Source organism: Dietzia sp. 2505 (assembly GCF_040546785.1).
Lineage (GTDB): Bacteria > Actinomycetota > Actinomycetes > Mycobacteriales > Mycobacteriaceae > Dietzia.
This window is the reverse complement of sequence record NZ_JBEPON010000007.1, coordinates 114,607-170,088: the sequence shown is the minus strand read 5'-3', so window position 1 is coordinate 170,088 and position 55,482 is coordinate 114,607. Positions and strand designations below refer to the sequence as shown.

Annotated in this window: 58 protein-coding genes and 1 pseudogene (2 of these 59 cut by a window edge); 28 read left to right on the top strand and 31 right to left on the bottom strand. The window is 70.5% G+C overall.

Features of this window, described 5'->3' with window-relative positions:
* Window positions 1-339 carry the 5' end (the start) of an acetoacetate decarboxylase family protein gene (locus ABIE38_RS14160; protein ID WP_354057327.1) on the bottom strand. Its footprint begins 438 nt before the window's first position, so the window shows 339 of its 777 coding nt (coding positions 1-339); the start codon lies at window positions 337-339; its stop codon lies off the left edge, out of view.
* A 146-nt stretch (window positions 340-485) separates the two neighbouring features.
* Between ABIE38_RS14160 and ABIE38_RS14155 the strand changes: the two genes are divergently transcribed.
* A complete protein-coding gene (locus ABIE38_RS14155; protein ID WP_354057325.1) occupies window positions 486-671 on the top strand; it encodes a hypothetical protein in 186 nt (61 codons plus the stop codon).
* Window positions 672-734: 63 nt separating this feature from the next.
* On the opposite strand, the gene aspA is transcribed toward ABIE38_RS14155, so the two are convergent.
* Window positions 735-2,195: an aspartate ammonia-lyase gene (gene aspA / locus ABIE38_RS14150; protein WP_354057323.1), complete on the bottom strand. Its 1,461-nt coding sequence runs from the start codon at window positions 2,193-2,195 to the stop codon at window positions 735-737.
* A 117-nt stretch (window positions 2,196-2,312) separates the two neighbouring features.
* Between aspA and ABIE38_RS14145 the strand changes: the two genes are divergently transcribed.
* Both ABIE38_RS14145 and ABIE38_RS14140 read left to right on the top strand, forming a co-directional pair.
* Window positions 2,313-3,098, top strand: coding sequence for a phosphatase PAP2 family protein (locus ABIE38_RS14145; protein ID WP_354057321.1), 786 nt, complete (start codon window positions 2,313-2,315; stop codon window positions 3,096-3,098).
* A complete protein-coding gene (locus ABIE38_RS14140; RefSeq protein ID WP_354057319.1) occupies window positions 3,098-3,616 on the top strand; it encodes an O-acetyl-ADP-ribose deacetylase in 519 nt (172 codons plus the stop codon). Before ABIE38_RS14145 ends, ABIE38_RS14140 begins: the two co-directional genes overlap by 1 nt.
* 645 nt (window positions 3,617-4,261) lie before the next feature.
* On the opposite strand, the gene htpG is transcribed toward ABIE38_RS14140, so the two are convergent.
* The gene (gene htpG, locus ABIE38_RS14135) at window positions 4,262-6,265 is read right to left on the bottom strand and encodes a molecular chaperone HtpG (RefSeq protein ID WP_354057317.1); all 2,004 of its coding nucleotides are present in this window, start codon (window positions 6,263-6,265) and stop codon (window positions 4,262-4,264) included.
* Between the two features lie 133 nt (window positions 6,266-6,398).
* Between htpG and ABIE38_RS14130 the strand changes: the two genes are divergently transcribed.
* The 3 genes from ABIE38_RS14130 (at window position 6,399) to ABIE38_RS14120 (ending at window position 8,394) form a co-directional block, all read left to right on the top strand.
* A complete protein-coding gene (locus ABIE38_RS14130) occupies window positions 6,399-7,004 on the top strand; it encodes a maleylpyruvate isomerase N-terminal domain-containing protein (RefSeq protein ID WP_354057315.1) in 606 nt (201 codons plus the stop codon).
* A 124-nt stretch (window positions 7,005-7,128) separates the two neighbouring features.
* On the top strand, window positions 7,129-7,557 hold the full coding sequence (locus ABIE38_RS14125; protein ID WP_354057313.1) for a VOC family protein: 429 nt from the start codon (window positions 7,129-7,131) through the stop codon (window positions 7,555-7,557).
* A 60-nt stretch (window positions 7,558-7,617) separates the two neighbouring features.
* A complete protein-coding gene (locus ABIE38_RS14120) occupies window positions 7,618-8,394 on the top strand; it encodes an SDR family NAD(P)-dependent oxidoreductase (protein ID WP_354057311.1) in 777 nt (258 codons plus the stop codon).
* Window positions 8,395-8,511: 117 nt separating this feature from the next.
* Here ABIE38_RS14120 and ABIE38_RS14115 read toward each other — a convergent pair whose 3' ends face one another.
* The 4 genes from ABIE38_RS14115 to ABIE38_RS14100 all read right to left on the bottom strand — a co-directional run bounded on the left by ABIE38_RS14115 (window position 8,512) and on the right by ABIE38_RS14100 (window position 11,725).
* Complete coding sequence (locus ABIE38_RS14115) at window positions 8,512-9,342, bottom strand: amino acid ABC transporter permease (RefSeq protein WP_179523725.1); 831 nt, start codon at window positions 9,340-9,342, stop codon at window positions 8,512-8,514.
* Entirely contained in the window at window positions 9,339-10,001 is a 663-nt protein-coding gene (locus tag ABIE38_RS14110; protein WP_354057309.1) for an amino acid ABC transporter permease, read from the bottom strand. Before ABIE38_RS14110 ends, ABIE38_RS14115 begins: the two co-directional genes overlap by 4 nt.
* Window positions 10,002-10,079: 78 nt before the next feature.
* The gene (locus ABIE38_RS14105; protein WP_354057307.1) at window positions 10,080-10,895 is read right to left on the bottom strand and encodes a glutamate ABC transporter substrate-binding protein; all 816 of its coding nucleotides are present in this window, start codon (window positions 10,893-10,895) and stop codon (window positions 10,080-10,082) included.
* Between the two features lie 95 nt (window positions 10,896-10,990).
* Window positions 10,991-11,725, bottom strand: a complete 735-nt coding sequence (locus tag ABIE38_RS14100) for an amino acid ABC transporter ATP-binding protein (protein WP_354057306.1) — start codon at window positions 11,723-11,725, stop codon at window positions 10,991-10,993.
* Window positions 11,726-11,820: 95 nt separating this feature from the next.
* On the opposite strand from ABIE38_RS14100, the gene ABIE38_RS14095 reads away from it, so the two are divergent.
* Complete coding sequence (locus ABIE38_RS14095) at window positions 11,821-13,059, top strand: fatty acid desaturase family protein (RefSeq protein WP_354057304.1); 1,239 nt, start codon at window positions 11,821-11,823, stop codon at window positions 13,057-13,059.
* A gap of 2 nt (window positions 13,060-13,061) precedes the next feature.
* Window positions 13,062-13,532: a hypothetical protein gene (locus ABIE38_RS14090; RefSeq protein WP_354057302.1), complete on the top strand. Its 471-nt coding sequence runs from the start codon at window positions 13,062-13,064 to the stop codon at window positions 13,530-13,532.
* A 21-nt stretch (window positions 13,533-13,553) separates the two neighbouring features.
* On the opposite strand, the gene ABIE38_RS14085 is transcribed toward ABIE38_RS14090, so the two are convergent.
* From ABIE38_RS14085 to ABIE38_RS14075, 3 genes are all read right to left on the bottom strand, one after another.
* Window positions 13,554-13,832 (bottom strand): WhiB family transcriptional regulator, encoded by a 279-nt coding sequence (locus ABIE38_RS14085; protein WP_354057300.1) that lies wholly within the window; start codon window positions 13,830-13,832, stop codon window positions 13,554-13,556.
* Window positions 13,833-14,044: 212 nt separating this feature from the next.
* The gene (locus ABIE38_RS14080; protein ID WP_354057298.1) at window positions 14,045-15,034 is read right to left on the bottom strand and encodes a glycosyltransferase; all 990 of its coding nucleotides are present in this window, start codon (window positions 15,032-15,034) and stop codon (window positions 14,045-14,047) included.
* A 41-nt stretch (window positions 15,035-15,075) separates the two neighbouring features.
* Window positions 15,076-15,636 (bottom strand): type 1 glutamine amidotransferase domain-containing protein, encoded by a 561-nt coding sequence (locus ABIE38_RS14075; RefSeq protein ID WP_354057296.1) that lies wholly within the window; start codon window positions 15,634-15,636, stop codon window positions 15,076-15,078.
* An 83-nt stretch (window positions 15,637-15,719) separates the two neighbouring features.
* On the opposite strand from ABIE38_RS14075, the gene ABIE38_RS14070 reads away from it, so the two are divergent.
* Window positions 15,720-16,448: an LmeA family phospholipid-binding protein gene (locus ABIE38_RS14070; protein ID WP_354057294.1), complete on the top strand. Its 729-nt coding sequence runs from the start codon at window positions 15,720-15,722 to the stop codon at window positions 16,446-16,448.
* Here ABIE38_RS14070 and ABIE38_RS14065 read toward each other — a convergent pair.
* A complete protein-coding gene (locus ABIE38_RS14065; RefSeq protein ID WP_354057292.1) occupies window positions 16,435-18,048 on the bottom strand; it encodes an adenylate/guanylate cyclase domain-containing protein in 1,614 nt (537 codons plus the stop codon). The genes ABIE38_RS14070 and ABIE38_RS14065 overlap by 14 nt on opposite strands.
* 231 nt (window positions 18,049-18,279) lie before the next feature.
* On the opposite strand from ABIE38_RS14065, the gene ABIE38_RS14060 reads away from it, so the two are divergent.
* A complete protein-coding gene (locus ABIE38_RS14060) occupies window positions 18,280-19,851 on the top strand; it encodes a DEAD/DEAH box helicase (RefSeq protein WP_354057290.1) in 1,572 nt (523 codons plus the stop codon).
* A 31-nt stretch (window positions 19,852-19,882) separates the two neighbouring features.
* Here the strand turns inward: ABIE38_RS14060 and ABIE38_RS14055 are convergent, their stop codons facing one another.
* The 3 genes from ABIE38_RS14055 to ABIE38_RS14045 form a co-directional block, all read right to left on the bottom strand.
* A complete protein-coding gene (locus tag ABIE38_RS14055) occupies window positions 19,883-20,713 on the bottom strand; it encodes a thioesterase family protein (RefSeq protein WP_354057288.1) in 831 nt (276 codons plus the stop codon).
* 22 nt (window positions 20,714-20,735) lie between these two features.
* A complete protein-coding gene (locus ABIE38_RS14050) occupies window positions 20,736-21,944 on the bottom strand; it encodes a fatty acid desaturase family protein (RefSeq protein ID WP_354057286.1) in 1,209 nt (402 codons plus the stop codon).
* A 92-nt stretch (window positions 21,945-22,036) separates the two neighbouring features.
* Window positions 22,037-23,038: an LLM class flavin-dependent oxidoreductase gene (locus ABIE38_RS14045; RefSeq protein ID WP_354057284.1), complete on the bottom strand. Its 1,002-nt coding sequence runs from the start codon at window positions 23,036-23,038 to the stop codon at window positions 22,037-22,039.
* Window positions 23,039-23,108: 70 nt separating this feature from the next.
* On the opposite strand from ABIE38_RS14045, the gene thiM reads away from it, so the two are divergent.
* From thiM to ABIE38_RS14030, 3 genes are all read left to right on the top strand, one after another.
* Window positions 23,109-23,957 (top strand): hydroxyethylthiazole kinase, encoded by an 849-nt coding sequence (thiM, locus tag ABIE38_RS14040; protein WP_354057282.1) that lies wholly within the window; start codon window positions 23,109-23,111, stop codon window positions 23,955-23,957.
* Window positions 23,954-24,700 (top strand): thiamine phosphate synthase, encoded by a 747-nt coding sequence (gene thiE / locus ABIE38_RS14035; protein ID WP_354057280.1) that lies wholly within the window; start codon window positions 23,954-23,956, stop codon window positions 24,698-24,700. Before thiM ends, thiE begins: the two co-directional genes overlap by 4 nt.
* 150 nt (window positions 24,701-24,850) lie before the next feature.
* Window positions 24,851-25,216: a VOC family protein gene (locus ABIE38_RS14030; RefSeq protein WP_354057279.1), complete on the top strand. Its 366-nt coding sequence runs from the start codon at window positions 24,851-24,853 to the stop codon at window positions 25,214-25,216.
* A 30-nt stretch (window positions 25,217-25,246) separates the two neighbouring features.
* Here the strand turns inward: ABIE38_RS14030 and ABIE38_RS14025 are convergent, their stop codons facing one another.
* A complete protein-coding gene (locus tag ABIE38_RS14025; RefSeq protein WP_354057278.1) occupies window positions 25,247-26,131 on the bottom strand; it encodes a sigma-70 family RNA polymerase sigma factor in 885 nt (294 codons plus the stop codon).
* A complete protein-coding gene (locus tag ABIE38_RS14020; RefSeq protein ID WP_354057276.1) occupies window positions 26,128-26,643 on the bottom strand; it encodes a carboxymuconolactone decarboxylase family protein in 516 nt (171 codons plus the stop codon). Before ABIE38_RS14020 ends, ABIE38_RS14025 begins: the two co-directional genes overlap by 4 nt.
* A 109-nt stretch (window positions 26,644-26,752) precedes the next feature.
* On the opposite strand from ABIE38_RS14020, the gene ABIE38_RS14015 reads away from it, so the two are divergent.
* Entirely contained in the window at window positions 26,753-27,346 is a 594-nt protein-coding gene (locus ABIE38_RS14015; protein ID WP_354057274.1) for a DUF1707 SHOCT-like domain-containing protein, read from the top strand.
* Window positions 27,347-27,378: 32 nt separating this feature from the next.
* On the opposite strand, the gene ABIE38_RS14010 is transcribed toward ABIE38_RS14015, so the two are convergent.
* A complete protein-coding gene (locus ABIE38_RS14010; RefSeq protein WP_354057272.1) occupies window positions 27,379-27,819 on the bottom strand; it encodes a hypothetical protein in 441 nt (146 codons plus the stop codon).
* 65 nt (window positions 27,820-27,884) lie between these two features.
* The gene (locus ABIE38_RS14005; protein WP_354057270.1) at window positions 27,885-29,249 is read right to left on the bottom strand and encodes an MFS transporter; all 1,365 of its coding nucleotides are present in this window, start codon (window positions 29,247-29,249) and stop codon (window positions 27,885-27,887) included.
* Between the two features lie 376 nt (window positions 29,250-29,625).
* Here ABIE38_RS14005 and ABIE38_RS14000 point away from each other — a divergent pair, with 376 nt between their 5' ends.
* Complete coding sequence (locus ABIE38_RS14000) at window positions 29,626-31,515, top strand: N-acyl-D-amino-acid deacylase family protein (RefSeq protein ID WP_354057268.1); 1,890 nt, start codon at window positions 29,626-29,628, stop codon at window positions 31,513-31,515.
* On the opposite strand, the pseudogene ABIE38_RS13995 reads toward ABIE38_RS14000, so the two are convergent.
* Window positions 31,509-32,060, bottom strand: a pseudogene (locus ABIE38_RS13995) (YwaF family protein); the annotation flags it as partial. The gene ABIE38_RS14000 and the pseudogene ABIE38_RS13995 overlap by 7 nt on opposite strands.
* Before the next feature lie 145 nt (window positions 32,061-32,205).
* Entirely contained in the window at window positions 32,206-33,627 is a 1,422-nt protein-coding gene (locus ABIE38_RS13990) for an MBL fold metallo-hydrolase (protein ID WP_354057266.1), read from the bottom strand.
* Between the two features lie 133 nt (window positions 33,628-33,760).
* On the opposite strand from ABIE38_RS13990, the gene ABIE38_RS13985 reads away from it, so the two are divergent.
* Both ABIE38_RS13985 and ABIE38_RS13980 read left to right on the top strand, forming a co-directional pair.
* Window positions 33,761-34,213 (top strand): PPOX class F420-dependent oxidoreductase, encoded by a 453-nt coding sequence (locus ABIE38_RS13985; RefSeq protein WP_354057264.1) that lies wholly within the window; start codon window positions 33,761-33,763, stop codon window positions 34,211-34,213.
* Window positions 34,214-34,344: 131 nt separating this feature from the next.
* Complete coding sequence (locus ABIE38_RS13980) at window positions 34,345-34,920, top strand: peroxidase-related enzyme (RefSeq protein WP_354057262.1); 576 nt, start codon at window positions 34,345-34,347, stop codon at window positions 34,918-34,920.
* Window positions 34,921-34,960: 40 nt separating this feature from the next.
* On the opposite strand, the gene ABIE38_RS13975 is transcribed toward ABIE38_RS13980, so the two are convergent.
* From ABIE38_RS13975 to ABIE38_RS13940, 8 genes are all read right to left on the bottom strand, one after another.
* On the bottom strand, window positions 34,961-36,004 hold the full coding sequence (locus ABIE38_RS13975; RefSeq protein WP_354057260.1) for a hypothetical protein: 1,044 nt from the start codon (window positions 36,002-36,004) through the stop codon (window positions 34,961-34,963).
* Between the two features lie 75 nt (window positions 36,005-36,079).
* Window positions 36,080-36,820 carry a glucose 1-dehydrogenase gene (locus tag ABIE38_RS13970; RefSeq protein ID WP_354057258.1) on the bottom strand — a complete coding sequence of 247 codons (741 nt, stop codon included), beginning with the start codon at window positions 36,818-36,820 and terminating at the stop codon, window positions 36,080-36,082.
* 51 nt (window positions 36,821-36,871) lie between these two features.
* Window positions 36,872-37,948 (bottom strand): NAD(P)H-dependent amine dehydrogenase family protein, encoded by a 1,077-nt coding sequence (locus ABIE38_RS13965; RefSeq protein ID WP_354057256.1) that lies wholly within the window; start codon window positions 37,946-37,948, stop codon window positions 36,872-36,874.
* Between the two features lie 135 nt (window positions 37,949-38,083).
* Window positions 38,084-38,806 (bottom strand): superoxide dismutase family protein, encoded by a 723-nt coding sequence (locus ABIE38_RS13960; protein ID WP_354057254.1) that lies wholly within the window; start codon window positions 38,804-38,806, stop codon window positions 38,084-38,086.
* A 125-nt stretch (window positions 38,807-38,931) separates the two neighbouring features.
* Window positions 38,932-41,373, bottom strand: coding sequence for a heavy metal translocating P-type ATPase (locus ABIE38_RS13955; RefSeq protein WP_354057252.1), 2,442 nt, complete (start codon window positions 41,371-41,373; stop codon window positions 38,932-38,934).
* Window positions 41,374-41,383: 10 nt separating this feature from the next.
* On the bottom strand, window positions 41,384-41,599 hold the full coding sequence (locus ABIE38_RS13950) for a heavy-metal-associated domain-containing protein (RefSeq protein WP_179523754.1): 216 nt from the start codon (window positions 41,597-41,599) through the stop codon (window positions 41,384-41,386).
* A 53-nt stretch (window positions 41,600-41,652) separates the two neighbouring features.
* On the bottom strand, window positions 41,653-41,940 hold the full coding sequence (locus ABIE38_RS13945; RefSeq protein ID WP_095718749.1) for a metal-sensitive transcriptional regulator: 288 nt from the start codon (window positions 41,938-41,940) through the stop codon (window positions 41,653-41,655).
* 71 nt (window positions 41,941-42,011) lie between these two features.
* On the bottom strand, window positions 42,012-42,635 hold the full coding sequence (locus tag ABIE38_RS13940; protein WP_354057249.1) for a helix-turn-helix transcriptional regulator: 624 nt from the start codon (window positions 42,633-42,635) through the stop codon (window positions 42,012-42,014).
* A gap of 176 nt (window positions 42,636-42,811) precedes the next feature.
* Between ABIE38_RS13940 and ABIE38_RS13935 the strand changes: the two genes are divergently transcribed.
* The 8 genes from ABIE38_RS13935 to ABIE38_RS13900 all read left to right on the top strand — a co-directional run bounded on the left by ABIE38_RS13935 (window position 42,812) and on the right by ABIE38_RS13900 (window position 50,373).
* Window positions 42,812-43,063 carry a WhiB family transcriptional regulator gene (locus ABIE38_RS13935; protein WP_354057247.1) on the top strand — a complete coding sequence of 84 codons (252 nt, stop codon included), beginning with the start codon at window positions 42,812-42,814 and terminating at the stop codon, window positions 43,061-43,063.
* Between the two features lie 130 nt (window positions 43,064-43,193).
* Window positions 43,194-44,981: a TIGR03767 family metallophosphoesterase gene (locus ABIE38_RS13930; protein WP_354057246.1), complete on the top strand. Its 1,788-nt coding sequence runs from the start codon at window positions 43,194-43,196 to the stop codon at window positions 44,979-44,981.
* Between the two features lie 17 nt (window positions 44,982-44,998).
* A complete protein-coding gene (locus tag ABIE38_RS13925; RefSeq protein ID WP_354057245.1) occupies window positions 44,999-45,319 on the top strand; it encodes a hypothetical protein in 321 nt (106 codons plus the stop codon).
* Between the two features lie 35 nt (window positions 45,320-45,354).
* Entirely contained in the window at window positions 45,355-45,969 is a 615-nt protein-coding gene (locus ABIE38_RS13920; protein WP_354057243.1) for a hypothetical protein, read from the top strand.
* Window positions 45,970-46,188: 219 nt separating this feature from the next.
* Window positions 46,189-47,535 (top strand): lipase family protein, encoded by a 1,347-nt coding sequence (locus ABIE38_RS13915; protein WP_354057241.1) that lies wholly within the window; start codon window positions 46,189-46,191, stop codon window positions 47,533-47,535.
* Between the two features lie 194 nt (window positions 47,536-47,729).
* Entirely contained in the window at window positions 47,730-48,242 is a 513-nt protein-coding gene (locus tag ABIE38_RS13910; protein ID WP_354057240.1) for a MarR family winged helix-turn-helix transcriptional regulator, read from the top strand.
* Window positions 48,239-49,660, top strand: coding sequence for an MFS transporter (locus ABIE38_RS13905; RefSeq protein WP_354057239.1), 1,422 nt, complete (start codon window positions 48,239-48,241; stop codon window positions 49,658-49,660). Before ABIE38_RS13910 ends, ABIE38_RS13905 begins: the two co-directional genes overlap by 4 nt.
* A gap of 20 nt (window positions 49,661-49,680) precedes the next feature.
* Complete coding sequence (locus ABIE38_RS13900) at window positions 49,681-50,373, top strand: lysoplasmalogenase family protein (RefSeq protein WP_354057237.1); 693 nt, start codon at window positions 49,681-49,683, stop codon at window positions 50,371-50,373.
* Here ABIE38_RS13900 and ABIE38_RS13895 read toward each other — a convergent pair.
* A complete protein-coding gene (locus ABIE38_RS13895) occupies window positions 50,363-51,748 on the bottom strand; it encodes an alpha/beta hydrolase domain-containing protein (RefSeq protein WP_354057235.1) in 1,386 nt (461 codons plus the stop codon). The genes ABIE38_RS13900 and ABIE38_RS13895 overlap by 11 nt on opposite strands.
* A gap of 60 nt (window positions 51,749-51,808) precedes the next feature.
* Between ABIE38_RS13895 and ABIE38_RS13890 the strand changes: the two genes are divergently transcribed.
* The gene (locus ABIE38_RS13890; RefSeq protein ID WP_354057233.1) at window positions 51,809-52,738 is read left to right on the top strand and encodes an alpha/beta fold hydrolase; all 930 of its coding nucleotides are present in this window, start codon (window positions 51,809-51,811) and stop codon (window positions 52,736-52,738) included.
* 33 nt (window positions 52,739-52,771) lie between these two features.
* On the opposite strand, the gene ABIE38_RS13885 is transcribed toward ABIE38_RS13890, so the two are convergent.
* On the bottom strand, window positions 52,772-53,542 hold the full coding sequence (locus tag ABIE38_RS13885) for a hypothetical protein (protein WP_354057231.1): 771 nt from the start codon (window positions 53,540-53,542) through the stop codon (window positions 52,772-52,774).
* Between the two features lie 21 nt (window positions 53,543-53,563).
* Entirely contained in the window at window positions 53,564-54,094 is a 531-nt protein-coding gene (locus ABIE38_RS13880; protein WP_354057229.1) for a hypothetical protein, read from the bottom strand.
* A gap of 150 nt (window positions 54,095-54,244) precedes the next feature.
* Here ABIE38_RS13880 and ABIE38_RS13875 point away from each other — a divergent pair, with 150 nt between their 5' ends.
* A complete protein-coding gene (locus ABIE38_RS13875) occupies window positions 54,245-55,069 on the top strand; it encodes an acyl-CoA thioesterase (protein WP_354057228.1) in 825 nt (274 codons plus the stop codon).
* Window positions 55,070-55,098: 29 nt separating this feature from the next.
* A protein-coding gene (locus ABIE38_RS13870; RefSeq protein ID WP_354057226.1) for an acyl-CoA dehydrogenase family protein crosses the window boundary here: on the top strand, window positions 55,099-55,482 show its 5' portion. 1,251 nt of this gene lie beyond the right edge of the window; only the first 384 of its 1,635 coding nucleotides appear in the window; its start codon is at window positions 55,099-55,101; its stop codon lies beyond the right edge, outside the window.

Genomic DNA, 55,482 nt, shown 5'->3' with positions numbered 1-55,482 from the left:
GTCCTGGTCGACCGGCAGCTCGTGGATGTGCTGCTGGACACCGACCCCCGGCACCTTGACCTGGAATGCCAACCCCACCTCGTGATATCCACCGAGGACGTTGCCCGGGACGTCGTGGTACCGGACGTGGATCATCGTGACCGGCGTACGACCACCCGGGAGGGACACCGGCTCGGCCCCCGCGGAATCCAGGATCGCGGACTGGGGCCCGGCGGCGATGAGCCGACGGGCGACGGCCGTCCGCGACAGGAACGCGGCGCCCGATATCGAGGCGGAGACGACGGGGACCGGGAACGTGATCTGACGGCCCGCGACGACGCGGGTGGTGGGAGAACTCATGCCCCGACGTTAGCCGCTGCGGTAACAGGTTTCAGCATGTTTCGGGGCTAACGTCCCGGCATCGACCGCGGATAGACCAGGTAGAGGCGGGCACACGGTCCGCCCGCGCGGTACAGATCGCGTCGATGTCCACCAGGAGGCACACCATGTTGAAGGCACTCGCCGACTTCTTCGCCCAGTTCGACTTCACCGTCGGTTCGTCCGCCGCGATCAACGGCTTCATCTCCGGCTCCACCGCCGCCCTCGAGCAGTCGTTCGGCTTCGAGAGCTCGATCGGCCAGCTCGCCGTGAGCAGCATCGGTCAGGTCGGCCCGGTCGAGAACGCCACCTGATCCGGGTCCACCGACTCCGCAGAACCCCGGTCACCCCCTCGGGTGTCCGGGGCGATCGGTGTCTCAGGTGGGGTCCGACAGGTCGTCGGGAGGGGCGGCTGCCAGCTGCCCGCTCGACTTGCCCTTGTACCGGGGCCGCAGCAAATTGGCCGGGGACAGGATGTCGTCGACCTCCTCCGCCGAGAGCAGGCCCATCTCCAACACGACCTCGCGGACGCCACGGCCCGAGCGCGCGCACTCACGACCCACCAAATCACCGTTGTGGTGGCCGATCACCGGGTTGAGGTAGGTGACGATGCCGATCGAGTCCATGACGTTGCGGCGCGCCACCTCCACGTTGGCGGTGATACCCCGGACGCACTTCTCCGTGAGCGTCTCGATCGCGGAGGTGAGCAACGAGATCGACTCGAACATCGCCTGCGCGATCACGGGCTCCATCACGTTGAGCTGCAGCTGCCCCGCCTCGGCCGCCATCGTCACCGTGACGTCGTTGCCGATCACCTTGAAGCAGACCTGGTTGACCACCTCGGGGATGACCGGGTTCACCTTGGCCGGCATGATCGACGACCCCGCCTGGAGCTCCGGGAGGTTGATCTCGTTGAGGCCTGCCCGGGGACCGGAGGAGAGCAGACGCAGGTCGTTGCAGATCTTGGACACCTTCGACGCGGTCCGCTTGAGGGCTGCGTGGACGTTGACGTAGTCACCGGTGTCGCTGGTCGCCTCGATGAGGTTCATCGCCCCCGTCACCGGCAGACCGGTGACGACCCGCAGGTGCTCGACTACCGCACGCCGGTAATCGGGCGGGGTGTTGACGCCGGTGCCGATGGCCGTGGCACCGAGGTTCACATCGAGCAGCATCCGGGCCGCCGCGCCGAGGACGTGGAGTTCCTCGTCGAGGGTCACCGCGAACCCACCGAACTCCTGGCCCAGCGACATGGGGACGGCGTCCTGCAGCTGCGTCCGGCCCATCTTGAGGACCTCGCGGAACTCCTCCGACTTGTCGTAGAAGGCCTCCCGCAACGCGACGATCGCCGGCTCGAGCCGCTCGAGGGAGTGCCACAGGGCGATCCGGAAACCGGTCGGATAGGCGTCGTTGGTGGACTGCGAACGGTTGACGTCGTCGTTCGGACTGATGACATCGTAGGCGCCCTTGGGTCGCCCGATCCGCTCCAGCGCGAGGTTGGCCACCACCTCGTTGGTGTTCATGTTGACCGACGTTCCGGCCCCGCCCTGGTAGACGCACGAGGGGAACTGGTCCATGCAGCGACCGTCCAGCAGGATCTCGTCGCACGCACCGACAATGGCTTCCGCGACGTCCGGGTCCAGTACACCCATCTCCAGGTTCGCCAGCGCGGCGGCCTTCTTGACCATGACCATCCCGCGGATGAAGTCCGGGATGTCGCTGATGGTCGTGGGGTCGATGGGGAAGTTCTCGACGGCACGCACGGTGTGGATCCCGTAATAGGCGTCAGCCGGGACCGCCTTCTCACCGAGCAGGTCTCGTTCCACACGGGTCTGGGTCATACGTCCTCCGCTGATCGGGTCGACACGATCCACAGTAGACACGGCCCGCGGCCAGTGCGCGGTGTCACGGTTCGCGGGGATCCCCCGCCGCCGCGCGACCTTGCCTAGGGTGTGGGCATGTCGCGAACGACGACCTCCCGCCGCAGCCGGACCCTGTCCGCGGCGAAGGACGTCCTCCGGCCACTGTCACCCTCGGACGGGGTCCTGGGCAGCATCATCGACAGGGGCCAGGTCCCCCTGCCGCGCGGGACCTGGGCGATATTCGGCGTCGCGTTCGCCGGGTTCGCCCTCCCGGTCATAGGGTTCGTCGAACTGGCCGAGCGGATCAGCTCCGGCGCCAAGCTGCCCTTCGACCGGCCCGTCATGCTGTGGTTGCGCAGGCGACACACCCCACGCAACACACGGATCGTCCGGGCGGTCACCGAACTCGGCGGGGTCACCGCCGTCCCGGTGTTCGCCCTGGCCACCTCCGGCTACCTGGCCTACGTGCGGGGCAGCCGCCGACCGGCCGCGCTGCTCACGGTGTCCCTGGTCGGGTCCACCATCATCAACTCGGTCCTCAAACTGATGTACCGGCGGGACCGCCCCACCTTCTTCACCCACATCGTCGAGGAGAAGAGCTACTCGTTCCCCAGTGGGCACGCCATGGCGAGCGCGGCGCTCGCCGGCTGCGCCTGCGTGCTCGCGTGGCCCACCGGGTGGCGCTACCCGGTGATCGCCGCATCCAGCGCCTACGTCCCCGCGGTCGGCGTGACCCGCATGTACCTCGGCGTGCACTTCCCCAGCGACGTCCTCGCCGGCTGGTGTGTGAGCCTTGCCTGGGTGGGCGAGGTGGCCACGATCATGTGGCTCGTCGACCGCCTCGACTACTCCCCTCCGCTGGTCTCGCGTCCGGAGTCGTGATGGGCACCCACACCCGGATCGCCCTGCACCACGGGGACATCACCCGACTGCCGGCGGACGCGGTGGTCAACGCGGCCAACTCCTCGCTGCTGGGTGGTGGCGGCGTCGACGGGGCGATCCACCGCTCGGGCGGGCCGGAGATCCTGCGGGAGTGCCGGGAGCTGCGGGCCACCCGCCTGCCTGACGGCCTCCCCACCGGGCAGGCGGTCGCGACCGGGGCCGGCGAGCTGCCCGCCAGATGGGTGATCCACACCGTCGGGCCGGTGCACGGTCGCACGCCGGACGGGGAGCGGCGGCTGGCCGAGTGCTACCGCAACTCTCTCGCCGTGGCCGACGAACTCGGGGCGCTCACCGTGGCGTTCCCACTCATCTCCGCCGGCGCCTACGGGTGGCCACGCGAGGAGGCCATCCATACCGCCCTGGACAGCATCGCCACCACCCCGACCACGATCGAGACCGCGACGCTCGTCCTGTTCGACGCCGCCACCCTGCGCCTGGCCCGGTCCCTTGTCGACTGAGGCGGCCTCGCGAACCGGACCGGGGCCGTCGACCGACGCGACCGCCGGCCCGGCGGTGTTCCTGACCGAGCTCTTCGCCCCGTGGGTGGTGCTCACAGTCGGCTCCCTCCACCTGGGCCACCGGGTGGGCTCGACCGGCTGGGGAGCGGCGACCGCAGCGGGGCTGGGGGTCGTACCCCAGGCGGCGATCGCCTGGCGGGTGCGACGCAAGGCCCTGTCCGATCACCACGTCACCCGGAGGGAGGACCGCCCGCTGGTGATCGCCGGTATCGCCGCGTCGGTGGCCACCCTGATGGTGGCCCAACGTCGCCGCGAGGCGCCTGTCGAATTGCAGCGGATGACCCGGGCGGCGCTCGTGGCTCTGGGCGTGGCCGGCGCCGCCACCACCCGGGTCAAGGTCTCGTTCCACACCGCCGTCCTGTCCGGTGTGGTCTCGGTGCTGGCCCGTCAGATCTCACCCGGCTACTGGCGGCTTCTCGTTCTGGTGCCACCCGTGGCGTGGGCACGGGTCCGGATCAGCCACCACACCCCGGTGGAGACCGGGCTGGGCGTCCTGATCGGGGTGCCCTGCGGCTACTGGGGCGGAGGCGGGATCGCCGCCCCACGGGACAGGGTGCCCGCGGGGCGGCGAGGGGACGGTCGGCGTCAGATCCGGTCGACCAGCAGCTTGGCGAAGGCGGCGGGGTCGGCGAGCGTGCCCCCCTCGGCCAGGACGGCCGCGCCCGAGAGCAACCGCGCCGTGTCGGCGAGGCCCGGGGCGGACGGGTCCTCGGAGTACTGAGAGCGCAGCCGCTCGACCAGCGGATGCGAGGGGTTGAGCTCCAGGATCCTCTTGCTCGCGGGCAACTCCATGCCTGAGGCCCGGTACATCGCCTCGAGCTGCGGGGTCATGTCGAACTCGTCGCCCACCATGCAGGCCGCGGACTCGGTGAGCCGCTGCGACAGCCGCACCTGCTTGACCTCGTCGGACAGCTCCTCTCCCAACCACTTGAGTAGGCCGGTGAACTCCGCGGAGTCCGCCTGGTCCTTCTCCTCCTCGACGGGGGAGCCGATACCGGACAGGTCCACGTCACCCTTGGCCACCGAACGCAGGCGCTTGCCGTCCACCTCGCCGACCGCGTCCACCCACACCTCGTCGACCGGGTCGGTGAGCACCAACACCTCGACGCCCCGCGCCCGGAAGGCCTCCAGATGCGGGGAGTTCTCCACCGCCGCGCGGGACGTGCCGGTGAGGTAGTAGATCTCCTCCTGCCCCTCGGCCATGCGGGAGACGTACTCGGCGATGGTGGTGCCCACCTCGTCGTCGTCGCCCCCGGTGGCATCGTCGGAGACTGCGCGAGTGGATGCGAAGGTGCTCACGGCGAGAAGCTGGTCGCGGGCGTCGACGTCGGAGATCAGGCCCTCCTTGAGGACCGCTCCGAAGTTCTTCCAGAACGAGCGGAACTCCTCCGGACGGTCGGTCCGGATCTGCTCGATCGTCTGCAGAACCCGCTTGACCAGGCGCTTGCGGATCGCCCGGATCTGGCGGTCCTGCTGCAGGATCTCCCGCGACACGTTGAGCGAGAGGTCCTGTGCGTCGACGATGCCCTTGACGAAGCGCAGGAACGGAGGCACCAGCTCCTCGCAGTCGTCCATGATGAACACTCTGCGGACGTAGAGCTGGACGCCGCGCTTGGTATCCGGGGAGAAGAGGTCGAACGGCACCTGCGTGGGCAGGAAGAGCAGGGCCTGGTACTCGAACGTCCCCTCGGCCTTGAGGGTGATGGTCTCCAGCGGCTCGTCCCAGGCGTGGGAGACGTGACGGTAGAACTCCGAGTACTCCTCGTCGGTGACCTCGGAGCGGGGCCGCGTCCACAGCGCCTTCTGGGAGTTGAGGGTGACGGTCTCGGTGAGGGTGTTCTCGGCAGCGGGGTCGTTCCCCTCGTCGTCGTCCCCCGTCGGTTCCGGTGCCGGCCTCTCGACCTCCATCCGGATCGGCCAGGCGATGAAGTCGGAGTAGGTGCGCACGACCCGGCGCAGGGTGGACTCCGCGGCGTAGTCGGGCAGCGCCGCATCCCCGCCGGCGGGCTTGAGCTGCAGGATCACCGAGGTGCCTTGGGGGGCGTCCGGCGCCTCCTCGATCGTGTAGGTGCCCTCGCCTCCCGACGTCCAGCGCGTGCCGGTGGTCTCGCCGGCCTTGCGGGTGACCAGCGTGACCTCGTCGGCGACCATGAACGTGGAGTAGAAGCCGATGCCGAACTGGCCGATGAGATCAGCGGTCACCTGCTCGCTGGCCTCGCCCGACTCCTGAGCCGCCCGCGCCGCGGCGAGGGCCTCGCGCATCTGGCCGGTGCCCGACTTGGCGAGCGTGCCGATGAGGTCCACCACCTCGTCCCGGGACATCCCGATGCCGTTGTCGCGGATCGTCAGCGTCCGCGCCTGCTCGTCGGGGATCAACTCGATGTGCAGGTCCGAGGTGTCGACCCCCAACGAGGAATCCTGGAGCGCGGCCAGCCGCACCTTGTCCAGGGCGTCAGAGGAGTTGGAGATGACCTCTCGGAGGAAGGTGTCCGGATTGGAGTAGATCGAGTGGATCATCAGATCCAGCAGCTGCCGGGTCTCTGCCTGGAACTCCCGGGTCTCGGCTGCGCCGGAGGTCTGCGGGCTCATGGTGGCGAGGGTTCCTCTCTCTGGGATGGGCGGGCGCGCCCCGTGCGGGCACCCCGGCGGACTGATCATGACGTGCTGTTCACGACGACACGATCAACCTACTGTGGGGTCCGGACATTCCGGAGGAGCCCCCGTGACCGAGAACCCGCTGCCCCACGACCACCTGACCGTCCTCGACGCCGCCACCGAACTGTTCGGGCGGGCGCTCGCCAACGGTCTCGAGGGCGACTGCGGGTCGTGTCCCGGATGGAGTCGCCGGGACTGCGCCAATCACGTCCTCGGAGGCGGCCTGCGGTATGCGGCCTACTTCCCGCACCTGCCGGAGTCGGAGATCGGCTGGACGCGGACGGCGGACCATGCCGGCGACGACCCCGCCGGGGCTCTGTCCCGTACCTCCGCAGGGCTTCGTGAGCGGTTGGCCTCGGCCCCCGACGCCGATGAGCTGGTCGCCCATCGACTCGCCGAGATCCCCGTCCGAGACCTGCTGGCGCTGCGGGTCTTCGAACTCGTCGTGCACGCCCATGACCTACGGCCGGAATCATGGGACTCCGAGGAGGCCGAAGCGCTCGCGGGCTGGGTGCTCGAGAACGGGCGTGACGTGGTGGAGCTCATGCGCACCTTCGGGGTGCTGGCCCCGGCGCGCTCCGTGGGGCCCGATGCGGACGCGCGTGCCGGGCTGCTCGCGCTGGCGGGCCGCGACCCCGGTTGGCGGACACGGTCACCCACGACGGGGACCTAGTCACCCCGGTCGGCGAGCGGAGGTCACGTGTTTTCCCGTGACTGCGGCTGGCGACCGGACTAGCGTCGATCATGCGGAGAACGCCTCAGGCACGGGCCGGGGCGCGCAGGCGAGAGGATCCGCGATGGCCATGCAGTCCAGCCCCTACATCTCCTTCCCGGGTAACGCCTCCGAGGCGTTCCCGTACTACCGCGACCTCTTCGGCGGTCGCCTCGAGCTGATGACCTACGACGAGATGCCGCCGATGGAGGGCTTCCCGGGGACCCCGCCGCCCGGATCGGTCGCGCACGCGACGCTGGAGGCCCCGGGCATCACCCTGACCGGCGGCGACGCCATGGGCGAGGACCTGCCCCGGCTCGCCAACGACGTCTACTCGTTCCTCCTCGCCTTCGACACCACCGACGAGGCCCGCACCTTCATCGCGGCCGTCGCCGACGGCGGGGGCGAGTTGGCGATGCCGTTCGAGGTGGCTCCCTGGGGCGACCACTACGGTCAGGTCCGGGACCGGTTCGGCATCCGCTGGGACGTGGTGGTCGACGGTTCGGCCGGGTGATTTCCGGCTGACCGCCCCGTGACACCCGTATCGATCACCTCCGCTTGTTACGGTTCAGCCATGGATATCTCCGGAGCAAGTGCAATCGTCACGGGCGGTGCGTCGGGAATCGGCGCCGCCGTCGTCCGTCAGCTCGCCGCGCAGGGTGCGAAGGTGGTCGTCGCCGACCTCAACGCCGAGAAGGGCGAGGCCCTCGCGGGCGAGGTCGGCGGGGTGTTCGTGGCCGTCGACGTGACCAAGACCGAGGACAACATCAAGGCCGTCGAGGCCGCGCTCGAGCTGGGCCCGCTGCGGTACCTGGTCAACTCGGCCGGCATCGGCTGGGCGCAGCGCACGATCGGCCGGGACGGCGAGTTCGCCTCGGCCTTCGACATCGACTCGTTCCGCAAGGTCATCGACATCAACCTCATCGGCTCGTTCGACATGCTCCGACTGGCCGCCACGGCCATGTCCCGCGGCGAGGCCGACGACGACGGCCAGAAGGGCGCGATCGTCAACATGGCCTCCGTCGCCGCGTTCGACGGGCAGATCGGGCAGGCCGCGTACTCCGCCTCCAAGGGCGGCATCGTGGGCCTGACCCTGCCCGTGGCCCGTGACCTCTCGGCCGCCGGGATACGCCTCAACACCGTCGCACCCGGCCTCATCGACACCCCGATCTACGGCGAGGGCCCCGATTCGGAGGCGTTCAAGGCCAAGCTGGGCGAGAGCGTCCTGTTCCCCAAGCGTCTCGGCTCGGGCGACGAACTGGCGTCGATGGTCATGGAGCTGCTCACCAACCCGTACATGAACGCGCAGACCGTGCGCGTCGACGGTGGCATCCGGATGCCACCGAAGTGAGCTGACACCGCCGGTCTCCCACGAGGCCACCACAGCGGTTTAGGGCCCCGCCGGATCGGTATCCGGCGGGGCCCTCCGGCGTAACCGGGTCCTGTTGGGCAGCACGCCCGCCGGTGGTCAGGCCCTGGCGCGGCGCTTCTTCAGACGCCCCTCGAGGTAGACGGCGAGCTTGGTGAGCGTGTAGTTGATGATCACGAAGAGGATGCCGGCCACGATGTACGCGGGAACGGTGTTGGCGTAGGCGGAGCCGAGGGTCTTGGACCAGTTGAGCAGCTCCAGGTAGGTGATGCCGTACCCCAGTGCGGAGTCCTTGAGGACGACGACGAGTTGGCCGACCAGCGCCGGGAGCATGGCCGTGAGCGCCTGGGGGAGCTGGATCGAGCGCAGCACCTGCCCCGGGGTGAGCCCCACCGCGAGTCCCGCCTCGGTCTGCCCCGAGGGCAGACCGTGGACTCCCGAACGGACGAGCTCCGCGATGACGGCACCGTTGTAGAGGGTGAGCGCGGTGACCACCGCGGCCAGCGGCGCGTGCTGGTTGGGCACGATGTTCGAGGTGGCGAAGTACCCGAAGTAGGCGAACACCATCATCAGCAGTACGGGGACCGAGCGGAAGAACTCCACGATCACGCTGCAGAACCACCGCAGTGGGGCGAACGGCGAGAGCCGGCCCATGCCGAAGAGCAGCCCGAAGATCACCGCGAGGACGATCGAGATGGCTGCCGCGGTGAACGTCCCCTTGAGACCGGGGATCAGGTAGGAGGTCCACACCTCCGGATCGGTGACGAACGGCTCCCACATGAACGCCTGCAGCTGGCCGGCGGCCTCGAACTGGATGTAGACCACGTAGGCGATGCCGACGGCGATCAGGGCACCGATCACCGTGAAGATCTTGTGGCGGAGGCGGGCCTTGGGGCCCGGGGCGTCGAACAGGACGGCCTGGGTGCTCATCGCTTCACCGACAGCTTCCGTGAGAGAGAGGTGGTCCAGAGCCCGATCGGCAGGGTGAGGATCACGAATACCATCGCGAAGAAGAAGAACGTCGGCAGGCTCGCCCCCTCGTTCTCGGTGATCACCTGGAGCAGACCGGCCGATTCACCGACGCCGATCACCGCGGCGACCGTGGAGTTCTTGACGAGCGCGATGATCACCGAGCCCATGGGGGCGATGGAACCGCGGAACGCCTGCGGGAGGATCACCTCCCGCAGGGACTGCCCGAACCCGAGCCCGATGGACCGGGCCGCCTCGGCCTGGCCCACCGGGACCGTGTTGACGCCGGAACGCAGGGCCTCGCAGACATACGCCGCGTGGTAGACGGCGAGCATGATCGCGGCCCACCAGAAGGCGTTGCGGGCGAAGTCGTCCGAGACGGACAGCTGGAGGATGAAGGACAGGCCGAGGATGCTGAACACCATCAACAGCGTCAGCGGCAGGTTCCGGAAGATGTTGACGTAGGAGGTGCCGAGTCCCCGGAGGACGGCCACCGGGGAGACCCGCAGGATCGCGACGATCGTCCCCAGCACCAACGCGCCCGCCGTCCCGAGGAGCGAGAGCTGAATGGTGACCCACACCGCCCCGAGGACGTCATAATCGGCGAAGATATCGCCCATGGTCCACCTTCCGTCATGAGGTGTGGAGGGCCTCCGCGCCACCGTTCACCGGTGGCGCGGAGGTGGTTTCTGGTCAGGTCAGGCGCACGCGGCCGGGTTGGGCGGGTTACCCTCGCCCGGCTCGAAGCCTGCCGCTCCGAGGTTCTCCTCGACGGCCGCGTCCCAGCTGCCGTCGGAGATCATCTCGCGGATGGCCTCGTTGATCTGCTCGCACTTCTCCGTGTCGCCCTTCTGGATGCCGATCCCGTAGAGCTCCTCGGAGAAGGGCGCGCCGACCACCTTGAGTTGGCCCTGGTACTGGTCCTGAGCGGCGTAGCCCGCGAGGATCGTGTCATCCGTGGTGAGTGCGTCGACCGCGTTGGACACCAGCGCCGAGACGCACTCGGAGTAGGTGCCGAACTCCTGGAGGTTGACCCCCGGGACCTCTTCCTGCACGTTCTGGGCCGAGGTCGACCCGGAGACCGAACACAGACGCTTGCCGTCGAGTGACTCCGGCCCGGTGATGCTGTCGTCGTCCGCGCGTACCAGCAGGTCCTGGCCGGCGATGAAGTACGGTCCGGCGAAGTCCACCTTCTCCTTGCGGGAGTCGGTGATCGAGTAGGTGGCCACGATCATGTCCACCTGCCCGGTCTCGAGGAGTGTCTCGCGCTGTGCGCTCGGCGCCTGGACCCACTCGATGTCCTCGGCGGGGGTGCCGAGCTTCTCGGCCACGTACGTGGCCACGGCGACGTCGAGCCCGGTGTAGTCGTTGCCCTCCTTCAACCCCAGGCCCGGCTGGTCGAACTTGATGCCGATCCGGAGCTGGTTCTCGCCACCGTCATCGTTCCCGCACGCGGCCAGGCCGAGAGCCAGGGTGACCGCCGCTGCGGCCGATCCGATCCGTCGGAAGTTCATGTGTTCTCCTCGTGAGATGGGTGGGTCGAGATCTGGGGAAAATGACTCTGGAACGGGGGGCCCGATTCGGGGGTGGTGCCCGGGCCCGGGCTGACTCAGTTGGTCAGGATCTTGGACAGGAAGTCCTTCGCACGCGCGCTCTGCGGGTTGGTGAAGAAATCCTCAGGGGTGGCCTGTTCGACCAGGTCCCCGTCGGCCATGAAGATGACGCGGTCGGCGGCCTTCCGGGCGAAGCCCATCTCGTGGGTGACCACGACCATGGTCATGCCGGACCTCGCCAGCCCGGTCATCACGTCGAGGACCTCGTTGATCATCTCCGGGTCCAGGGCAGAGGTGGGCTCGTCGAAGAGCATGACCTTGGGGTCCATCGCGAGGGACCGCGCGATGGCGACGCGCTGCTGTTGACCACCCGAGAGCTGGGCCGGGTACTTGGACGCCTGGTGCTCGACACCCACCCGCTGCAGCAGTTCCATCGCCCGCTTCTCCGCGACGGCCTTGGACTGTTTCCGCACCTTGATGGGGCCGAGGGTGACGTTCTCGAGGATCGTCTTGTGCGCGAACAGGTTGAACGACTGGAAGACCATGCCGACGTCCGCACGGAGCCTGGCGAGCGCCTTGCCCTCCTCGGGCAGCTCCTTGCCGTCAATGGTGATCGAGCCCGACTCGAAGGTCTCGAGCCTGTTGATCGCCCTGCACAGCGTCGACTTGCCCGAACCCGAGGGGCCGATCACGACGATGACCTCGCCCTGATCGATGGACATGGTGATGTCCTTGAGCGCCTGGAAGTCACCGAAGTGCTTGTTCACGCCTGAGATTTCGACGAGTGCCATCAGAGGATCATAGGCGCCTGAGCGTCGATCGAGCATCAACACGGCGGAACGTCAGACCGGTCGACATATTGCAAATCGCTCCGTACCTTCTCTACATGGCGATATCAGATGTGAAGGAATACGCCCATCTCTCCGATGAGGACGTGGAGGCCATCGGCGCCGAACTCGAGGCGATCCGACAGGAGATCGTCGAGTCTCTCGGCGATGCCGACCGCCGGTACGTCCAGAACACCATCAGACTCCAACGCGGACTCGTGGCCGGCGCCCGCGGCGTCCTGCTTTTCTCCGGATACCGCCCGGCCTGGGTGCTGGGCACCGGGATGCTGGCCGCGGGCAAGATCATCGAGAACATGGAGCTCGGCCACAACGTCATGCACGGGCAGTGGGACTGGATGAACGACCCGGTCATCCATTCCAGCACGTGGGAGTGGGACATCGTGGGGACCTCCGAACATTGGAAGGCCACCCACAACTACCACCATCACAAGTACACCAACATCGTGGGGATGGACGACGACGTGGGGTACGGCGTCGTCCGGGTGACGAGGGACCAGCCGTGGCACCCCGCGTTCTCTCTCAACCTGGTCTGGAACACGATGCTCGCGTTCGCGTTCCAGTGGGGCGTGGGGGTCCAGCACCTCGAGATCGCTCCCGGGACCATCAACGCCTCGGGGTGGCCGGAGCAGAAGCGACGCATCGGCCAGTTCGTCCGGAAGGCCCGGCGTCAGGTGGGCAAGGACTACGTGTGGTTCCCGTTGCTCTCCGGCCCCAATTGGAAGTCCACGATGGCGGCCAACGCCACCGCGAACGTCATCCGCAACCTGTGGTCCAACGCGGTGATCTTCTGCGGCCACTTCCCGGACGGCGCGGACAAGTTCACCCTGGAGGACCTCGACCAGGAGACGCAGGCCCAGTGGTACCTCCGTCAGATGCTCGGCTCGGCCAACTTCACCGGCAGCAAGCTCACCCACTTCATGTCGGGCAACCTGTCGTTCCAGATCGAGCACCATCTCTTCCCGACCATCCCGTCCAACCGGTACATGGAGCTCTCCGAGAAGGTCCAGGACGTGTGCCGACGGTGGGACCTGCCCTACACGACCGGTCCGCTGTACAAGCAGTACTGGCAGTCCTGGCGCACGATCGCCAAGCTCTCCCTGCCCGACCGCTTCCTCAAGGGCACTCCTGACGACGCCCCGGAGACGAGATCCGAGCGGATGTTCGAGGGAGAGCCGCGGACGTACCCGGACCACGACGGTCCGCGGTCCGGCCTGGTCACCGCTCTGAAGCACCGGACCGGCCCGAAGCAGCTCCGGCGTCTGACCCGCGCGGTCTGACGGTGGCGGACGACGGCGCCGCGGTCGGCGACCGGACCCCGAGTGTCGACGAGAAGCATCGCAGACCACCCGGCGCGACCGATGCCGAGGTGGAGGCCGCGGGCACGGCCACCGAGGCACTGGAGTACGTCGAGCGGGCCCGTGGCCACCTCTACGACCTGCACCAGCTGATCGGGCGCGCGGACATCCTCTACCAACAGGCCGCAGACCAGCTGGAGGCGGTCGGCCGCACCGAGCTCGCGAAAAAGATCCGGACCGAGATGGTCGGGGTGAACGTCCTCCACGGACGGTGGACGTTCCAGATGGTCGAGGAGTTCGACGACGGGTTCTGGACCACGGCCCGCGAGGTCAGCAAGGCTGTTTGCGACGAGGTCACCGGCGGGCGTCGCCACGTCTACGAGGCCGAACTCAAAGAGCGGAACCGGTCCGCGGGCACCACTGGCCATGAGGCGACCCCGCGGGAGGCTCGCTAGCCCCCGCGGGGTGGGCCGGTGTCAGCCCGTCCGGTGCCGGCCCGCCATGGCGTGTCGTTCGGACTCGGTCGTCCCACCCCAGACCCCGTACAGTTCCTTCGATTCCATGGCGAACTGCCTGCAGGGGTCGAACACCGGGCAGCCCTGGCAGACTTCCTTGGCCTTCTCCTCCTTGCGGCGGCGCTCCCCCTTGGATTCGTCGTCTGCGCTGTAGAACAGGTCTTCGAGGTCGATGCAGGCGGCGTCATCCCGCCACGACCAGAACTCGGCCGTCGGTTCGAGGTTTCTGTATCGGGGCACGGCATCTCCTTTCCGCGAGACTGAAGTGCCCTGCCATGAGCCCTGGTAGTTCAGAACGCGGACCTTCATCCTGTCAGCCGACAGGGATACGTCAAACGGAAACAGGCCTACCAAGGCGCGCCTAACTACTTGAGAACGCCTCTGTCCCGTGCTTTGTCAGCAGCTTTCTCACGCAAGTGAAAATTCGGAAATGCGGCGGGGGTTGTGTGTGGTCACCTGACGAATCCCGTCGTGGCGGCCCGGATCACCTCGGCGGCGCGGGACGCCGCTCCGTCGACACCCCACCACGATCTGATCCCGGCCGCCTCCCCGTTGCGGACGCGGTCGACCTGTTCCGTGACCGCCCGGGCGACCGCCGTCGGGCCGTTGCCGTAGCGCATCACGGAGGCCCCCGGGATCCCGTCGAGGGCCTCGGCCGTGGCGTCCTGCTCCCCGTACGGGCGGCGGCCCGGGACCACCACCAGTGGGACGTCGGCGCAGGCCGCGTCGGCCACGGACGCCTGACCGGCCCCGGTCACCACCACATCGGCGGAGCACAGCTCCGGCCAGGGGTCCTCGTGCCACGCTCCGTCCGGGCCACCGAGCTCCAGCCACTCGATCCCCCCGAGGTCGCGAGCCGTGCCCCTGACCGCCCGCCAGAACCTGTGGTCGCCCCCCGTCCCGGAGCCGTTCAGATGGACCACCAGGGGCCGGCGGCGACGATCCCGAGGTTCACGGTCCCGTCTTTCGAAACGGGACACGCCCCCGATCTCCGCCACCGGACCCTCGGTCCGCCTCAGGGTGGCCTGGTGTGCCCCCGGTGGCCACGCCCCAATCAATCGCTCCGCCGCGCGGACCCGCAGCAGGTGGGGCTCGTCCTCCCTCACCCCGGGCGGCAGGGTGCTCACCATCGGGATTCCGGTCATCCGCGCGGCCAGTGACATGGCGGGAGACGAATCAACCCAGAACGCACGGGGTCGCGCCTGGTCCATCCAGGCGACGGCGGCGCGGCGGGCGGAGATGGTGAGTTCCCCGGCCGCCTCCTCGTCGTCGGTGGCGGACGGTAGGTGGACGACCCGGGCCCCCGGGGGGAGGAGCGCGTCGTCGAACTGTCCTGCGATCAGGACCGTCACGTCAAGACCCCGCTCCCGCAGGGCGCCCATCACGGGGAGCACGCGGTGGAGATGACCCCGCCCACGGTTGTGGACGTAGATGCCGATCATCTCCCACCCCCCTCCGCCGCGCCCGATCGGTCTCCGGTGCCCTAGTCCACTCCGCGGATCGCTCCCAGCACGGCGTCGCAGAAGGCCGGGAGGTCGTCCGGGTTGCGGCTGGTGAACACGCCGTCCGAGCTGACCAGCTCCTCGTCCACCCACTCGGCACCGGCGTTGACCAGGTCCGTGCGCAGGCTGGGGTAGGAGGTGACGCGGCGCCCGCGGACGACCTCGGCCTCGATCAGGACCCACGGCGCGTGGCAGATGGCCAGGACGGGCTTGCCCGCCTCGACCATCTCGCGGACGAGGGTCACCGCGTGCTGGTCCTGACGCAGGGCATCCGGGTTGGCGACGCCACCCGGCAGGACCAGGACGTCGACGTCGGCGGCGGTCACGTCGGCGCTCGTCCGGTCGACCGCCTGGGTGCCGGCCGGGGTGAGGTGGTCGACCAGGTCGACCTCGCCGTCGGATGTGCTGACCAGGAGCGCCGTGTGACCGGCCTCGGTCACGGCCCCCCACGGCTCGGTCAGCTCGACCCGTTCGATCCCCTCGCCGGCCACGAGGAATACGACGGTTCTGGTGTCAGTGCGTGCGTCCTGGGTCTCGGTCATAGCCTGATCGTGGGCCCGGACCCCCCAGGCCCGCAACCGGACCGCCGGTGGCCCCCGGCCCGACGGTCCGGCACGATACGTGGATGCGACGACGAGACCCGATCGACCGACGAGGACGGCGCGACCGCCGGCGAGGCGGCTGCGGCTGCTCCCTGCTCGTGCTGCTGCTCCTGGTGCTTGGGCTTGCCGTGGCCGCCGAGTTCGGCGCCCGGTGGTACCTGGCGGATCGGGCGGAGCGCGAGGCGTCGGCGAGACTCGGGGCCCCGGTGTCGGTGGGGTTCGGACCCACTCCGATCCTCTGGGATCTGGCCACCACGCGGGCCGTCGACACGGTCCGGATGACCTCCCCCGGTGACGCAGGCGTGCCCCGGATCGACGTGACCGGCTACTCGGTCAGGATGGTGGACGGTGCGATCCTGGCCGCGTCGGCGGACGGCACCGCGACGCTCAGCGGTGACCAGCTCGCCGCGGCGGCTGCGGAGGGGAACCCGGCCGGTGACTCCCCTGTGGCCGGCTTGACCGAGGTCCGTTCCGTGCGCCCGGACGCGCAGGCCGGTCTGCTGCGCGCGGACATCGGCGGGATCGCCGAGATCGGGGTGGCCCCGGGCGTCTCCGGCGGCCGACTCACCCTGACCCCGGAGCAGACCGAGCTGATCGGCATCCCCCTGCCGGACGGGTTGTTCTCCGGCATCACGGGCACCGTCGACTCGACGGTCGCCTCCCTGCCCGAGGGGGTGTCGATCCACGGCGCCCGCGTGGTGCCCGACGGCCTCGAGGTCGCGCTCGTCGGCACGGACGTCACGCTGAGATAGCGCCACCTCCGTGGTCCGCCGGCTGATCCCCGGTCCCGGCGTCGACCGGCACGCACAGCTCCGTCGCGTCGGAACGGCCCCGGACCACCTCCGACCCGACCCGGTTCCATCGGGCGGCCTCGGCGCCGCCCGCCGAGGAGACCGCGGTGCCGGAGGCCAGGACGAGACCGGGCCGGTTCTTGGCCAGCTCGCAGAGCCGGGACGCCTCGTTGACCGCGTCGCCGATGACCGTGTACTCGAGACGGTCGTCCGCGCCGACGTAGCCTGCGACGACGCCACCGTAGGAGGCCCCGATCCCGGCCCGGCAGCCCGGCACCCGGGCCGGCAGCCGCTCGCCGAGCACCCGGGCGCAGGCCAGGGCCGCGGACGCCGGGTCGTCCATCGGCCGGGGCGCGCCGAACACCACGAGCGCGGCGTCGCCGAGGAAGCTGTCCACGACGCCGTGATACTCCTCGACGGTCTCCACGACCACCCGGAAGAACCGGTTGAGGACGTCGACGACCTCCGACGCCTCGGACCGCACCGCCATCTCCGTGGACCCGATGATGTCGACGAAGACGACGCCGACGTGGGAGGCGCTCCCGCCCAGTTCGGGGTCCCGCTCCTCGGCCGCCTCCGCGACGTCGCGACCCACGTGGCGGCCGAACAGATCCCGGAGCCGTTCGCGCTCCTGGAGCCCGGCCGCCATACGGTTGAACCCGCGCTGGAGCTCGCCGAGTTCGGTGCCGTCGTAGACCACCACCCGCCGGGAGAGCGTGCCGTCCGTGACGTCCTCCATGGCCCAGCGGAGACTGCGTAGCGGTCCGAGCACCGACCCGGTGGCCAGGGAGACGAGCAGGAATCCGGCGAGGAGCGAGGTGGCGCCGAGCACGATCACGATGACGGCGAGTCGTTCCAGCGACAGGGCGCGGCCCGCCAACGTGTAGATCGCCACGATGATCAGTCCCGCGATCGGCACCCCGCTGCCGACGGCCCAGGCCACACGGAGCCGCGTCATCGCGCCCAGGAACCGCGCTCGGGGGGCCGGACCGCCGGCCAGGGCGACGGCGGCCACGGGACGGAGTCCGAAGTCCGCGAAGAGGAACGCCACGCCACAGACGACCATGCCGGAGAAGACGATCGTGAACCCGACCGACGGGATAGCCTCCGGGTCGATCACCCCGAAGGCGGGCGTGATGACGGCTGCGCCCAGCAACCAGAGGAAGGCCTGGATCAGGGTCATCCGTCCGGGCAACCGGAGGGTCCTCACCCGCTCCCGGTCCGTGGGTTCGCGGCCGTCGAGGAACCACCGGACACGCCGGTAGACGACGCCCCGAACCCAGATCGTGCCGATGACCGTCGCCAGGAACACATACCCCGGGACCACGATCGCGGTGGGGACGATGAACTCCCGGGACGGGAGTGTGGGGCCCGGCAGCACGAAGAGGATCAGCACCGCGGCGACGGCGACGCCGACGAGGTTGGACGCCAGCAACGTCAGGAGCAGCAGGACCCGGACCCGTAGGGTGCGCAGGCGCGCCGACTCCGTCTCCCGCCCGAGCAGCACCGAACCCAGTTCCGGGCGCCGCAGCAGGGACAGGTCGAATCGCACGGTCAACATCGTGCCATCTGCGGGCCCGGAAGTGACGACCTCGTCACACTCGGGGCGGGAACAGTGGCCGAGGGCCCGGCGGGGCGTAGGGTGGGCGAGTCGGCCCGCACCACTCTTGCCTCGGGCCGAATCGGATGTCGACCTCCCGTGGTCGCGCACCGGGCGCGTCGCCTCCGAGCGACGCGGAAACCCAGGAGCGCGCCGGGCAAGACGCCCCATCTATGTACGGAGATTCCTCCCTTGTCACGTTCCTTCGCCGATCTCGGCGTTCCTTCATCCCTGCTCGACGTCCTCACGGGCGTCGGCATCGTCACCCCCACCCCCATCCAGTCGGCCACGCTGCCCGACGCGATGTCCGGACGCGACGTCCTGGGCCGCGGCCGCACCGGCTCCGGCAAGACCTACGCGTTCTGCCTCCCGCTGGTCACCCGCCTCGCCGCCTCGGCGCCCGCCGGCGGCCGGCGTAAGCGCAACTCCCCGCGTGGGCTGATCCTCGCCCCCACCCGCGAACTCGCCCGTCAGATCGACGAGACGCTCGCGCCGCTGGCCAGGGCGATGGGCCTCAAGACCACCGTCATCTTCGGCGGCGTCTCACAGGGTCGCCAGGTCAGCGCGCTCGACCAGGGCGTCGACATCGTGGTGGCCTGCCCGGGCCGGCTCGAGGACCTCATGGGGCAGAAGCACTGCCGCATGGACTCGATCGAGGTCAGCGTCCTCGACGAGGCCGACCACATGGCCGACCTGGGCTTCCTCCCGGGGGTCACCCGGATCCTGGCGGCCACGCCCGCGGGCGCGCAGCGGCTGCTGTTCTCCGCGACCCTGGACCAGGGTGTCGACAAGCTGGTCAAGAAGTTCCTCGACAACCCGGTCGTGCACGAGGTCGACGACGGCTCCGCCACCCCCGGCGCGACCGCGCACCACGTCTTCCACGTCGACCCGGACGACCGCGTCCGCGCACTGGCGGACCTCGCCGGGGTGAACGAGCGGACCGTCATGTTCACCCGCACCAAGCACGGAGCCAAGCGTCTGGCCAAACAGCTCTCCGGGCGCGGCGTGACCAGCGTGGACCTGCACGGCAACCTGTCGCAGAACGCGCGTGTCCGCAACCTCGACGCGTTCTCCTCCGGCCAGGCGAGCGTGCTCGTGGCCACCGACATCGCCGCACGCGGCATCCACGTCGACGACGTGGGGCTGGTCGTCCACGCCGATCCGCCCGCCGAGCACAAGGCGTACGTGCACCGCTCGGGTCGGACCGCCCGCGCGGGTGCCGTCGGCACCGTGGTCACCGTGGCCACCTCCGACCAGGTCCGCGAGGTGCGCTCCCTGCTGCGGTCGGCCGGCGTGACGGCGGGCGAGATCGTGCTCCCCGTGGGCGCCAACGCCGCCACGGCGCTGGCCGACGCCCCCGAGCCCCCCGCACACGTCCCCGGGGACGACGCCCCCGCGGGCCGCCCGAGCCAGGGCCAGTCCCGCCAGAGCCAGAACCGGCAGCGGCAGGGCCGCGCCCAGGGCGGGCAGGGTCAAAGCCGCCAGGGGCAGAACCGCGACGGCGGGGAGCGCGGAGGCCGCGGTCAGGAATCCGGTGCGGACGGCACCCGTCGCCGTCCCCGTCGTCCCCAGAGCGCCGGCGCCCAGGGTTCCGGTGGCCACGGTTCCCCCCGTCAGGGTTCCGGGGGCCAGGGTTCGGCACGCCAGGGTTCCGCACGCCAGGGTGCCGGTGGCCAGCGTTCGGCCGCCACCCACACGATCGCCCAGAGCGCGGGCCAGCCGCGTGGCGGCGATCGCCGCAGGGCCAGCCGCGCCGCCGGCTGAGTCCCGCCGCTGCCCGATCAGCCGCCTGCTGTCACCCGAACACGGTGATGGTCTGGCGGCTGATCGCCGTCAGTGCCCCGTCCGGCCGCCACATCATGGCGTGGGTGTGCGCGTACCCGTCGCGGGACGCATCGGTGGTCGCCTCGTAGGCGAACACCGCCTCCGGCGGGATCGTGTCGGGACCGATCTCCGCCACGAGTTCGAGCGTCCAGGTCAGGCTGCTGGCGGGCGCGAACCCGGACAGCATCTGGATGGTCGCGGGCGGCCACGCGTCCGCGAGCACCAGCAGGTGCTCCTCGTGGAACTCTTCCGGGGCCTCGCGAAGCTGCGCCCAGCCCGAGAGGTCTCCGGTCTCGGCTCCACTGAACGGTAGGGCGCCGCCGACCTGCCTCAGCGCGAGGAAGCGGTAGAACTCCGGGGTCATCTTCTCGATGTAGGGGAACGGCTCGATCGTCCCGGGTTCCGGCAACTCCGGCATGGGATGCCTCGGGGGCACGACGATGGTGGACTCGCGGTGCTTGCCGAACGCCGCCAGGGCTGTGGCGACGATCTTCCCGTCCTGCCGCAGGGTGGCCTGGCCCTGCGTGACGTTCTTCCCGACCCGGAGGATCTCCGCGTGGACCTCGACCGCGCCCGTCGTGGCGGGACCGACGAACGACACGGTGAACGACCTCAACGGATGCGGAGACCCGGACGGGTCTCCGGGAGCGTCTCCGGCGGCGTCCCTCAGGCGCCCCTTGATCGAGGCGAGGAGCAGGGCCCCGGTCAGGCCACCGTAGATCGCGCGGCCCTGCGTCCAACCGTCCGTGACCTCGACGGTCCCGCCCCGCGAGGCGGACTCCAGCATGTTCTTCAGCGACATGCCGGACAGTCTGCCAAAGCGGTCAGTGGACCAGCTGGGGGCGCCCCTTCTGGCGGATCGCCGCAAGGGCGGTCGCCAGGCCGGGCATCTGCGGCAACCGGTCGAACATCTTCTCGCTGCGGGTCTCCGCCGCGTCGTCGGCGGTCCGGTGCAGGTACTTGTCGGGCAGGGAGAGCCGGGCGATGGTGCGCCACGACTGCAGGTACTGCTTCCACAGCGGCCCGCTCACGTACGGCAGGTCGTACCGCTCGCACAGGTCGCGGACCCGCAGCGAGATCTCCGAGTACCGGTTGGACGGCAGGTCGGGGAACATGTGGTGCTCGATCTGGAACGACAGGTTGCCCGACATGAGGTTCATGACGGGGCCGCCGTCGAGGTTGGCGCTGCCGAGCATCTGGCGCAGGTACCACTCGGCCTGCGTCTCGGTCTTGACGTCTTTGGGGGTGAACTTCTCCGCCCCGTCCGGGAAGTGGCCGCAGAAGATCACCGCGTTGGTCCAGATGTTGCGGATGATATTCGCGGTGATGGTGGCGGTGAGCGCCTGCCGGCCGGACGGCCCCGCGAGCACGGGGAACAGGACGTAGTCCTTGAGGACCTGCTTGCCCGCCTTCCGCAGGAACGCCTTGGCGGTGCGCCGGTCGGCGGGCGTGGCACCGGAGCCCGGGAACGCGTCCTGGAACCGGACGTGCTGCAGACCGATCCCCCATTCGAACCCCAGCATCAACACGGTGTTGATCAGGAGGTTGGCGGAGTACCTGGGCTCCCACGGCACGTCACGCGTGACCCGCAGGACGCCGAACCCCACGTCGTCGTCCAGCCCGACGATGTTGGTGAACTTGTGGTGCAGGTAGTTGTGGGTGTGCTTCCAGTCGGCGGAGCTGCCGACCAGGTCCCACTCCCACGTGGTCGAGTGGATCTCCGGATCGTTCATCCAGTCCCACTGTCCGTGCAGGACGTTGTGCCCGATCTCCATGTTCTCGAGGATCTTGGCCACGGCCAGAGCTCCCGTCCCGAGCGCCCAGGCGGTGCGGTTCCGCGCGCCGAGATACAGGACGGCACGGGCTCCCAGCTCGATCCCCCGCTGCAACCGGATCACGCTGTGGATGTAGCGGTAGTCCCGCTCCCCGCGCGAGGCGATGACGTCGGCCCTGATCGCGTCGAGTTCCCGCCCCAGCTCGTCGATCTGCTCGGGAGAGAGGTGCGCGTACTCGCCTACATCAGAAATGGCCATGGATCAACTCTAGGCCTGCCGTGAACCCACGGCTACCCGTGAGTAGGAACGTGCTGTGAATACGTGACCAACGGCACTCGGCCACCGGCACCTCAGTCACTCCAGGCCCGGCGCACCACTTCCAAGGTGCCGTGGATCCGCTCTCGGGTCGACCCCACGGGGGCGATCATCAGCTCGTCCGCGCCCGCGCGCTCGGCGAAGTCGCGCAGGTAGTCGCGCACCTCGGGGCCGTCACCCACGGCGGTGTAGGTGATCATGTGCAGGATCTGGCGACCGGCGGCCGACTCCATCACCATGTCCAGTTCCTCGTCCGAGAAGTGGCGCCCGCGTCCGGCCATGAGTTTGACGCGCTGGCGGCGGTACCAGTGCAGTTCGCGGGCCGCGCGCCCGGTGTCGTCGTCGGCCACCACGTTGACCGCGGCGATCATGTACGGCTCGGCCAGCTGGTCGCTGGGCTCGAACCGGTCGCGGTAGACCGCGGAGGCCTGTTCGAGCGCGTCGGGGGCGAAGTGGGAGGCGAACGCGTACGGCAGACCGAACTTCGCGGCGAGCTGTGCGCCGAACAACGAGGATCCGAGGATGTAGAGGGGGACCCTGGTGCCCCGGCCCGGGGTCGCGGTGATCCCGCGGGTGCGGGCGAGGTCCGACGGGGAGTCCCCCAGGAAGGCCTGTAGCTCTCGCACGTCGTCGGGGAAGCGCTCGGCGGCCGACGGCTCGCGACGCAGGGCCCGGAAGGTCTGCGGGTCGGTACCGGGCGCGCGGCCCAGCCCCAGATCGATCCGGTCCGGGTGCAGCTCGGCGAGCGTGCCGAACTGCTCCGCGATCACGAGCGGCGAATGGTTCGGCAGCATCACCCCACCGGAGCCCAGGCGGATCCGCTCGGTCTGCGAGGCGATGTGCGCCATGAGCACCGCCGGCGCGGAGGAGGCGATGGACCCCATGTTGTGGTGCTCGGAGTACCAGACCCGCTCGTAGTCCAGCTCCTCCGCCCTGCGCGCCAAGGCCACCGAGTCCTGCAGCGCCTCGCCGACGGACTGGCCGGGGCGGACGGAGGCGAAGTCGATCACGGACAGGGGCATCGGGGAGGGGGTCATGACGGGTCCAACCGACGCCCCGCGGGGCCTATTCCGTCCCTGGTCCGCCCGGGGGCGGCACACTGGGAGTATGTCCGCACCCGGCTCCGGTTCCAGCTCCGTCGACATCGTCCACCTGGTCTCGGAGATGCGCCGGGCCGAACCGCTCGTGCACTGCCTGACCAACTCGGTGGTCCGCCAGGTCACGGCCGACGTGCTGCTGGCCGCCGGCGCGGCTCCCGCGATGGTCGACCACCCCGAGGAGGCCGCCGACTTCGCGGCGGTCGCCTCCGGCGTACTGGTCAACGTGGGCAACCCGACCGCCGAACAGGTGGAGGGCATGCACGCCGCGATCGGCTCGGCGCGGGAGCACGGCACACCGTGGGTGCTCGATCCGGTGGCGGTGGGCGGTCTGACACTGCGCACCGGGCTCGCCACCGGCTGGCTCGACCACATCCCCGCGGCGATCCGGGCCAACGCCTCGGAGATCGTCGCGCTGGCCGGCACCGGGACCGGGGGGCGGGGCGTGGACTCGACACACGACGTCGCGGCCGCGCTGCCGTCGGCGCTGATGCTCGCCGAGCGCACCGGGGGTGTGGTCGCGGTGACGGGTGCGCAGGACGTCGTCGTCACCAATTCCGGCGGGCTGACGGTCGCCACCTGGATCACCTCGGGGCACCCGCTGTTGCAGAAGGTGATCGGCACCGGCTGCGCGCTCGGGGCGCTGACGGCCGCGTACCTGGGCGCGGCCCGGGCCGCCGGCCTCCCCGACCACGACGCGGTGGTGGCCGCCCACGCGCACGTCGGCGCGGCGGGGACGGCAGCGGGGCGCGTCGCCGCGGGCCCGGGCCTGTTCGCGGTGGCGTGGCTGGACGCGCTGTACACGCTCACGCCCGAGGAGATCGCGGACTCGGTCACGCTCCTCGACGCCACGCCGTGACCCACCCGGCCCCCGGGCGCCGCGCCTCCGCCCCGGGCGGGGGCGGCGGCCGGCGCGGGGGCGGCGGCCGGTGCGGCCCGGTCGACTGGCGGTTGTACCTGGTCACCGATCCCCACCTCGGGGGCGGCCGCGACGTGGTGCCCCGGATCGTCCACGACGCGGTGCTCGGCGGGGTGGGGGTCGTCCAGGTCCGCGACAAGGAGTGCGACGACGACGAGTTCGCCGCCCGCGCCGCAGCCGTGGCCGACGCCGCCCGACGGGCCGGGGCCCGGGTGGGCCGCGACGTGCCGGTGTTCGTCAACGACCGCCTGGACCTGGCGCGAGAGCTGGGGCTGCACCTGCACGTCGGACAGCGGGACGTGCCGTTCGGGCGGGCCCGCGCCGAACTCCCGGGGCATCTGATGCTGGGCCTGTCGATCGAGTCCGATGAGCAGCTCGACGTCGCACTGGCCGGCCCCGGGCCCGCACCGGACGTGATCGGGGTGAGCCCGGTCTGGTCCACCGCCACCAAGACCGACACCGCTGCGGAGCTCGGCCCCGGGGGTGCCGACCGCATCGCCCGCGCGGCCCACCGGGCGGGCGTCCCGGCGGTGGGCATCGGGGGGATCACCGCTGCCAACGTCGATCTGCTCTCCGGCACCGCCCTGGACGGCGTGTGCGCGGTGTCGGCGGTGATGGGGGCTCCCGATCCACGCGCCGCCGCCGCCGAGCTCCTCGGGCGATGGGCCCGGGCCCGCCGCTGACCCGGCGGGGATTCTCATCGCGCTCACGACGGGAAAGGTCGTGCTCACCGCGGAGTTCGAGCGAGATCACCGCCGTGTGAACGACCAGAATTCGGCGGGGCCGGGCGGATGCAGGGTGGAGGCGGGGCGGAGGTCCGTATTCTTCTCCGCATGCAGGATCAGACTCCCCCGGCGTCCACTCCACTCGAGATCACGATGGTCGAGTTCCCCAGCTCGTCTATGCCGGCGACCGCCGACTTCCTCTCGACCGTGTGTGGCTGGACGCCCACCGTCTACGGGACGTCCTACACCGACCTCACCGGCGGAGGGATCGAGGTGGGGATCCAGGGTGACGACGACGAGCAGTCGCCGGCACCGCTGATGGTGATCCGGGTCGCCGACCTGACGGAGGCACGTGGACGGGTCGAGGCCGCGGGCGGCGTGGTGACCCTCGAGCCCTTCTCCTTCCCCGGCGGCCGACGGTTCCATTTCCGCGAGCCCGGCGGGAACGAGATGGCCATGTGGGTGCCCGAGTAGCAACCGACCGGGCTGCCGCGGACCGCCGCCTCACGCGCTCGGCTCGAACCCCTCGGGCAAGGCGAGACGCGTGAGTTTGGCCGGGTTGGAATGGAAGTAGACCCGCGTGACGCGGCCGTCGGCCACGCCCAGCTGGGCCACCCGGACGACACCGCGGGAGACCACCGCCAACGCGAACTCCCCGTTCACCTCGACCGGCGCGATCATGCCGTCGGACAGCTCCGCCGCCTTGATGAGGAAGTACGCACACTTGCGGGCCCCGACGATGTCCCTGCGGGCGGCGTTGACCTTCCCGTCGCTGTCCGAGACCACCCGGGCGTCCGCGGTGAGCACGTCGATCGTCTGCTGGAGGTCACCGGCCAGGACGGCCTCGACCAGCCGCGAGATCACCGCCTCCGGCGCGCGCTCCGGCGGACGCAGGTCGGTGTCCAGCCGGTGCCTCGCCCGACTCACCCACTGACGGACCGTGGGCACGGCCGCGTCCAGCGCCTCGGCGATCTCGGCGTAGGGCAGGGCGTAGGCCTCGCGCAGGACGAAGGCCGCGCGCTCGTCGGGGCCGAGTTGCTCGTAAGCCAGCAGGACGGCGATCCGCAGGTCGTCGCGCTGCTCGGCCAGCTCCGCGGGCAGAAGGGCGGTATCGACGGGTTCGGGGAACCACGCCCCCACGTAGTCCTCCCGCCTGCGCCGCCGCAGCCGGTCCAGGCACAGGCGCGTGGTGACGGTGGTGAGCCACGCCTCGGGGTTGTCGGGCGCCGATCCCACCTCGAGCCCGACCAGGCGGGCCAGTGCCTCGTCGGCGGCGTCCTCCGCGTCGGCCCACGTCCCGGTGATGCGGTACCCGACCCCGAGGAGGCGCCCCCGGACCCGGTCCACCGCGGCCCGGTCAAGTCCGGCGAGCGCCCCGGCCGCGGTCACCTCGGGCGAACGGGATCGATGTCCTCCCGGCGCACCCCCTTGAGCGACCCCGGGTCCTTCCGGGTGGCCACTGCGATCCGGTTCCATGCGTTGATGGTGACGGCCTCCATCAGCAGCTGTCCAGTGCCCGCCTCGCCCCGGTGTCGGACCACGTCGTCCCAGAGCTGGTCCGAGACCGAGTCCTCGCCGCGGATGTGGGTGATCGCGTCAGCGAATCGCAGGACCGTGAGGTCGCCCTCGGACAGTTCGCCGGCGTGGGCGGGCCAGTCCTCCGCGGCCACGATCCGGGCGTCGTCCCAGCCGTCCTTACGGGCGTCGCGTCGGTGCATGGCGGTGCAGAAGCGGCACTCGTTCACCGCCGAGACCCGGAGCCTGATGAGGTGACTGTCGGAGCGGGAGACCCGGGCCCGGGTGTAGGCCTCGAGCGCCAGCATGGGCACCATCGCGCCCGCGCTGACCTGTGTGCGCTGGTCATGTGTGTGCTGTCCGTGGTCGTTCCGGTGTGTACTCATACCCCTTCGACGTACCAGCGTCCCCGGATGTGACACGGGCCCGAAAATGACGGCGGATGGGTGCGATCACCTATGGCGGTCGGCGGGGGTCCCCTCATAACCTGGACACATGACCGATCCCGATGATCTGTTGCTCTCGGACTCCGAGCGTCTGCACGCCCTGACCGCGCTCGGCGACCACTACGCGGCGGGCCGCCTCGACGATCCGGAGTTCCACTCCCGCTCGGGCGACATCGCGGCCGCGCGCACCCTGGGCCAGCTGCGCGGGTCGTTCAGAGATCTCCCCGGCGGCATGCCCCTGAACAGCGTCGACGGCATGATCGTCCAGTCGGCCACAGCGGCGGGTGGCGAGCTGGTGCGCACCTCGTCGTCGTCACCCGCGGCGTCGGACCCGGATCGCGAACTCCAGGACCTCCGCAAACGGGGCAGGACGGTGGAGACGCTCGACGGGTTGGTCCTGGGAGCGACGCTCGTGGCGTTCCTCGTGCTGCAGTTCGTGGTGGGCTGGGACTACGCGTGGATCGTGTGGCCGTCGCTGGTCCTGACCCTGGGGGTTCCGCGCGCCATCCTGCAGTTCACCGACTCGGACGAGGAGCTCTACGAAGAGCTCAAGGAGTCCGACGACGAGGCCCGCAAGGAGCGCCTCCGTGCGGCCACCGAGCGGATCCGCGAGCTCGGCGACGGACGCGAGACGCGGGACTGACCCCGTCGGCCGGGCCCCTGCCGTCCACGGTTCTACCCGGCGGAGGTGCCGGGCCCGTGCCGGATGCCCGGCGCGTGACCGGTGCCCGGCCCACCGTCGCCCTCTCTCCTCCCGAGCGCCGCGGCCGCCGCCGGGAACACTCCCAGGCCGAGTCCGACCGCCACGATCGTCGCTCCCACGCCCAACGATGCCAGTACGGGGACCCTGCGTTGGGCGAGAGCGGAGTCGCAGGCTTCCTGCGCCTCCGAACTCGGCTGGGGACGCTCACCCCGGAGGAGGTCTGCCCAGCTCAGCGAGGTGAGGGCGTTGTCCTTGTCCCTGGCCTCGCGGTAGTCGGGGCTGAAGTAGGTGCCGCAGTCCACCCGCTGGATCCACCCGCCCGTGGCCACCCCGATGCTGCCCAGCAGGATCCCCCCGAGCACGACGAGCAGGCCGAGCACGGAGACGAGTGCACCGATCACGCGAGGGGTCACCGCGCCATCGTCACACCCGCGGCCTGCTGCCGCATCCGCGCGCGGCCCGCCGGCCGGGAGACGCGTCAGGTCTCCTCGAGCGCGACGCCCTTGCGCTCCGGGAGGGTGAAGGCGGCCAGCGCTGCCACGACGAAGGCCGCGGCGAACACCCCGAAGACCATCGCCGTGCCTCCGGCGCCCAGCATCACCGGCACGAGCAGTGGCGCGATGATCGAGGCGATCCGCCCGAACGCCGCCGCCGCGCCGGTGCCGGACCCGCGGGTCCTGGTGGGGTACAGCTCGGGGCCGATCGCGTACAGCGCGCCCCACGCGCCGAGGTTGAAGAACGACAGCGCCATACCCGCGGCGATGATCGTGGCCGGCGAGCCCGCGAGGCCGAACAGGCCCGCGGCGACCGCGGAACCCGACAGGAACCCCGCGAGGGTGACGCGGCGGCCCCACACCTCGATGAGCCACGCCGCGACCGCGTACCCCGGCAACTGGGCGAGCGTGATGATGAGGGTGTAACCGAACGACCTGACCAGGTCGAAGCCCTGTGAGACCAGCAGGCTGGGCAGCCAGATGAACGCGCCGTAGTACGAGAAGTTGATCCCGAACCACACGATCCACAGGGCGCCGGTCCGTCGGCGCAGGCGCGGGGACCAGATCGGCTCGCGGGCGGACTCCCCGCGGGCGGACTCCTCGACGGGCTCGAGCCGGTCCGGGGCCGCGCCGGCGGTCGCGGTGGGCGCGGCGGCGGGCGTGGCGTCGGGCGGTTCGACCCCGGCCGAGGCCTCGTACTGGCGGACGATCCGCTCGGCCTCGTCGACCCGTCCCTTCGATTCCAGGAACCGCACCGACTCGGGCAGCCCGAACCGGATGACCAGCGCGTAGGCGGCGGGGACCAGGCCCACGGCCAGCGCCCAGCGCCATCCGTCGTCACCGGTCGGGACCACGAAGTATCCGATGAGCGCCGCCATGATCCAGCCGACTGCCCAGAAGCCCTCGAGGATCACCACGACTCTGCCGCGGATCCGGCGGGGCGCGAACTCGCTGACCAGCGTGGAGGCGACAGGCAGCTCGGCGCCCAGGCCGAGACCCACGATGAAGCGCAGGACGATGAGCACGGCGATTCCGGTCGACAGCGCCGCCGCGCCCGTGGCCAGTCCGTAGACCAGCAGGGTCGCGGCGAAGACCTGGCGGCGACCGATCCTGTCCGCGAGCAGACCGCCGAGCGCGGCGCCGATCGCCATGCCGACGAACCCGATGGACCCGATCCAGGACAGCTCGGTGGGGGTGAGCGCCCAGTGCACTGCCAGCGCGGCCATGACGAACGAGATCAGGCCGACGTCCATGGCGTCCAGTGCCCAGCCGACCCCGGATCCGAGCAGAAGCCTGCGGTGCTTGCGGGTGAACGGCAGGCCGTCGAGGCGCTCCGTGCGTGTGGTCATGCGCGACAAGGCTACTCCCGGCCCGCAGGCGTCTCACTGGCGCGGCGACCGGCCGATACCGCGCGGCTGCACCCTCCCGCCGGTGCTCCACGGCGCCCTCCCGCCGGTGTGCCCCGGCGCCCCACCGCCGGTGTGCCCCGGCGCCCTCCGGCGAGTGGTCGCGAACGGCACCTGAGCGGGAACGCCACCTCGGAGAACGTGAGCGGATGTGACCACGCGAGAGCACGGGCACACGGGCACACGAGGGACGGCGGCCGGGAGGCGGCCCGACGTGGCCGGGCGGCGCAGGGGAATCTCCGACGAGGTCTGGACTTGGACCAGTGTCCGGGTAGCCTGGTGAAGTATGTGTTTTGCATCACAAACTGGGGAGTGCCTCGTGGACACCACTGAACACGCCAGCCCGGGCGGCGCCGACTTCGAACTCGTGATCCGCGGCGGGACCGTCTACGACGGAACCGGTGCGCCGGGCGTCCGGTCCGACGTCGGGATCCGGTCCGGCCTCGTCGCGGCGGTGAGCCCTACCCCGCTCCCGGTCTCACCCGGCACCCGCGTCATCGAGGCCCACGGCAAATGGGTGATGCCCGGGTTCATCGATACCCACACCCACTACGACGTCGAACTGCTGGTCTCCCCCGGGCTGGGCGAATCGGTGCGCCACGGGGTGACCACCGTGCTCGTGGGCAACTGCTCCCTGTCCGGGGTCTACTCGGACACGGTCGACGTGGCCGACCTGTTCAGCCGCGTCGAGGCCCTGCCCCGGGACGCCGTGCTCGAGGCACTCGAGCGCACGAAGTCCTGGTCCGACCCGTCGGGGTGGCGGCGCGCGGTCGAGGCACTGCCGCTGGGGCCCAACGTGGCGAGCTTCCTCGGCCACTCCGACGTCCGCGCCTCGGTGATGGGACTGGGCCGGGCGACCGACCCGGAGCACTCCCCCACCCGGCGGGAGCGACGCGAGATCGAACGGCGCGTCGACGAGGCCCTCGACCAGGGCTTCATCGGGGTCTCCACCATGACCAACCCCTGGGACAAGATGGACGGCGACCGCTACCGCTCGCGGACCCTGCCCTCCACGCACGCCTCGTGGAAGGAGTTCCGACGGATCAGCCGGATCCTCCGCCGGCGCGGCCGGGTCCTGCAGGGCGTGCCGAACCTCAACACCAAGGTCGACGTGGCATTCTACGTGGCGACCAGCACGGGGCTCTTCCGCAAGCCGCTGCGGGTCTCACTCCTCGCCGCCGCGGACACCCTGGCCGAGCCGTGGGTCAACCGCATCTTCCGGCCCCTGGCATGGGTGGCCAACACCCTCGGCAGGGGCCGGTTCGTGTGGCAGCACCTGCCCACCACCTTCAAGGTGTGGGCCGACGGGATCGACCTGGTGGTCTTCGAGGAGTTCGGCTCCGGACGCGAGGCCCTGCACCTCAAGGACGAGATGGCCCGCACCGACCTGCTCGGAGAGGAGAGCTACCGACGCTGGTTTCGCCGCGACTTCGAGAAGCGCTTCAGCCCGCGGGTGTGGCACCGCGATTTCGACGACGCTCTGATCGTGGCCTGCCCCGACGAGGCGCTGGTCGGCAGGACCGTCGGCGACGTCGCCCGCGACCGGACGCTGCACCCCGCGGACTGCTTCCTCGACCTCGTCGTGGAGCACGGCGCCGGCCTGCGGTGGACCACCACCATCGCCAACGCGCGCGAGAAGGTCGCGAACCGGCTCGTGCGGACCCCCGGCATCACCATCGGCTTCTCCGACTCCGGTGCGCACCTGCGGAACATGGCCTTCTACAACTTCGGCGTCCGCCTGCTCGAGCGCGTGCACGAGGCGAACCGTCGCGGCGCCCCGTTCCTGTCCGTCGAGGAGGCCGTGTTCAAACTCACCGGCGAGCTCGCCGACTTCTATCGGCTCGACGCCGGGCGGATCGAGCCCGGACGGCGAGCCGATGTGGTGGTGATCGATCCGGCCGGGCTCGACGGCGAGTCGCTGGGCTATCACGAGGAGGCGATGCCGGAACTCGGTGGCATACGGCGCATGGTCAACCGCAACGACCGGGCGGTGGCCGCCACGATAATCGGCGGCCACGTGGTGTGGTCCGACGGCGAGTTCGCCCCGGGTTACGGCTCGGACTACGCGTCGGGCCGGTTCCTGCCGGCGGGTCGGCGGATCAGCCCGGCCCCGACCGGTTCCGTGCCCCGGGTCAGCCGCTCGGCGGTCCACGGCCAGGTGAACAGCGCCCACACCACGGCGACCACCCCCGCTGCGACAACGATGTAGACGGGCCAGGGGCCCATGAGATCCAGCGGCGACCCCTCCGGCGGGGCGTGGCGGAGATACCCGTAGTTGGCCTCGGCGACCAGGTTGACCGCAGAAGCCACCACGGCCCAGAACACCGTGAACAGGAAGGTGAACCCGAATCCCCGCCAGGTCGGTCGCAACCCCAGCCCCCATACCAGTATCACCGGGGCGATGAAGGCGGCGATATGGGAGAACCAGAACATCCCGTACTCCACCGGCGGGGAGAAGCTGTAGTCCAGGTCCGGAGTCAGCAGCGCCATCAGGTTGAGGGACAACCCCCAGAAATACGCCACCGCCACCGCCCACCCCGCACGGGTGATCAACGCCACCGGGATGATGATTCGGGCCCAGTCCGAAAGATCGGCCGGAATGGCCTGTGCGGGATCGAATCGGCCGGGCATCAGGTCCCAGAGAATCCAGCCCACCCCGACCAGCAACATGAGCCACCCGGCGGTCGTGATCGCCCGGTCCACTGCCCGGGCACCGCGGTGGCGCCGCACCACGACCAGCAACACAGCTGTCATCACCACCGTGACGGCCAGCGCGGAGAAGTGGGCCACGCCGAAGATCGGCATCGAGCCGAGCTCCTCCTCGGCGGCCAGGATGGTCGCTGTGGTGGTCATGAACCCCACCCTAGAGGGGTACCTCCCAGGGATCCGGGCCCCGCGGTCACCCCGTGGGCATGCCGGCGTCCTCCCAGGCGGAGTAGCTGCCCTCGAGTTCGGCGACGTCGTGGCCGACGCTGCGCAGCGCGCTGGCCACCACCGAGCTGCGGGCACCCGACTGGCAGTAGGTGACGATCCTTCCCGAGTCGGGCAGCTCGTCGCGTTCCCACATCACCTGGCCACCGTGCAGCTGGATGGCTCCCGGGACGTGGCCCTCGTCGTACTCGGACGTCGCGCGGACGTCGAGGACCATCGCGTGCTCGTGGGATCCCAGGTCCTTCGGGTCCACCGTCTCCGGTCGGAACGTGTGCAGTCCGTCGGTGGAGGTGACGTACCCGCGTGTGGAGTCGACGCCCACCCGGATGACGTGCCGCCGCAACTCGTCGGCCGCCCCGGCGTCCTCGGCCAGGAAGACCAGGCCGCGGGTGTCGGATTCCGGGTCGATGGCCCAGCCCGCGTAGGTGCCGGCCTGACCGGCGGGGAGGTTGATGGCGCGCTCGACGGTGCCGTCGTGGACGTCGTCGGCGGGTCGGGGGTCGACGACGACGAGGTCGCCCGACCCGATGCCGGAGGCCACCTCCTCCGCAGGCAGTTCGGGCAGCTCCGGCAGTGGATGGCCGAGGACGGAGGGCCCGTCCCGGTTCTGCCGCTTCATCCGCCCGAAGTAGGCCGGGACGTCGGGTTGGCCGTCGAGGAGTTCGGAGACGAAGCCCTCCTCGTCGTCGTCCTCCACGTACTTCGGCCACCACGCGAACTTCCGCTCGTATCCCACCGAGCTGGACGGCAGCGCGCCCAGGGACTTACCGCAGGCAGAGCCCGCCCCGTGGGCCGGGAACACCTGGACGTGGTCGGGCAGGGTGAGAAAGCGCTCGCGCAGGCTGGCGAACAGTTGCCGGGCGCTCTCGACGCGGGTGTCCTCGCCGGAACCGCTCCCGTCGGAGCCGCTCCCGTCGGAGGTCTCGTCGAGCAGGTCCGGTCGGCCCAGGTCGCCACAGAACACGAAGTCGCCGGTCAGCGCGTAACCGGGCTCGTCTGCGAAGGCGCCGTCGGTGACGAGGAACATCAGGTGCTCGGGCGTGTGTCCAGGGGTGTGCACGGCCTCGAGGCGGACGTTGCCCAGCTCGACGGAGTCGCCGTGGCGGAGCCGCTCGCCCTCGAAACCGTAGCGCCAGTCCTCGCCGCCCTCGTCGGAGAGATAGGTGGTGGCACCGGTCGCGGCGGCCAGTTCTCGGGTGCCGGACAGGTAGTCGGCGTGGATGTGGGTCTCGGTGACCTTGACGATGGTCATGCCGTGCTGATCGGCCATCTCGAAGTAGGGCCGGAGGTCGCGGCTGGGGTCCACGACGATCGCCTCACCGCTGCTCTGACAGCCGATGAAGTAGCTGGCGTGGGCGAGGTCGTAATCATAGATGCGTTCGAAGAGCATGTCGTGTGTCCGTTTCCGTGGGGAACAGGTACACACCCCACCGTAAAACCCTCGGGGGTATAGCGCCACCGCCCGGCGGCGGCGGCGCGCACACTGGACCGGAGTAGCCGCCACCGACGAGAGGACCCGCACTGTGTCCGACACACACCAGCCCGACACGCACCAGCCCGGATCACACCGGCCCGACTCCCCGCTGACCGACGACCTTCGCCGCCTGCTCGCCCGGCCGAATCCGTGCGTCATGGCCACGCTGCGCAAGGACGGCTCCCCGGTGACCGTGCCCACCTGGTACCGGCTGGTGGGGGACCGCATCCACCTCAACCTGGACGCCGGCCGCGTGCGGCTCCAACACCTGAGGCGCGACCCACGGGTGGCTCTGTCCGTGCTGGACGCCGACGACTGGTACTCGCACGTGAGCATCCAGGGCCGGATCACCGAGATCGCCGAGGACCCGGACCTGTCCGGCATCGACGCCCTGTCCCGGCACTACACGGATCAGCCGTACCCGGTCCGCGATCGTGCCCGTGTCGACGCCTGGCTGGAGATCGAGCGCGTACACACGTGGGGGTCCGCGGCGCGATCCTGATCCGCCGTCGGGCGACGCGGCATAGCCTCTGGGCAGACCTCCAGTCCCTCCGCCCCTGAGCCCCCACTGCTCAGTTCCCTGCCCCTCAGTCCGGCGCCCCACCCGGGCGCCCCACTCCCCCGGAGCCGCACATGTCCGACCGTTTCCCCCTCGCCGAGCTCACCGATCTCCCCGACGACCTGCGGGAGCGCATCCTTGCGGAGCAGGAGAAGGCAGGGTTCGTCCCCGAGGTGTTCCTGATGTTCGGGCGCCGCCCGGCGGAGTGGCGGGCGTTCTTCGCCTACCACGACGCGGTGATGGACCGCGAGGACTCGAACATGTCCAAGGCGGACAAGGAGATGATCATCGTGACCATCTCCGCGCAGAACAACTGCCAGTTCTGCGTGGTGGCGCACGGTGCGATCCTCCGGATCGTGAAGAAGGACCCGTACATCTCCGACCAGTTGGCCGTGAGCCATCACAAGGCCGAGCTGACCCCCCGGGAACGCGCCATCTGCGACTTCGCCACCAAGGTCAACCTGCGGTCCGACGAGCTCGTCGACGCCGACTTCGCCGCGCTGCACGCGCACGGCCTGGACGACGAGGACGCGTGGGACATCGCGACGATCACCGGTCTGTTCGGGCTGAGCAACCGGGTGGCCAACGCCACCGACATGCGGCCGAACCCGGAGTTCTACCTGATGGGCCGAGTGCCGCGGGGGAAGTAGGGCGCGGACCCTCTCGGCGGGCCGGTTCGGCGCCGGGCGATCACCGGTTGACCGGGGTCGTCGGGGCCCAGTGGAAGCCCCGGTCGAACAGATAGCGCGACTCCGGGTCCTCGGCGATGGTGACGTCCACCCCGTCGCCGGTCAGCGCGATGCCCCCGGGGACCCGGGTCCACGTCAGGGTCAGCGTTCGCTCGGTGTCCCTCACCAGGCCGTACGTGCCCTCGCGGACCGGATACAACTCGATCGTCACCACGTCGCCGTTCACGGAGTATCGCCCGTCGTAGAAGTCTCCGTTGGCCAGACGCAGCCCGAGTCGCGCGTGGCCCGCGCCGTTCTGCCCGAAGGCCACCTGCTGCCATCGGTCGTCCTCGGCCAGCTGCTCGGCGGGTTCGGACTCGTCCTCGACCACGCGGTAGACGCCGGCCAACTCGGATGTCGCGGTCAGCGTCCCGCCTTTCACGGCCATGGCACCGAGAGCCGCGCCGGGGACGCAGACCGCCGCCACCGCCAGGATCGGCCCCGCCCACCGGGTGACGCGCCGGACCGCAGGCCAGGGCACCGGGTCCGGGAGCATCGCGGCGGGCACTGCACGACCGGCGAGGATGCGGCACACATGGACGAACCACGGAGCCGCGACCACCAGCCCGGTCACCGCCATCGCCAGGGAGAGTTGCTTGACCGGGACGTCGAAGGTCATGTTCAGCAGAAAGATCACGCCCATGGCCGCGGCGGCGAGCAGACCGCCCAACCAGGCCGTACGGCGGAAGAGCAGGAGGGCGGCGGCGGCGACCTCGGCGACGCCGGCCAGGATCTGGACGACCGGCGCGAATGCCATGAACCGCCAGAGCAGCCCCATCGGGCTCATCTCGCCGAACGCGGTCAGGGCGTCCCCGTAATCCGCGACCCCCATCTGCATGAGGAACACCTTGGGCCATCCGTAGACCAGGAGCACAAAGGCCAGCCAGACGCGGAGCAGCCAGTGGACAAGCCACCCCGCCGTCACCCACCGGTGCGGGTCCAGGCGGGTCCCGGTGGAACCGCTGTCGCCGGGGGCGTCTGTCGATGTGGGGAGATCCTGACTCATGCTGCTGAGCCTACGAACCCCGAGAGCGCCGAGCAGCGACTCAGGGTCCGTCTCAGGGGAGCACGGAGACGCGCTCTACAGCTGCTTGTGCGGGATCCCGTTGATAGTCCCGCCATCCACCACGAACTCCGTGGCGGTGGCGTATGAGGACTCGTCGGAGGCCAGGAACAGCACGAAGTTGGCCACGTCCTCGACGGTGCCCAGCCGGCCGAGGGGGATCGGGATCATGTCGTCCGGGATCCCCTCGGTGATCGGGGTGCGCACGAGGCCCGGGTGTAGCGAGTTGCAGCGGATGCCGTGCGGGGCGAGCTCGAGCGCGACCGACTTGGTGAGTCCGCGGACGGCCCACTTGGCGGCCACGTACCCGTGCGCCCACGGGGTACCCCGCATGCCCTCGATCGAGGAGACGTTGATGATGGACCCACCACCGGCGGCGATCATCGTCTCGGTGACGGCCTGACATCCGTAGAAGGTCCCCGTGAGGTTCACGTCCAGGATCTGCTGCCACTTGTCGTGCCGGAACCTGTGCAGCTCGGCCCCGTTGGCGATCCCCGCGTTGTTGACCAACACGTCGACCCCGCCCCAGTCGGCGACCGTCTCCTCGACGACGGTCCTCCACTGCTCCGGGTCGGACACGTCGAGATGGCGGTAGCGCGCGCTCTCCCCCAACTCGGCCGCCACGGTCTCGCCCTGCTCGTCCAGCACGTCGGTGAGCACGACCTTCGCGCCCTCCTCGACGAGGCGGCGCGCGTCGGCCTCACCCATCCCCCGTGCGGCGCCCGTGATGATGGCGACCTTGCCCTCGACCCGACCCATGACGACTCCCTCTACTCGTGAACAGCTGTGGTGACGGCGCCGATCGACGCGTCAGCGCGTGCCGACGATGCCCGGCGCGCCGGTGAGCGGTAGATCCAGCGTCGTGGTCAGCCCCGGCGCCGCGGCCACGACGGCGGGAACGGCATTGACCACCCTGCCGACCCCGGCGAGGATCGCCGAGTAGTTGTGGTCGCCGTCCGCGCTCCGCGCGGCCAGGTCGAGGACGTACGACGGCTCGCCGATCACCTCGACGCGGTACGAGTGACCCTCCTGGACCGCGTACGGCCAGTCCGGCCGCAGATCGTCCCGGGTGCGGGTGACGTGTTCGACCACGATGACGGGCTCGCCCGCCACCATGCCGGTGATCTGGAAGCGGAACCCCGCCTGGGTGCCCTCGGCGATGGTGCAGGCCGCGACCTCGTAGGTCTCCGGCGCGGGTTCGCGCTCGACGTGTTCGGTGATCTCGTCCACCTCCACGCCCAGCCCGGCGGCGAGCAGGTGGATCGACGCCCCCCACCCCGCCGTCAACACCCCGGGCAGGAACAGCAGCGGGGTCTGGTCGAGAGGGGTGCCGAACCCCATGACGTCGACCATCGACTCGGTGGAATCATAGGTGGCGTAGTCGGAGAACTCGGTGCAGCGGACCTGGCGCACCTCGCGGCAGGTGCCGGTGATCGCGAGCGGCAGGAGGTCGTTGGTGAACCCCGGGTCCACGCCGGTGACGAAGAGGGTGGCGCCGCCCTCCAGGGCCGCGGCCTCGAGCTTGGCGCGCGCGCTGTCAGGGACGCCGGCGGCGGGGTTGATGAGCGGAGTGGGTGCGGTCCCGGCGACGTTGATCCCGGCGGCGAGGTACTCGCGGATGTCGCGCGCGGCCTCCACCGGCCGGGTGTCGCTCATCGCGCAGTAGACCACGCAGTCGGGCGCCGCGGCCACGATGTCGGCCGCACTCGTGGTGGCGGTGACGCCCGTGGTCACCCCGAGACCGGCGAGCTCGCCCGCGTCCCGGCCCGCCTTGTCCGCGGAGTGCACCCAGACGCCCACCAGGTCGAAGCGCGGGTCCTCGATGAGCTGGCGCAGGGCGATCGCCCCGGCGTTCCCCGTGGCGATCTGTGCGACCCGGATGGCCATGTGTCCCCTCCCGACCTGAGGCGGAGCGTAATGACGCGCGCCTGCTCGCGGCGGACGCTACCAGAGCGGGCGGCCTGATCGGGGGGATATCGGACACGTGACCGGACAACTGTCCGGTCACGTGTCGGGGAGCGGTCAGCCTTCGACGACCCCACAGGCGATCCTGCTGCCTCCGTCTCCGGCCATCAGCGTGTCCTCGTCCGGCCCTTCCGGTGCGTAACGCTCCGGGATGTGGGCGAGGTTGTCCGGGTCCTCGTGGATCACGACGGCCGAGCCGTCGTCATCCAGCAGGAGCTCCCGGTCCAGCCGGTCCGTCAGGGTGGTGATGCGGGCGGTCCCGTCGCCGGCGACGTACAGCGGAGGCAGGTCGCCCGCGTGCTCGGGATGCCCGGCCCCGCCATTCGGTCCGGCCAGATGCCCGCCGGCCGAGAGGAACGCCCCCCGTTCCTCCGGGTCGTTGGGATTGGCGCTGTCCGGCTCGCACAGTCCGGTCGTGTGAACGTGCAGTCCGTGGAATCCGGGCTCGAGTCCGCTGGCCTCGACGGTGACCAGGGTGCCGCCCTCGGCCTCGACGAACTCCACCGTGCCGAGCGGTCCGCCCTCTGGGTCGGTGAGCTCCGCGGTGGCGAACGCCTGGTCGCCCTGCTCCTCGCCCCCGGCTCCCGCGTCGGCGGTGGTGGCGGTGTCCTGGGGGGATGTGGTCCCCTCGGCGGCGGGAGAGTCCTCCCCCGTCCCGCACGAGGCGGCCAGCACGGCTGCTGCGGCGAGTGCGACGAACGCGCTGCCCCTGCGGGCTCGGCGGAAGGTGGGCACGGTCTGTACGAGTTCGGTCTGTCCAGGTCGGTTCTGCATGGCCATCCGGTGGACCTCCTTGTCGGCGTCGTGAATGTCGGCGTCGTGGCCGCCACCGTACCCAGGCTCATTCCAGGCGCAACCGCGCGAAATCCGCTGGCGGCGGCGGCGCCGGGCGGGGCCGTCGTGGGTCAGGCGGCCGCGCGGAAGCGCCGCAGCCGCAGGCTGTTGGCCACCACGAACACCGAGGAGAACGCCATCGCCGCACCCGCGATCATCGGGTTGAGCAACCCGGCCGCCGCCAGGGGCAGCGCGGCCACGTTGTAGGCGAACGCCCAGAACAGGTTGCCCTTGATGGTCCGCAGGGTGCTGCGGGACAGCCGGATCGCATCGGCCGCGGCGCGCAGGTCCCCGCGGACCAGCGTGAGGTCGGAGGCCTCGATCGCCGCGTCGGTGCCCGTCCCTATCGCCAGGCCCAGATCGGCGGTGGCGAGGGCGGCTGCGTCGTTGACACCGTCGCCGACCATGGCCACCACGCGCCCCTCGGACTGCAGCCGACGGATCACGTCCACCTTGTCAGCAGGCAGCACTTCGGCGATGACGGTCTCGGAGATCGCAGAATCCGGGCCGGGATCGATGCCCACATGCTGTGCCACCGAGGCGGCGACCCTGGCGTTGTCGCCGGTCAGCAGGATGGGGGTGAGCCCCAGGCCGCGGAACTCCTCGACGGCCTCGGCGGAGGACTCCTTGATCTGGTCGGCCACCACGAGCACCCCGCGGGCACGGCCACCCCAGCCCACCACCACCGCGGTGTGGCCGCGGCCGGAGGCCTCGTCGACCGCCCGCTCGAGCTCGGCCGGCAGCGGCATGTCCTGTTCGGCGAGTAGAGCCGGACGGCCCACCACGACCACCTCGTCGTCGTCACGGGGGTCGTCAGATCGACGGCTCCCACCGGCGTGGGCGGCACCGACACCGTCCGAGCCCAGGGCGACCACCCCGGACACCCCCAGCCCCTCGGTGTTACGGAACCCCGCCACCGCCGGTAGGCGGCCCACCCGCTCGCGGGCACCGGCGGCGACCGCCCGGGCGATGGGGTGCTCGGAGGCGTCCTCCACCGCGCCGGCGTAGCGCAGCACCTGCGTCTCGTCCTCGCCGTCCGCGGCGGTCACCGAGACCAGGGCGGGCGTTCCGGTGGTGACGGTGCCGGTCTTGTCGAGCACGATCGTGTCGACGCGGCGGGTGGACTCGAGGACCTCGGGGCCCTTGATGAGGATGCCCAGCTGCGCGCCGCGGCCGGTCCCCACCATGAGCGCCATGGGCGTGGCCAGACCGAGGGCACACGGGCAGGCGATGATGAGCACCGCGACCGCGGCCGTGAACGCCATGGAGGCGCCGGATCCGGTGATCAGCCAGAAGGCGAACGTCGAGGCCGCCAGGACAAGCACGGCGGGGACGAAGACCCCGGAGATGCGGTCGGCCAGGCGTTGCGCGGCGGCCTTGCCGGACTGGGCGTCGGTGACCATCTGCGCCATCTGCGCGAGTTGGGTATCCGATCCGACGCGGGTGGCCTGGACGATCAGCCGACCGCTGGTGTTGACCGTGCCGCCCACCACGCCGTCGCCGGTGGAGACCTCGGCCGGCACGGACTCGCCGGTGACCATGGCGGTGTCGATGGCGGAGGCGCCGTCGACGATCTGCCCGTCGGTGGCGATCTTCTCGCCGGGGCGCACGATGAACTCGTCGCCGACCTGGAGGTTCTCCACCGGGATCCGGGTCTCGACGCCGTCGCGCAGCACCGCGACGTCCTTGGCGCCGAGCTCGAGCAGCGACCTGAGTGCCGCCCCGGCCGTGCGCTTGGACCGGGCCTCGATGTAGCGACCCAGCAGCACGAACGTGGTGACCCCGGCGGCGGCCTCGAGGTAGATGTCGCCCGCGCCGTCGCTGGGTGAGAGCGAGAACTCGAACCCGTGGGTCATGCCCGGCATCCCGGCGTGGCCGAAGAACAGGGCGTACAGCGACCACAGCAGGGCGGCTGACGTGCCGATCGACACGAGGGTGTCCATGGTGAACGAGCCGTGCCGGAGGTTGATCGCCGCCGCGCGGTGGAACGGCCACCCGCCCCACACCACGACCGGAGCGGCGAGGGTCAACGAGAGCCACTGCCAGTTGGTGAACTGGAGCGCGGGGATCATCGCCATGGCGATCACGGGTACCGACAGCAGCGCCGAGACGACAACGCGGTGGCGCAGGCTCTCAACCCGGTCGGGGGCCGCGGTGTCATCGGTGGCATTTCCGGCATGTCCCGTCGCGGCGGCGGCCCCGTCTGCGTGGCCCTCGCCCGGGGCGGCAGGCGTGCCGCGGCGGGACGCGCGGGGCTGTGGCCACCGCGCCGAGTACCCGGCCTGTTCGACGGTGTCCAGCAGGAGCTGCGACTCCACGCCGGGGGCGTACTCCACGCGCGCCTTCTCGGTGGCGTAGTTGACCTCGGCCGTAACCCCGTCGAGCTTGTTGAGCTTGCGCTCGATCCGGTTGGCGCACGAGGCGCAGGTCATTCCCTCGATCTGGAGGTCGACAAAAGTCGTCGCCGGCTCACCGGTGAGGCTGCCGGCAGCGCTGGTGTCGGTGCGGCTCATCGTGGCCACCTCATTCCGCGGCGTCGAGTGTGTACCCGGCCTCGTCCACGGCGGCGCGGACGAGGGCGGGGTCGACGGGATCGGGGGCGACGACGACGAGGCGGCCCGACTCAAGGTCGACCTCCACATCGGTGACGCCGGGGATCTCCGAGACCTCCTCCTTCACGGAGGCGACGCAGTGGCCGCAGGTCATTCCGGAGACGGTGAATCGGGACGTGACAGACATGGGGTTCTCCTCTGATGGTTGCAGACGGGTAGAGGGCGGCTCGGTGGAGCGGACTACGACTTGACCAGGCGCGCGATGGCCGCATTGGCCTCGGCGAGCTTGGCCTGCGCCTCCGGGCCACCGTGCTCGATCGCGCCGGCCACGCAGTGGCCCAGGTGCTCCTCGAGCAGGTTGAGCGAGAGCGACTGCAGCGCCCGGGTCATGGCGGAGACCTGCGTGAGGATGTCGATGCAGTACTTGTCCTCCTCGACCATCTTCTGCAGGCCGCGGGCCTGTCCCTCGATGCGACGCAGCCGCTTGAGGTGGTCGTCCTTGTTCGGGGTGTATCCGTGCTCGGCCATGTGTCATACGGTACCCCCCTAGGGTACCCGTTTCAAGGCGAATGACTTCCCGACCCCCGGACGCCCGCGGTTCAGGCCTGGCGGTCGGGCTTCAGGCCGTGTTCGATTCCCCAGGCCACCGCCTGGGCTCGCGTGTTCACACCCATTTTCCGGTAGGCGGCACGGATGTAGGTCTTGACCGTGTTGGCCGACAGGTAGCACCGGTCGCCGATCTCCCGGTTCGACATGCCCTGCACGATCAGGCCCACCATCTCGGCCTCCCGGGCGGAGAGGCCCGCCTCCTTGGCGGGCCAGTCGTTGGCCCCCGTGGCGGACAACCCCGGCCCCACCATCGTCACGACGCGCCCCGCCGCGATCTCCTCTATCCCCCGGACCAGCTCCGGGGCGGAGAGGGACTTGGAGAGGAAACCGTTCGCCCCCAACGCCAGACTGTCCTCCACCGCGGCGTGGTCCGCGGCGAAGGAGTAGACCGCGACCGCACCGATCGAGGGATCCTCACGCAGCGCGGCCAGGCGGGCGTGTTTGCCCACCGGTGCGGCGAACGTGTCGTACAGAGCCACGTCGACCGCCGCGGCACCCTTGGAGACCGTGTGCTTCTCCACGACCTCGATGCGGTCGGCGTACTCCGAGAGGATGGCGTTCACCCCGGCTACGACGACGAGGTAGTCGTTGATCACAGTCACCTTGACCGGCATGAACAGACCTTAGCAACGATCCCTCGGATGACCCGATACGTCGATCCCACCCCTGGGGGTGTAGTCCCGCCGCTTTCATACAACGGATGATGGGACGTTCTTCCGCGCACGGTCTATCGACTCGTCGCCGACTCCGAAGGTGGGATGATCATTTGGCTGAGGCCGCCTCGACCGCAGTGGATGATCGATGGGCATGGGCTGACCGCGGCAACTGCGTCGGCCACCAGGACCTGTTCTACAACGACGACCACGACCTCAAGGGCACGAGGCGGAAGAACGAGGAGCTCGCCAAACAGCTCTGTCAACAGTGCCCGGTGCTCGACCAGTGCCGCCGGTACGCCATCGAGGAGCGGGAACTCTACGGCGTCTGGGGCGGCATGACCGAACTGGAACGGCACAAGATGGCGGGCCGGCTGCGCACCGGTTGACCTGCGGCCGAGCTGCAGTGAACGTAGGTCGCGTTGGCGCACAACGGGTTCCACCCGGCGACGACGCACCCCGTTCCATCCCGCTGTTTCCGGCGCTACTCTTCTGCTACCCCAAGCCGGAGGAGCGTCGATGCCCGGTTTATCCCGTCGACAGTTCGTCAGGCGCGTCGGCCTTCTGGCAGCGTTGTGGGGAATGGCACCCGGCGCGCTGGGCGGCCGGCTCGCGACCGCTCGGACGGTTCCCGACGCGCCACCGTCGACGTTGTCGGGGACGATTCTGCGGAGCGGCGGCGACGCCCACTCGTACCGCACCCTGGCCGCCGGACCGGGCGAGGACCACCTGCCGCGATTGGACATCCTGCGCGCGTCGCCCTCTCCAGCACGGGTCAACGCGCGCCGTTCGCTCCTCTATCTCGGGCACCTGTCCGATATGCACGTCATCGACGCTCAGTCCCCGTGCCGTATCGAGCCGATGATCGTTCAGGATCACGCGACGTGGGGGTCGGCGTTCCACCCGCAGGATCCCCTCACCGTTCACGTGACCGCAGCGATGGTCAAGTCGTTCGCCGACAACTCGATCAGCCCGGTGACCGGGGCGCCGCTCGGTACGGCGGTTGTCACCGGCGACAGTGCGGACATGCACTCCCATCTCGAGCTGAGGTGGTACATCGACGTCCTCGACGGGGCGGCGGTGACTCCGAACAGTGGATCTCCCCACGTCTTCGAGGGCGTGCAGGCATGGCAGGACGCGCAATGGGCCTACCGGCCGGATGCCCCCTCGGGCGGAGCGTTCGGCGACTACGGATTTCCCCGGCTGGCCGGGTTGTTGTCCGAAGCCATCGCGCGCCCTGTCGAGTCGGTGGGCCTCCCGGTCCCGTGGTACTCGGTGTACGGCAACCACGACACCCTCCTGCTCGGCACGTTCGGCCTCTCCTCTCAGCTGCATTCCCTGGCAGTCGGATCGCAGAAGGCGCATACGCTGAGCGCCACCGCTACGTCGATACTGGCCGGATACGCCGCGACTGCGAGTCCACTGCAGCGTTTAAGTGACGCGTGGGGCGTCCGGTCGGGGGCCAGGCCGGGATTTCGTGGAGTCACCGCAGATCCGCGGCGGTACCTCTTCGAGCAACGCGAGTTCATGGCCGAGCATTTCAACACCACGGCGACACCCGGCCCCGTCGGGCACGGCTTCACCCAGCACAACCTCGATTCCGGAGAGACCTGGTGGACCACTGATGTGACGCCCCACGTACGCCTGTTCGGACTCGATACCTGCAACGCCGTAGCCGGAGCCGACGGCGCGGTGCCGGCCGACCAGTTCGAGTGGCTCAAGGGCCAGCTGGACCGTGCACAGTCCGACAAAAAGCTCGTCCTGGTCCTGACGCATCACAACAGCATGACCCTGGAGAATCGAGCGCGGAGACCAGGCTCCAACAAGAAGCTCTATGGAGCCGAGGAGTTCGTCGACCTTCTCCTGGCCTATCCGGTGGTGATCGGTTGGCTGAACGGGCACACACATCAGAATCAGATTCTCGCCCATCGCGGAAGCCGCGGCGGTTTCTGGGAGATCACGACCGCATCCTGCATCGACTTCCCACAACAACAGCAGACCGTCGAGATCGTCGACAACCGGGATGGAACGCTGTCGCTGTTCACGACAGTGCTCGATCACGCGTCACCGGTGACCCCGGGCTCGTCGGGCGAGTACCTGGACCTCGCATCGCAGAGTCGGGAGCTGGCCGCGAACGATTGGGCCGAGAACCCCCTGATGAGGAGAGGCTCGGCGCTGGACCGCAACACCGAGCTCCTGCTACCCGCCCCGTTCGAGATGGAGGCGATCACGGACGCGTCGCTAGAGCAACAGCACCTGCGCGAACACGCTCGCCTCCTCGCCCACCAGCAGCGAGGACAGCGATGAAGCGGGCGGTCGGAGGAATGATCCTCACGATTGCTCTTGCAGGATGCTCGCAGATCGACGCTCTCGCGCCCGTCGGGGGAGCGGAGATCGCGGACCTGCGATACGCGGTCAACGAGGTGCTACTGGAGCAGGGTGTCGATATTCTCGTCGCCCCGGTGTGCGATGGCCACGGTGCTGCTCTCCGATGTGTGGGAGAGACCGTCGACAACGAGACCATCACGGCGACACTGACATCTGCAGACGGCGCGTCCTTCGACCTCAGGGTCGGGGAGAGCCTGGTCTACTCGGGTCCCGTGCAGGCCGTTCTCGACCGCAATGGAACGGTGGGGGCCCGATGATCGGGACGTGGCGGGGGTGTCTACGAGGTGCCCGTGTGGTGGCCCCGGTTGTGATCGTCAATGCGCTCGTCCAGGCGCTGTTGGTGGTCGGTGATCCGACGCCCGGGAGCGCCTGGGGATTCGCACTGCGCGTGGGGGCGTCAGGACTGGCGACGATCCTCGCGCTCTGGCTGATCGTAGGGGCGTCGGCTGCCGCGGTCGATGCCGAGGCGGCGTCCGTGACGCCGCCGACCCGGCTGTTGTCAGGCGCGACGGTGGCAGTCGTCCTCGGGGTGCTCGCCGGTGTGATCTCGCCGGCTCTGCCGGTCGTGGTCGCCGCGGGTGCGGTGCCGCTACTGACGGCTCTGGCGGCGAGGCCGAGGGCGCACGCACTCCATACCATCACGTGCGCTCGCGGTCGCGCGCTACTCGGGGTCTTCTGGGTAGTACTGCTGTCCATCGTCAACTGGGTCATCGCACTGGTGCTCGGCTTCTTCGTCGGCGGACCCGTTTCCGCAGCGCTCACCTGGGTCGTGTTCGGATTCAGCGCATCGATCCTGGCGACCCATTGGGCGGTACTGCATCGCCGAGCCGGACAGCAGGCCGGACACGAGGGGTTCCGGGCTGCTCGAACCGCCGGATCTACGAGGACGCGGGGAACGTCGGCATAGGGGGCCGATCTCCGGGGTGACTACCTCGCCGTCGGCCGGCCCGGGCGGGCGCCTCGATCGCGGCCGGGTCCGTCGCTGCGGCGGTCTCCTGCCGGTTCCGGGCAGGCGTTCGATCATGCCGACGACGGTATCCCCGGGAGGGTGCCCGACCCACGCGGGAGGGCGGCGACTTAGACTCCGTTCATCAGTGATTCACGACACATTAAGTCCGGGGGGACCGTGTTACTTCGTCGAACCGCGATGTGCGCTGCCGCACTCGCCACCGCTCTGGTGACCACCATCGGCGGCGGGGCCGTGCTCGCACCGGTCGCCGCCGCACAGGGCTCGTCCAACGACCCGGCACCGGCGTTCTACCAACCGCCGGCCGAGCTGCCCGCGGGCGCGGGCGCGCTCGTCAAGAACGAGCCCTTCCCGCTCGCCGGTGCGATCCCGCCGATCCCGGGGGCGGAGTTCGTCTCGGCCGTCGCCGGCCCGGTCTCGACCGACGCCCAGCGGATCATGTACACCTCCGTGGGGTCGAGAAACCAGCCGGTGGCCGTGACGGGGACCTACCTCCAGCCCCGCGCGCCGTGGACGGGCCCGGGGACCCGGCCTCTCGCCGTCCTCGCGCCGGGAACCCAGGGCCAGGCCGACCACTGCGCGCCGTCGAAGACCTTCCAGAACCTGGCCACCGTCCGCACGGATCCGCCCGGCGTGGGCTTCGGCTACGAGATCATCCAGGCCTACGCACTGCTAGCCCGCGGGTACGCGGTCGCCGTGACCGACTATGAGGGGCTGGGCACGCCCGGCATCCACCCGTACGTGCACCGCGAGTCCTCGGCCCGTGCCGTCCTGGACATCGCCCGCGCCGCGCCGCGGATCCCGGGAGCGGACATCGGCGACTCGCCGCGCACCGTGTTCACCGGGTACTCGCAGGGCGGCGGCGCGGTGGCCGCGGCGGCCGAACTGCATCCGCGGTACGCGGCCGAGGTGAACCTCGTCGGCACCGCCGCCGGATCGCCGCCGGCCGACCTCCTGGCCACTCTCGAGCGGGCGGACGGGTCGGCGATCGCCGGCGTGATCGGGTACTCGCTCAACAGCCTGGTCGACGCGTACCCGGAGATGAACCAGCTCCTCGACGCCTACCTCAACGACCACGGGCGGGCTATGCTCGCCGCCACCTCCGACCAGTGCATCGGCGAGACCGCCATCCAGTTCTTCCACCAGCGGACCAACAACTTCACGCTGTCCGGCCAGTCCGCCGGCGAGATCGCCAGGCAGGACCCGGCCATCATGGACTACCTGGAGCGCCAGCGCATCGGCCGCATGCAACCCACCACGCCGGTGCGGATCCTGTCCCCCGTGAACGACGACATCGTGCCCGGCCACCAGTCGCAGCAACTCGGCCGCGACTGGTGCGCGCAGGGTGCCGCCGTCGAGATGGTGATCGACCACACCCCGCCGGTGGCCACCGGACTGGTCATCAACCACGCGGTGCCGATGCTCTCCGGCCTCGGCGGGACGGTGCAGTACCTGGCCGACCGGATCGACGGCGTCCCGGCACCGGTCAACTGCGGGACGTACTGAGCCGCCGACCCCATGCACCTCGAAGAGCGTCGCGGTGCACCTTCGCGGTGCATCTGGAAGAGCGTTCCGCACACATCCGCCGAGAAGCAGGTGTTCGGAACGCTCTTCTCGATGGGGCGTGCCGGGTGGGACCCAGACGACGCCGGTCCCGGGCTCGCAAGTAGATTGCGCAACCAGATTGTAGAATGGGCCGGGTGACCGACCAGCCCTACCCAGCGACCGGCTCCGACCCTGCGGCACACTCCGCCGCGACCGACCCCGCTGGCGCCACGAGCGATTCGCCCACCGACCCGGCTGCGCTGGCCGCGGACCTGCGCGAGGCGCTGCGCCCGCTGTGGCGTCGGCTCGGCGAACACCGGACGCTGTCGATGGGAAAGGTCGGGATCCTGGCCCGCCTCGACCGCCACGGCGCCCTCACCGCGACCGACCTCGCCGCGCAGGAGCGGATCAGCCATCAGGCGGTGACGGGCGCGGTGCGCGAACTCGAGGAGATGGGCCTGGTCTCCCGCAGCCCCGACCCCGCCGACGGCAGGCGGGTCCTGATCACCCTCACCGACACCGGCCGCACACGCCTGATCGGCGAGCGCTCGGCCGGGCAGGAATGGCTGATCCACGCGGTCACCGACGAGCTCAGCGAGTCCGAGCGCGCCACCCTGGCGGCAGCGGTGCCCCTGCTCGGCAGGCTCGACACCGAGGGCACGAGGTGACCTCGACCGACCGCGCACCCGCACCCCGCTGGTTCCTCCAGGCCCTGGTCTACGCGGGGCTCACCAGCGCGATCGTCAGCTCCCTGGGCATGCTGCTCGTGCCCTCGGTGGCAGGCGAGTTCGGCATCACCGTCAGCACCGCGCAGTGGATGCTCACCGTGAACCTGCTGGTGGGCGCGGTGGCCACCCCGATCATGGGTCGACTGGCGGACGGCCCCCACACCAGGCGGCTGCTCCTGGCGTCGCTGGCGGTGATCTTCACCGGATCGGTCATCGCCACCGTGGCCACGGATTTCACGATCTTCCTGATCGGCCGGGCACTGCAGGGTCTGCTCTACGGCACCGTCCCGGTCACCATCGCCCTGGCCCGCCGACACCTGAGCTACTCCGAATCCCAGCCGGCCATCTCCACCCTGTCGGTCACGGTCTCCGTGGGAATGGGGCTGGGGTACCCGCTCACCGGCCTGCTCGCGGCGGGGTTCGGCCACCGGTCCGCGTTCGCCTTCGCCGCGCTGTTCGTGGCCACCGCGGCGGCGGGGGTGTGGCGTTTCGTCCCCGCCGGGCCCGACCCCCTCGCCCCGCGTACGCCCCTCGATCTGCCCGGAGCCGTGCTGTTGGGCACCGGCCTGGCCACCCTGCTGCTGTGGATCTCCGAGGCCCAGGGCTGGGGCTGGACCTCGCCGCGTGCCCTGGGAACCCTCGCGGTGGCCGTGGCCGCGCTGACCGCGTGGGGCGTGCACAGCGTGCGGACCCGGCACCCGCTGATCAACCTGCGGGTGGTGCGCCGTCCCGAGGTGCTGCTGGCCAACGCGACCGCGATCGGGCTGGGCACCGCCCTGTACATCGGCCTCTCGATCGCGAGCCTGGTAGCCCAGGCCCCCACCGGGACCGGTTTCGGGCTCGCCGTACCCCTGATGTGGGCAGGCTTCATGATGGCGCCGCTGTCCATCGGCAGCCTCCTGGCCAACCGCGCGGTCCGGGCGCTCTCCCGCCGAGTCGACATGGCGGTCTTCCTCCCGGTCGGCGCGGCGGTGATGACCGTGGCGTCGCTGCTGCTGTGGACGGCGCACGGTGACTTCCTCTCGCTCGCCGTCGGGATGTTCCTGTTCGGCGCGGGGATCGGCTCGGGGTACGCCGCCATGCCCGCGCTGATCGCCCGGAGTGTCGCCGTGGACCAGCTCGGGAGTGCCGTGAGCTTCAACCAGGTCCTGCGCACGGTCGGCGGCGCGGTGGGTGCCGCCCTGTCCGCCGCGGTGCTCGCAGCCCACCCGTCCGAGTCGACCTACTCCACCGACGAGGGCATCACCATGGCGTTCGGCGTGGGCGTGCTGTGCTGCGCCGCGGTGATGGTGGCGTTGACGGGGCACGCCGTCACGCGACGACGACGAGGTGGCGCATCCCCCGGCGCGCGGCGGTGACCGGCGATAGCGTCGAGGGCATGCGCGCACTGAGCTGGGGCCCCGTCGCCGTGGTGACGCTCGTCCACTTGGTCGCGCTTCTGACCGGCGCCGATGCGGTGGCAGCCTGGTCGCAGGTGCTGCTCATGCCCGCGCTGGCGGTGGTGCTGCTGGCGCTGCCGTCCGATGACCGCGGGCCCGCCTGGCCCTGGGCCCTGGCCGCGTTGGCCGCGAGCTGGGTCGGGGACTCGCTCCCGAAGGTCGTCCCCTCCGATGTGCAATTCCTGGCGATGATCGGCGGGTTCGCCGTGGCCCAGGTGCTGTGGATAGTCGCCTTCACACGCGTGGACCGGGGCCGGTCGCCGTTCGCGTGGACACTGTTGCTCGTCGTGGTGGCGGTCGCGCTGCTGGCGGTGACGGTTCCGGAGGCCGGGATGCTCGCCCCGGCCGTGGTGGTCTACGGGCTGTTGCTTCTCGCCGTGGCGTGGCTCGCGTCGAGTCACGGATGGGTCGGCGCGCTCGGCGGTGCCCTGTTCGTCCTGTCCGACGGCCTCATCGCGCTGGGGGCCTTCCGGCCCGATCTCGTCGACTGGGCGCACCGCGACCTCGTGGTGATGGCCACCTATGCGGGCGCACAGGCGCTGTTCGTGGCGGTCATCCTGCTCACGCGATCCCCCGACCGCACCTTCGGCCGAGCCCCCCGCCGGGGGCCCCGCGCCCGGCTCACCAGGTGAGGCGTTCCGGTCGGGCGTCGGCAAGGATCTCGTCACGATCCTCGGGCAGGAGGAATCCCTCGGCGATGAGCCGGTCCGTGGCCGCTCGATAGGCCGCCAGGTACTGCTCTCGCCCCGACCGCCCTCCCCCGGTCCGCCCACCACCGGGCCACCGCTCCCGCAGCACCTGCTCGGGAAGCTCGACTGTCCGCCCGAGGAGCATGCACAGGGGCTGCGCCTCGGGATGGGGCACGCCGGTGAGCTGCTCGACCGGGGCCTCCACGACGGGGGTCCGCACGCCACCCCGGCCATTGCCGAGTTCATCGGTGACGATCTCGTCGTCGTCGTCGATCTCCACCGGCGGGGCGGCCGGCGGGCGCGCACCGCCGGCGACCCACGACACCAGGTGCCTCAGGGCCGCGCGGAGGACGAAGACCTGCTGGCCGCTGTTGACCGGGCCGTGGCAGTCGACGAACTGTGCGAACTCACCCAACTGGTAGAGGTCCGCGTGCGCCTGGCCGGCGATCTCCCAGGTCACCACGGACTCCGAATCGGGCTGGCGGGCGGGCAGGGAGGCGATCCGGCCGATCAGGTCGCCCTCCGCCTGCACCACCATCACCGGCGCGCCCACGTCCTCGCGAAGCGTCGCCGGGCCGCGACCGAGGGCCGCGACGATGTCGCTCCCGCGGCCTCGGTCGTCGAAGGGCAGGTACCCGGCTCCACGGCTGTGGAGGAGGAACGCGTCGAACACCCCGGCCCGCGGGTGGACGCCGTTGACGTAGGAGGTCAGCGCGAACGCCGACTGCGACTCGCCCACCGCGATCACCGACCGCGCGCGCAGGCCCGTGAGCGGTCCCGCCCCGTCCGGTTCACGCACGTAGCGCCCCACCTGCGTGACGATGTCGTAGGCGTACGCGTCGCCGGGGTGGTGCAGGTCCCCGTAGCGCTCGGGTCGCTGGGCCCGGAGCCCCGTGGTCTGGCCACCGAGGCCCACCGCGGCGTCCCCGCCCTCGACCGCGATGAACTGGGCCGACACCCCGACCCAGGCGTGACCTGCCCGGAGGATCTCGTCGGCGAGGTAGGTGTAGTCCGGCGCGGCGTCCTGGCCACCACTGACGTTGAGCCACTCCACCAGCACCACGCCGCTGAACGACTCCGACTCCGGTCGCCGCACCAGGACGCGGGTCGCGAACGGCGCGGAATCCGCCTCGGTGAGCTCGAAGCGCCCGTCGGATGGTGTCGCCTCCGGGTCGTAGGAGACGGCCTCGCCGCTGTACGCCCACTCCGACTCGGTGAACCCGGCCGCCGCCAGGTCCGGGGCCGCGCGGCCGGACATCGGCGGGAAGGACCTGCCCTCCGTCAGCTCTACGAATGTGGCTCGCCGGGATTCGTCCATGGACCGATTGTGCCTGTTAGCGTCGCCCTGGCGACCCCCTTTGAAGGCCAAGGAGACCCGGTGACCGACGGACCCGAGCACTTCCCCGGCTTCCACTCCCGTGTGATCGAGACGCCCGGGGCCCGGATCCGGGTACGCGTCGGCGGATCGGGACCGCTGGTCGTCCTGCTGCACGGGTACCCGCAGACCGGAGCGATGTGGCACCGGATCGCCGCCAGGCTGGCCACCCGGCACACCGTCGCGGTGCCCGACCTGCGCGGATACGGCGCTTCGGAGTGCTCCGACGAGGACTTCTCCTTCCGCGCCATGGCCGCCGACGTCGCCGCGCTGATCGGCGAACTCGGGGGAGACGGGTCCGGTCCAGCAGGCGAGGGGGACCACGGGGACCACGGGGAGAACGACGACGACGCGATCGTCATCGGCCACGACCGGGGTGCCCGGACCGCGCATCGGCTGGTGCTCGATCGGCCGGCACTGGTCCGGGGCGTGGCGCTTCTCGACATCCTGCCCACCACCGAGGTGTGGCGGCTGATGTCACCGGAGATGATCCGCTCCTACTACCACTGGGGCTTCCTGGCCCGGCCCGAGATCGCGGAGCCGATGATCGCCGATGACCCGGTGCGGTTCCTCCACTCGGCGCTCGCCGGCCTCTACTCCCCGCTGGAGGCGTTCCATCCGCAGGCCCTGGCCGAGTACGAGCAGGCCATCTGTCGACCCGGCGTCATCCACGCGATCTGCGGCGACTACCAGGCGGGCGCCACCGTGGACCTCGCCCACGACGAGGCGGATCTGCACCGCCGGCCGGATCTGCCCGCGCTCGTGTTGTGGGGCGCCCGGGGCAAGGTGGGCGCCGAGGTCGATCCCCTGGAGGTCTGGCGCGGCCGGCTGCCCCGGGCCGAGGGCCGAGCGATCGACGCCGGGCACTACCTCGTGGAGGAGGCGCCCGAGGAGACGTGGGCGGCGATCGCCGGGTTCCTCGAGCGGATCTGACCGCCGGGGTATCGACATCCGAGGGGCGGGAGGTCAGCGCGCCCCGTCAGCGCGCCCCGTCGGCTGCGGCGCCGTGGCCGTGCCTGCCGTCGCTTGCCCTCCCGTCGCCGTCGAGGTGTCGGAGGGAGCTCCCGTCGGTGCCGGCGAGGTCGCGGTCATCGAGGTCGGCACCGACGTCTGCGCCCGGGTCGTCGTCGCCGGCGGCGGGGCCGCCGTGGTCCGGATCGTCGTCAGCGGTGGGGCCGCGCCTCGGGTCGTCGTCGCGCGCGCCGTGGGCACGACGGCGGAGGTCATCGACGTTCGGCAGGTGATGAGGTGCCTGCGCGCCATCCACACCGGGGCGCCCATCGCGATGGCCTCGTCCGGGCAGGTCATGGTGTAGATCGAGACCCCGTCGGCCTGCCGCCACCGGCCGTTCTGGAACACCACCCAGAACGGGTCTCCCGAGATGTCGCTCGCCATGACCGCCCAGCCGGCGTCGCAGTCGATGATCCGCGCTCCGCTGTCCGGGTACCCCAGGTCGGTGTTGATCACCCCGGCGTCACACACCGCCGCGGGTGCGGGCACGACCGAGGTGTCTGTCGCGGGAGCGGAGGTGGTGGCGCGAGAGGACCGGGTCGAGGTCGCGGTGGTGGTGGCGCCGGGACCGGACGGGGCGGTCACCTCGGGAGACGTCTCGTGGCGCGCTCGCAGCAGCGCGACGGTGGTGACGGTCGCGAGGAGGACCCCGACCACCACGGCCACCGCGAGGACCGGGTAAGCGGCGGACCGACCGCCTCCCCGATCTCCGTCGGCTCCGGTCACGTCGCCACCCCGTCGCCCTGGCTAGAGGGTCATCCCGGGCGGCAGCGGACCGATCGGGGTCGCGTCCCCCGCGCCGGCGAACGGGTTCCACACGTAGATGGTGGAGGCGTAGTCGGCCTCCGCATTCGGTTGGCCCGCCACCGGTTGCTGTTGCACGCGCAGCTCCACGTGGAAGTCACTGTGCTGCCCGAGCAGGACACGCGGCGTGGTGCCGGGCTGCATCGCGACCTGCTCGCCCCGGTGGAACAGCACGACACGGGTGGGCGACGAGACCGTCCCTCCCGCGGTCTCCAGGAACAGGTAGCCGAGTTCACCGCACAGGTTTCCGCTCTGCCCGACCGTCCACCCGACACCGGGGAACGGCCCGGGGGTCTGCGCGGCGATCCGCTGCACGTCGACCGAACACCCCGCGGGCGGCGGCATGAGGGAGTCGGTGTTGACCGCGGATGCAGCGGGCACCCAGGACGCGAGCAGGCCGGCAGTGAGGGCCGTGGCGGTCAGGGTTCTGACGGTCGGTGTTCTGACTTTCGGTGTTCTGACGGTTCCGGACATCGAGATCGCCTCTCCGGTCGGGTACACCCCATGGTGACATGGGTCACACCTGTGAACCACCGTGAGTTATGGCCGGGCGCTCCCCGGCCCCTCGGTACGGTGGGACCACCCGGCGGCGCACCCCTCACGCCGCCCGATGAGGAGAGTGCCGTGACCGGTCGATACGCCCCTGGACACACTCTGGACCAGGCCGTCGCTCTCGAACGCGGCGGTGAAAACCTGGTGAGGGGCCGCACGGTCGACGCGTGGGCCAACATGGTCGGGCCGTTCGGCGGGACGACCGCGGCGACCATGCTGCAGGCGATCCTTCAACACCCGGAGCGGCACGGTGATCCGCTGGCGCTCACGTTGAACTACGCGGGCCCGGTGGCCGAGGGGGAATTCGAGATCGAGGTGCTTCCGACCCGCACCAACCGCTCCAACCAGCACTGGTGGCTCGAGATGCGCCAGGGCGATCAGGTGGTCACCACCGCCACGGCGATCACCGCCCTGCGCCGCGAGACGTGGTCGGAGACCGAGGTCGGCCCGCCCGAGGTCCCGGCACCCGAGGACCTGACCCCGGCCGCGGCGGACCGCGGGGTCAGGTGGGTGGACAACTACGACATGCGGTTCGTGACGGGGGCGTGGCAGTCGGTCGAGGACGGGGAGACGAGCCCAGAGTCGACGACGACGATGTGGATCCGCGACACCCCGCCCCGCCCCCTCGACCATGTCGCCCTCACCGCGATGTGTGATTCGTTCTTCCCGAGATCGTTCCTCCGGCTCGGCCGGCCGATCCCCGCGGGAACGGTCACGCTGACGATCCATTTTCTGGCCACCACGGACGAGATCGCGGCCCAGGGCACGGACTTCATCCTCGGCAGCGTCCACGCCCACCGGTTCCACGGCAACTACCACGACGAATCGGCGAGACTGTGGAGCCGCGACGGCACCCTGCTCGCCACCAGCCACCAACTCATGTACTTCAAGTCTTGAGTACCGCAGGCCGGAGGAGGACCCAGCTCATGTCGACCACGCGAAACCACACCACCCACGAGGTCCTCAACCAGTCGCCGCCGCGCGTGGACGTGGACGAGTACGCGCTCAATCCCGCACTGAGGGAGGCCGTGGGGGTCTTCGCGCCCGGCGCGGCCACCGACCGATTCCACGAGATCGGCCGACACGTGGGCACTGAGCAGTACCAGCACGACGCCGAGCTGGCCAACACCCTGCCGCCGGTGCACCGCGCCCATGACCGGTGGGGCAACCGGGTGGACGAGATCGAGTTCCACCCCTCCTATCACCGGATCATGGAGTACTCGGTGTCCCGCGGGGTGCACACCTCCGCCTGGGCGGACCCGGGGCCCGGTGCCAACGTGGAGCGGGCGGCCGGCTTCATGCTGGTGTCC

Excerpts from the sequence above, each read along its gene's own strand:
- ABIE38_RS14155 (WP_354057325.1), top strand. The coding sequence starts at position 486 with ATGTTGAAGGCACTCGCCGACTTCTTCGCCCAGTTCGACTTCACCGTC.
- aspA (WP_354057323.1), bottom strand. The coding sequence starts at position 2,195 with ATGACCCAGACCCGTGTGGAACGAGACCTGCTCGGTGAGAAGGCGGTC.
- ABIE38_RS14145 (WP_354057321.1), top strand. The coding sequence starts at position 2,313 with ATGTCGCGAACGACGACCTCCCGCCGCAGCCGGACCCTGTCCGCGGCG.
- ABIE38_RS14140 (WP_354057319.1), top strand. The coding sequence starts at position 3,098 with ATGGGCACCCACACCCGGATCGCCCTGCACCACGGGGACATCACCCGA.
- htpG (WP_354057317.1), bottom strand. The coding sequence starts at position 6,265 with ATGAGCCCGCAGACCTCCGGCGCAGCCGAGACCCGGGAGTTCCAGGCA.
- ABIE38_RS14125 (WP_354057313.1), top strand. The coding sequence starts at position 7,129 with ATGGCCATGCAGTCCAGCCCCTACATCTCCTTCCCGGGTAACGCCTCC.
- ABIE38_RS14120 (WP_354057311.1), top strand. The coding sequence starts at position 7,618 with ATGGATATCTCCGGAGCAAGTGCAATCGTCACGGGCGGTGCGTCGGGA.
- ABIE38_RS14115 (WP_179523725.1), bottom strand. The coding sequence starts at position 9,342 with ATGAGCACCCAGGCCGTCCTGTTCGACGCCCCGGGCCCCAAGGCCCGC.
- ABIE38_RS14110 (WP_354057309.1), bottom strand. The coding sequence starts at position 10,001 with ATGGGCGATATCTTCGCCGATTATGACGTCCTCGGGGCGGTGTGGGTC.
- ABIE38_RS14105 (WP_354057307.1), bottom strand. The coding sequence starts at position 10,895 with ATGAACTTCCGACGGATCGGATCGGCCGCAGCGGCGGTCACCCTGGCT.
- ABIE38_RS14100 (WP_354057306.1), bottom strand. The coding sequence starts at position 11,725 with ATGGCACTCGTCGAAATCTCAGGCGTGAACAAGCACTTCGGTGACTTC.
- ABIE38_RS14095 (WP_354057304.1), top strand. The coding sequence starts at position 11,821 with ATGGCGATATCAGATGTGAAGGAATACGCCCATCTCTCCGATGAGGAC.
- ABIE38_RS14080 (WP_354057298.1), bottom strand. The coding sequence starts at position 15,034 with ATGATCGGCATCTACGTCCACAACCGTGGGCGGGGTCATCTCCACCGC.
- ABIE38_RS14075 (WP_354057296.1), bottom strand. The coding sequence starts at position 15,636 with ATGACCGAGACCCAGGACGCACGCACTGACACCAGAACCGTCGTATTC.
- ABIE38_RS14070 (WP_354057294.1), top strand. The coding sequence starts at position 15,720 with ATGCGACGACGAGACCCGATCGACCGACGAGGACGGCGCGACCGCCGG.
- ABIE38_RS14065 (WP_354057292.1), bottom strand. The coding sequence starts at position 18,048 with ATGTTGACCGTGCGATTCGACCTGTCCCTGCTGCGGCGCCCGGAACTG.
- ABIE38_RS14055 (WP_354057288.1), bottom strand. The coding sequence starts at position 20,713 with ATGTCGCTGAAGAACATGCTGGAGTCCGCCTCGCGGGGCGGGACCGTC.
- ABIE38_RS14050 (WP_354057286.1), bottom strand. The coding sequence starts at position 21,944 with ATGGCCATTTCTGATGTAGGCGAGTACGCGCACCTCTCTCCCGAGCAG.
- ABIE38_RS14045 (WP_354057284.1), bottom strand. The coding sequence starts at position 23,038 with ATGACCCCCTCCCCGATGCCCCTGTCCGTGATCGACTTCGCCTCCGTC.
- thiM (WP_354057282.1), top strand. The coding sequence starts at position 23,109 with ATGTCCGCACCCGGCTCCGGTTCCAGCTCCGTCGACATCGTCCACCTG.
- ABIE38_RS14030 (WP_354057279.1), top strand. The coding sequence starts at position 24,851 with ATGCAGGATCAGACTCCCCCGGCGTCCACTCCACTCGAGATCACGATG.
- ABIE38_RS14020 (WP_354057276.1), bottom strand. The coding sequence starts at position 26,643 with ATGAGTACACACCGGAACGACCACGGACAGCACACACATGACCAGCGC.
- ABIE38_RS14015 (WP_354057274.1), top strand. The coding sequence starts at position 26,753 with ATGACCGATCCCGATGATCTGTTGCTCTCGGACTCCGAGCGTCTGCAC.
- ABIE38_RS14005 (WP_354057270.1), bottom strand. The coding sequence starts at position 29,249 with ATGACCACACGCACGGAGCGCCTCGACGGCCTGCCGTTCACCCGCAAG.
- ABIE38_RS13990 (WP_354057266.1), bottom strand. The coding sequence starts at position 33,627 with ATGCTCTTCGAACGCATCTATGATTACGACCTCGCCCACGCCAGCTAC.
- ABIE38_RS13980 (WP_354057262.1), top strand. The coding sequence starts at position 34,345 with ATGTCCGACCGTTTCCCCCTCGCCGAGCTCACCGATCTCCCCGACGAC.
- ABIE38_RS13975 (WP_354057260.1), bottom strand. The coding sequence starts at position 36,004 with ATGAGTCAGGATCTCCCCACATCGACAGACGCCCCCGGCGACAGCGGT.
- ABIE38_RS13970 (WP_354057258.1), bottom strand. The coding sequence starts at position 36,820 with ATGGGTCGGGTCGAGGGCAAGGTCGCCATCATCACGGGCGCCGCACGG.
- ABIE38_RS13965 (WP_354057256.1), bottom strand. The coding sequence starts at position 37,948 with ATGGCCATCCGGGTCGCACAGATCGCCACGGGGAACGCCGGGGCGATC.
- ABIE38_RS13960 (WP_354057254.1), bottom strand. The coding sequence starts at position 38,806 with ATGGCCATGCAGAACCGACCTGGACAGACCGAACTCGTACAGACCGTG.
- ABIE38_RS13955 (WP_354057252.1), bottom strand. The coding sequence starts at position 41,373 with ATGAGCCGCACCGACACCAGCGCTGCCGGCAGCCTCACCGGTGAGCCG.
- ABIE38_RS13950 (WP_179523754.1), bottom strand. The coding sequence starts at position 41,599 with ATGTCTGTCACGTCCCGATTCACCGTCTCCGGAATGACCTGCGGCCAC.
- ABIE38_RS13945 (WP_095718749.1), bottom strand. The coding sequence starts at position 41,940 with ATGGCCGAGCACGGATACACCCCGAACAAGGACGACCACCTCAAGCGG.
- ABIE38_RS13940 (WP_354057249.1), bottom strand. The coding sequence starts at position 42,635 with ATGCCGGTCAAGGTGACTGTGATCAACGACTACCTCGTCGTCGTAGCC.
- ABIE38_RS13930 (WP_354057246.1), top strand. The coding sequence starts at position 43,194 with ATGCCCGGTTTATCCCGTCGACAGTTCGTCAGGCGCGTCGGCCTTCTG.
- ABIE38_RS13925 (WP_354057245.1), top strand. The coding sequence starts at position 44,999 with ATGATCCTCACGATTGCTCTTGCAGGATGCTCGCAGATCGACGCTCTC.
- ABIE38_RS13900 (WP_354057237.1), top strand. The coding sequence starts at position 49,681 with ATGCGCGCACTGAGCTGGGGCCCCGTCGCCGTGGTGACGCTCGTCCAC.
- ABIE38_RS13895 (WP_354057235.1), bottom strand. The coding sequence starts at position 51,748 with ATGGACGAATCCCGGCGAGCCACATTCGTAGAGCTGACGGAGGGCAGG.
- ABIE38_RS13880 (WP_354057229.1), bottom strand. The coding sequence starts at position 54,094 with ATGTCCGGAACCGTCAGAACACCGAAAGTCAGAACACCGACCGTCAGA.